Below are 49,520 nucleotides of genomic sequence, written 5' to 3'. Positions count from 1 at the left end.
CGGCAAGCCAGCTCCCACAGGTACTGCATGACTTGAAGTCGATGCGGTCGGTGTGGGAGCTGGCTTGCCGGCGATGGGGCGCGCAGCGGCCCCGCACTACATCAATGCGAGAGGTAGACGGTGAGGGTCTGGCCTGGCTTCAGGGCATGGCCGCTGCGCGGGTTCCAGCGTTTGAGGTGCTTCATTTCCACGTTGAAGCGCTTGGCCACCAGATACAGCGAATCGCCCTTGCGTACCTTGTACTGCGTGGAGCGCTGCCCGGAGGCGGCTACCCGATTGCCAGCGGCGCTCGGCGCGCTGCCACCGCGCAGGGCCAGGACCTGGCCAGCGCGAACGCTGTTTCCGGAGAGGCGGTTCCAGCGCTTGATGTCCTTGACCGAAACGCGGTTGGCCTTGGCGATTGAGCCCAGATTGTCGCCGCGCTTGACCCGGTAGCTGCGTGCCGCCACCGGGGCCTTGGCTTCGGCCACCGCGCGGGCGAACACGGCCTTGTTCGGCTGCAGGCTGACCAGTTGCTCGGGCTTGAGGTTGGACAGGCTGTCGCTTAGCAGCTGTGCCTTGGCGGTGGGTACCAGCAGCTGCTGCGGGCCATCCACGGTCATGCGCTTCTTGAATGCCGGGTTGAGCTGGATCAGCTCGTCTTCGTCGATGTTGGCGAAGGCCGCTACCCGCGACAGGTCGAGGCGGTCGTTGATGGCCACCGCCTCGAAGTAGGGTTCGTTGGCGATCGGGTTCAGGTTCACGCCATAGGCTTCCGGCGTGAGTACCACCTGCGACAGGGCCAGCAGCTTGGGCACGTAGTCACGGGTTTCCTGCGGCAGAGGCAGGTTCCAGTAGTCGGTGGGCAGGCCGAGCCGCTCGTTGCGCTCGATGGCGCGGCTGACCGTGCCTTCGCCGGCGTTGTAGGCAGCCAGGGCCAGCAGCCAGTCGCCGTTGAACATGTCGTGCAGGCGGCTGAGGTAGTCCAGTGCGGCGTTGGTCGAGGCGGTCACGTCGCGACGGCCATCGTAGAAGCTGGTCTGGCGCAGGTTGAAGTGACGGCCGGTGGAGGGGATGAACTGCCACATGCCCGCGGCATGGGCGCGCGAGTAGGCCATCGGGTTGTAGGCGCTTTCGATGGCTGGCAGCAGGGCCAGCTCCAGCGGCATGTCACGTTCTTCGAGGCGCTCGACGATGTAGTGCAGGTAGAGGCTGCCACGCTCGCCGGCGCTTTCGATGAAGCTTGGGTTGCTGGCGAACCACAGGCGCTGCTGCTCGATGCGCGGGTTGACGTCGATGTTGTCCTGCAGCGCAAAGCCCTGGCGCATGCGTTCCCACACATCCTGTGGTGCCTGTTCGGCCGGCTTGACCAGCAACGGTGAAGGCTTGTGCTTGATCCGCGCCTGGTAGTTGTGCGCGCGAACGCTATCGGATTCGTCGAGCTGACGGGTGCTCTGGCAGCCCACCAAAGTGGCGGCCAGGGCCAGCGCACTGATTTGGGCCAGGCGCGTCAGGGCGACGGAATGAGAGGTTCTGCGGCTACGGGAAGACATCGGCTGACACAGGTTTCCGGGCGAAAAATTTCGGCGATTCTAGAAACCGCTCCGGGCCTGGTCAACCTTTGACCATCGCTTGCGATATATCTTGAGGTTATCAGAAGGTGTCCTTCCAAGACCTCAAGGCAGCAAAAACAGCGACATGCGAGGGGTTTGAATGTCCCTTCCATTCGTCTGCTTTTTGTTTAACTAATGTTTCAGAGGTGCGCAGGAAGGGGTTGGTCAGGCGCTCCATACCGATCGTTGATGGCAATGTGATGCGATTGTCGGCGCGCAAACGGGTAACGTCCTCGAACCGCTGCTGAACGTGCATGTTGTCAGGTTCCACCGCCTTGGCGAAACGCAGGTTGCTCAGGGTGTATTCGTGGGCGCAGTACACCTCGGTCTGCTCTGGAAGGGCTGCCAGGCGGGCGAGGGCAGGCTGCATCTGTTCGGGGGTGCCTTCGAACATGCGCCCGCAGCCGGCGGCGAACAGCGTGTCGCCACTGAACAGCACCGGCGTTGCCGGCTGGTCGCTGAACAAGGCGATATGCCCCAGGGTATGGCCGGGCACGGCCAGCACCTGGAAGGTCACGCCCAGCACGGTTACCTGGTCGCCTTCGTCCAGCGCCAGGTCACGGCAGGGAATGCGCTCGTGGGCCGGGCCGCATACCCGCGCGCCGGTCAGTTGCTTGAGCCGTTCCACGCCGCCGACGTGGTCGTTGTGGTGGTGGGTGACCAGGATGTCACTCAGTACCCAGCCAGGGTTGGCCGACAGCCAGCGTTCCACTGGGCCGGCGTCACCCGGATCGACCACCGCGCAGCGGCGTTTGGCAGTATCCTGTAACAACCAGATGTAGTTGTCGGAGAAAGCGGGGAGAGCATCGATCTGTATCATGGTGCGGATCCGATTCGCCTAGCGTGGCACATGAGGGCATCTTATCCGCGATGGCGCGGTGCGAGAACCTTCGAGGGAGAGCGCAATGACCGACCAAGCCTTTGCCCAGGCCGACCCGGACTGGGTCAAGCTGATCAGCCTGGCCCGTGAGTGGTTCAACGGCCCACTCGGCCAACTGATGCTCAAGGAGGAGGAAAAACTGCTGGAAGAAGAGCTCGGGCGCTTCTTCGGGGGTTACCTTGTGCACTACGGGCCCTGCGCCGAGCCGCCGCCCAGCGCGCCCCAGGTGCAGCGCAACGTGCGCCTCGGCGCGCCGCTGCCGGGGGTGGAGATCGTCTGCGAAGAGCAGGCATGGCCGCTGAGCGAGCACGCCGCCGACGTGGTGGTGCTGCAGCATGGCCTGGATTTCTGCCTTTCGCCCCACGGCCTGCTGCGCGAGGCGGCCAGCGCGGTGCGCCCTGGCGGGCACCTGCTCATCGTCGGGATAAACCCCTGGAGCAGTTGGGGCATGCGCCATTTCTTCAGCCACGGCGCCTTGCGCAAGGCCCGTTGCATCTCGCCGTCGCGGGTAGGCGACTGGCTCAACCTGCTGGGCTTCGCGCTGGAGAAACGCCGCTTCGGGTGCTATCGTCCGCCGCTTGCCTCACCGGCCTGGCAGCAGCGCCTGGCGGGTTGGGAACGGGTGGCCGGCGGCTGGCAGAGCTCCGGTGGCGGGGTATACCTGCTGGTAGCGCGCAAGATGGTGGTGGGGCTGCGGCCGTTGCGACAGGAGCGTCGCGAGCCGATGGGCAAGCTGCTGCCGCTGCCACTGGCCAAGGTCAACCGCACGGCGGCCAACCCGGATACTGAAAAGCACTGAACATGAGTGGTACATGAGCGAAAGCGTCGAGATGTTTACCGATGGTGCCTGCAAGGGCAACCCTGGCCCTGGCGGCTGGGGCGTCCTTATGATCTACAAGGGCGTCGAGAAGGAACTGTGGGGCGGCGAACGCGAAACCACCAACAACCGCATGGAGCTGATGGCCGCGATCCAGGGCTTGATGGCGCTGAAACGCGAATGCGAAGTGGTGCTGACCACCGACTCGCAGTACGTGATGAAGGGCATCAACGAATGGATGACCAACTGGAAGAAGCGCGGCTGGAAAACCGCGGCCAAGGAGCCGGTGAAGAATGCCGACCTGTGGCAGCAGCTGGATGAGCAGGTCAACCGCCACAAGGTGACCTGGAAGTGGGTGCGCGGGCATATCGGCCACCCCGGCAACGAACGTGCCGACCAGCTGGCCAACCGTGGGGTCGATGAGGTGCGCGCCAAGCGTTGAGCTGGGGTACAATTCCGGCCTTTGTAACTGATGCAAGTTGGAGCGCCCCGCGTGGAGCAGCAGCAAGATAAACGGTTCGTCGTGTTTCTCCACTGCTAGGGGAGGTGTGTAAACGAATGCTTGGGCCTGCCCCGTGACAACGGACGCCAAGAAGCGATACTTACATCGCTATCTTGGAGGTTGTCATGTACCCAACCACTCGCCGCAATTACACCGATGAGTTCAAGATTCAGGCCGTTGCGCTGTCCGAAACGCTTGGCAGGACGGAAGCTGCTCGCCAGCTGGAGATGTCTGTGAAAACGCTGGACAACTGGGTCAACGCTTCCCGCAATGGCCAGCCGTTGAGCTCTCCTGACCGTCGCGCAATCACCAGAGAGGACAGCGAGTTAGCGCGATTGCGAGCCGAGAACGCCGAGCTGAAACTGGAGCGTGAAATCCTAAAAAAGGCGGCTGTATTCTTTGCCAAAGAGTCCAGGTGAGATACGCCTTCGTCACTGAAGAACGTGCTCAGTTCCCGGTGCGTTTGCTGTGCCGGGTAATGGGCGTTTCAGTTTCAGGCTTTTACGACTATCAGCATCGGCAGGGCCGTCCAGATCCGGATGCACAAATTCGCATCGATCTACACAAGGTTTACGCGGCTAGCCGCAAGACCTATGGCCGACCACGGCTAGTCGAGGCACTACGGCAGCAGGCCTATGCGGTAGGTCATAAGCGCATTGACCGGCTGATGCATGAAGAACACATACAGGGCCGATCCAAGGGCGGTTTCAGACCGTGCACCACCGACAGTCACCATGCGCTGCCAGTGGCGAGCAATCTATTGGATCGTCAGTTCTCCGTTCAAAGCTCCACCCCAGCCTGGGTCAGCGATATCACTTACATCGCTACGAAAGAGGGCTGGCTTTATCTGGCAGTGGTACTGAGCATCCAAACCCGCCAGGTGCTGGGTTACAGCCTGGCGGAGAGGATGCCTGACGACTTGGTCGAGCGCGCTTTTATAAACGCCTGGAACGCATGCCTGGGGGCCTATGGAGTAATTTTCCACTCCGATCAAGGGCGTCAGTACGCGAGCAGCAGGTTTCGTCTCGCGTTGGCCAAGGGCTTCGCGCAAAGCATGAGTCGGAGAGGAAACTGCTGGGATAACGCCGTAGCTGAAAGTTTCTTCGCTACATTGAAGAGGGAGGAAGCCTGCGCGGTCTACCCCACCAAGAAACAGGCTCACCTGGCAATTGCCAGCTACATCCATGGGTTTTACAACAGCTGTCGACTGCATTCAGCACTGGGTTACCGTTCACCGAACGAATACGCAAAAGGCTTAAGGCAGTTGGCTCTGTAGCCAGCTTCTTGGCGTCCGTTGTCACGGGGCAGGCCCAGCTCGCTCCCCTGGAATCCCCGAAAAATTTGCTCCATCAGCGACCCCTGCAAGCGTTTACACCCCTGAAGCTCGTAATTTTGTAAATCCAGGGCCCTTTTTAGGGCTCATGGTTTACATCACTTCATTGAGCTAGCTTACAGCTCAATGCGCCAAAATCGACTCCCTCCTATCCCACCCGCTCAGCCCAACAGTCAGTCCGTCTCCTAGCAGATTCTCGAAAACCGCCTACGCTGATGCGGGCCTATCGCCATCATTTAACCCTCCCTGGCCAGAGAAGCCCCGAGGGGCACACGCGATCGGTTACGGGTCTGCCAACCCTTTCCCATCAGCCAAGCAGCGGCATACGCATCGCTGCTTCTCATGGACGCGAGAGAGATGATCGAGTCTATCAGCCTCAAAAAGATTGCAACTTACAGCCCTGATACTCCGGAAAACCTAACCGAACTCAAAGCGGTTAACGTCATATACGGAGCAAACGGTGCGGGTAAAACAACCATTAGCCGTCTGATTGCTGATCCTGGGATATCAGCGGACTGTACGGTGCGCTGGAAGAATAATATCCCTGTCCCTGCTTTGGTCTATAATAGCGACTTCATTACTGACAATTACAGCGACTCCAAGAACCTCAAGGGTGTTTTTACTCTTGGCAAGACAGATCAGATCCAGAAAGACCGACTGGAAAAGCTCACGGTTGACTGTAAGCGCTTTGAGCAGCAGCGAGATAGAACATTGCTCCAGCTCAATGGCGAAGATGGAGTAAGCGGAAAACACGCGGAGCGTCGAGAGCTGGATGCGAGACTAGTTTCCCGCTGCTGGGATCAAAAGATTAAGCATGATGAAGTCTTTCAGGGGGCGTTTAAAGGGGTTCGCAATAGCCGGGATGGCTTTAAGGCTAGAGTGCTCCAGGAGAGCTTGAACAATAAAGCACCATTGCTGAAGCTGGAAGAGCTAAGTGAGAAGGCGCGGGTGCTCTATGGGGATGCGCCAAGTGCCCTTGTTGCTGTGCCCAGTATAGATCTGACATCGCTTATTGCTCTTCAGTCTGACAAGATTCTTGCAAAGAAGATAATTGGTAAGGGTGATGTTGATGTGGCTGCCCTCATTGAGCGGTTAGGTAATAGTGATTGGGTTCGTCAAGGTATAAAGTTTCTGAAGCACAGTGATGACCATTGCCCTTTCTGTCAGCAGGCTGTTTCACATGACTTCGAAGCACATTTAAGTCAGTATTTCGATGAGACGTTTGAAGCGGATGTAAAGGCGCTGAAGGAATTCAGTGAGCTTTATTTTTTGAGAGCAAATGACGTCGTGGAGCGGTCGCAGAACTTGCTGGAGAATGATTATCAGCATTTAGATAAGGACGTCTTGGGTCTAGAGGTTAAGGCGCTTGAGGCGCTAATAAAAGTTAATGTTGAGCGAATTGTCAATAAGATATCTTCGCCAAGTCTGGCGGTTGAGTTGGAGTCGCTCAGTGATCTGGGCGAAAAGCTCACTAAGCTTATTGCAGATGCCAACAAAAAGATAAGTGAGCATAATCGGCTTGTCGCCGGTTTCAGCGCTGAACAATCCAATCTGACATCGGAAGTATGGAAGTACCTGCTTGAAACTGAGCTGAAGCAGACGCTTTCAGACTACACGGCTGATACTGATCGTCTTGATAAAGCTATCGAAGGCTTGACTAAAACGTTAGAGACGGCCAAGGGCGATATTTTACAAGCAAATGCTGATATCGCTACGATCGAAGCTTCTCTCACCAGTGTGCAACCGACCGTAAAAGCCATTAATGAGTTGCTCAGAGATTTCGGGTTCCGAGGATTCTCGCTGGCGGTTGCGCCTGGAGAAAATTCTTATAAGCTCCTCAGGTCAGACGGAACTGATGCGCGAAAGACATTGAGTGAAGGTGAAAAGACCTTCGTTACCTTCTTGTATTTCTACCATTTGCTAAAGGGCAGCACTACGACATCTGGCGTCACAACTGAGCGGATCGTGGTTATCGATGATCCTGTCTCCAGCCTTGATAGTGATGTCCTCTTTATTGTCAGCAGCTTGATCAAGCAGATTTTTACTGAGGTGCGTCAGGCTAACAATGTTATTCGGCAGATTTTCGTTCTGACCCATAACGTTCATTTCCACAAGGAAATTACCTTTAGCCCGCTCCGTCGTGGCACCAAGGCGTGGGGTGACGAGACGTTCTGGGTTGTCCGCAAGCCGGATCATCACTCGAAAGTCGAGGGTCACGCGCACAACCCTGTCAAAACGTCATACCAGCTCTTGTGGGGAGAGTTGCGTAAGAATCCTCTGCCTACATTGACGCTGCAAAACACCATGCGCAGGATTTTGGAGAACTACTTCAAGATCTTAGGTGGCATCGACACCGATAAGCTCTTGGAAAGTTTCCACGGTCACGAGAAGGTGCAGTGCCAGTCCTTGATCAGCTGGATCAACGACGGGTCGCACTACTCCCCCGATGATTTGTTCGTGGCCATTGGCGACAAGATGGCAGCCAGCTACATGAAAATTTTCTTCAAGATTTTCAAAGCGGCCAATCACCTGGCGCATTACGAAATGATGATGGGTGAGGACTATAAGGATCTCACCGCTGACGATGTCGAAGCTGAACAAGGTGGTGACGTTGACGGCGATTCTGACGCTGGATCTCAAACAGAGGTGACGGGAGAAGAGGCGCCCTTGGTTGCAGCCCACATTCCGGTAGCCGAGGAACCGATCAGGGTCGATCCATTACCTGGTGCAGCACCTGTAAAAGTAGATCCGCCAAAGCCAGCTCAACGCCAAGCGATTCAGCCGGGGCTTCTTCCCCCTGACCCACCTAGCGCCCCGAGCACCGTCAGTTCACCTGACGCGCCCCGCACGCCTGAACCTCCCGGAGCACCTGGCGATGACCAGGACTTAGATTCGATACCGTTCTGACCTCATCAGCCCAGCGTACTGCCTTGTGCGCTGGGTGTTCAGGCCGGAGAGGTAAATGGATCAGCGTCTGCCCAGTCGTCCATGATCTTCGCCGTCGCACGCCGATGCTGTTCAAGGGCGGGGATGTTCTGCGGGGTGACCCACGGCTGATCAAGGTACTCCATAGGACTGAAGTCAGCTGTGGCCACAACGCTCCCAAAGGCGTTGTCGTAGAACGGCAGACCGTCGTTACACACGTATAGCTCGCGGGTGAGCAGATCTGGGCGGTTTTCAATTTTTTGGATAAGGCTCCAAACGGAGCCCGTCTTGGCATCATGATCTACTAGCTTGCGAATCCCGAGGGTCACGATGTTTGCATAGCTAGGTTGATGGCCATTCCTACCCTTGACGTTCAGTCCTGAGCGAGCTTCTGCGCCTACCTTCATCATGCGCTGCCGCCTGCCGCCTCACGCCAAGCCCCTGGGCAGCGAGGTTAATTCAGGAGAAGTAAACTCCCGCGCAACACTATGATCTCTCGGGTAGGCGCCTATGAATCGCTAACATGACTGCCCGTCAAATATCGTTTGGGAATTTTTCTTTCATAAACTGCTCTACAAAACCATGTACTTCCGGTGCTTCAACATAGACTCCGGTCATATAAGCAGGATCAAAGGTGACGACGTCCCTGCCAGAAACATTTTTTTCCTGAAACGATCGGGTTGTTCCAGGGAAATCATATTTCACGAGCAGGAGCTGCCGCTGGTTAGCGGGAAGGTTCCAGTATTGATCGGTGTTGGCGATAGTGCCCTGATATAGGAATCGAACGCCGAAGTCGCGCATGTAACGTTTGTGCTTGGGGAGTGGGGCGAAGTCCATCAGTGTCAAGAGGACGGCCAGCACGTCTTGAGCTTGCATTCCGGTATAGTGCCAGATTCTATTTTGGTTGGCATAGTTGAGAATGGCATAGAAATCTTTGATGGATGCATACTTGATGATGCGGTTGAACTCTACCCAGTGGTGTTTCCAGCTAGCGAAGAATTCTGCCTTGAGCTGTTGCGCGGCGGCGGGATTGCCATGGGTAGGATTCAGGGCTCGATATGCTTGCGCGTTGAAGTCTTTTAGCGGGCAGAATTGGCTATTTCGCCGATGCGCAAAGTTGGGGACTGTCTCTTTACTGTGCTCGGCGCGCAGATATACACCTTGGCTGCATACGCTGCAAAGGGCATCTGGACGATGCCGTTTGTTACCAGATGAGTCGAGCGGCTTTCCGAACGCCAGCTCGTAACCGCCCGCATTCAAAGGAAGGCGGGTGCGCGGATGCAGTGCGATTCGCATGGGAACTCCTTGTAAAAGGAGTGAGTAAACCATCCGGTTGGCCCCTGTCGCAACCTGAGCCGTCAGGAGTCTCGCTGCTGGCCTTTCCGAGAGCGTAGTAATGCTGGCAGAGGCTTGCGCAGCACATGAGGGCCCCAACGGGCGTCTCTGTCGGAATGCATCCCATGAAAAATCGCTCCCCCCGTTGTTTTTTCAATGCGATATACAGCGTACGGACTGGTCATGCTCAGCGTGGTGTAACTCTACTTCCCAGTTGCACCAAGTTCGTACCGTTTTATTGTATTTGGCGATCGGATCATCTGCTCGGCGTGGCATCTGAATACTTCCCTTATTTTAATTGAAACTATCCCTCTTTAGCTTTCAGGGTGAGCTTTAAATATTTCAAGCACTTTTTGTCGTAAAAAGCGGTGGTGCTTATATGCTATTTCCAGAATGTCGGTGTCGATCATTGATCGCTATAGTTACGCAGGATGGAGCGCAGAGCGTTGTGATCAGTAGGTGGGTGGCAAACGGAATGTCGGATTGGATAGGAATCACATGACTCTCGCTTGGACTGCATGAGCCCACGGGCGCGCGAGTCTGAATTCTGGCTCTCCAGCGTGGGAGAGGTGGTGCGTTAGCCACGATGGAAACGGTAGTAGTGGCGAGCAGCCTCCAGCCCTTACACTGGGCTTCCCTTTGACGCGCGTGGACTGTTCTATGAGTTTTCCATCCGACATCAAGCTGGCCATGCGGCAGTGCATTCTCAACCTGCTCTGGCCAAAGGACGACATCGTCAGTTTTTTTGGCAACCACAGCTGCACCAAAGCAGATATTAGCGCGCTCGGTGACTACAAGGCGCTGACCCGCTCAGCCATCGTTGACGCGATGTTTAACCACTTGAGCCGCAAGCCAGATGATGGCTTGGGTCAATTCAGAGCTATGCTGCAAACGCTCGTCAACTGGACGCATTTTGACGAGTACTACTTTGACCGCCTGCAAAAGCTGGATCGTACGCAAGCCCAGAATGCGATCACCCACCTCAAGCAGTTGCAGGAGATTCGTGACCATAAAATCCATGAGGTCAGGAGAGAGCGGGAGCGGCGGGAGTCAGAAAGTCGCACAGCCAAGTCGACCCTGCCAGACCTCAAGAAGCAGTTCATTTCGCTACTTCAGGGCGAGCAGATTGGAAGCAAGCGCGGGTACGCATTGGAGCGCATTCTTCATGACCTTGCGCGCGTTTCTTCATTGGAGGTGACGGAAGCATTCCGAGAAAGGGGTGAGCAGATTGATGGCGCCGTCAAATACGACGGTGAGCATTACCTCATCGAGGCGAAGTGGCAAGAGAAGGCAGCTGCCAACGAGTCGGTGTACCAGTTTGCGGGCAAGGTTGAAGGCAAAATGTATGGCCGTGGCCTGTTCATCTCAATTCACGGTTTTAGCGAGCAGGTGGTTAGCTCGCTGATCGCTGGAAAAGCAATCAAAACGGTGCTCATCGACGGAGGCGATCTCATACTCGTATTGGAGGGAATGCTGACGTTCGCTCAGATGCTGGATTGCAAGATCAAGGCGGCTCAAACAAGAGGTCTGATCTATGTCCACGCCATGACCGGAAAGGCGAAACCCTAGATCTTTCGGTTGATTATCCAGAGGGGCTCACGGCGCGAGCTCTCCATCACTGCGGGTTGTGGATCTGCGGTTCTGGCATCGGCTCCTTGCCCAACGACGTGTTCTTCAAGGTCGGCCTGATTATCATCATCGGTCTCGCGGCTAAAAACGCTATTCTAATTGTCGAGTTTGGCTGGTCTACTGTGGCTGGTGTTCAATTGGCGCCGAAACCCAGACAAGGATATCCAGGTGGTTAATGTGCGGGAGAAGACATCTCTTTTAGCTAGCACCGAAGATTGAAGGACATGTGCCTGCTGGTAATGCTTGATCAGCAGCGTCAGCAGGCTGTGGGGGTGATTCACCTGGCCTGCCACTCGTTTTCATTCGATCTGCCTGCTAACCCCCCACCCCTCAAACGTGGCGGTTGCTCCAGCGCTGAGTCACGGGTGACGTGCCTTGATTAGTGGCACTCTGTTATCATTTTTGCCCGGCACATACGGATCGCATACAGCAGCGGGAGGCGCTTGTAGGGGTGATGGATAACATAGACTCGAACGTGGTTCATGAGGCAACGGCTGCCGCCCTGGGTTTTTACTACCAGAGTCAATTTGCTCTGCTGACTCTCCTATCTCAGAGCGCTGATGACGCTGAGCATCATGCTGCAGTCGCGGTGGAGCGGCTCGACGATGTGGAGCTCAGGGCTAACGGGCAAACGCTGCTCTATCAGTTAAAACATTCCATCCAGAAAAACCCACCCCCCGTTACCCTCGCTTCGGTAGCGCTATGGAAAACGTTGCGCGTATGGATCGATGTTCTACCGTTAGTATCGCTTGCCGATACAACATTCCACCTCGTATCAGTCGGAAAGGTGCCGGGCGATTCTCCCCTGATTGCCTTGTGTGATCCGAAGAGCAATCGGCAGGCCCTCCTCAAGGCAATGACCGAGGAAGCGACACGCGTTGTGGAGGGGCGTGCTGAAGCGAAGGCGGCGGGAGCCAATATGTCACATGCAGCCCGCGCGGCTGGTTGTGAAGCGTTTCTCGCGCTTACCCCCACTGCCAGGCTGAGCTTGTTACGACGCGTACGGATTCAGCAGGACAGTATCCCGATTGCGCGCATTCAGAGCGAGGTTGCCAAAAGGCTGCACATCATTCCCAAGGATCAACAGATGATAGTCGCCGGGCATCTGTTGGCCTGGTGGGATCAACAAGTCGTTTACTCCCTGTGCGGCAACCGTGAACGGGTCATCCAGCGCAGCGAAATGCAACAGTGCATTTCTTCGATTATCGCGCAGTTGGAAGACGAGCAGCTCATAGCTGACTTCGACATGGTGAGCCACCCTGATGATTACCATGCTGATGGCATGCTGTATCGACAGATTGGACTGGTTGGTGGCAAACCGTCGGATATCGCTAAGGCAGTTCGTGAGGAGTGGCGCGCGAAGGAACAGCGGGCAAAATGGATCGTCGATAACCCTGGCATGCGCTCGAAGATTGCCGGATACGACGCGAAACTCACCGAGCATTGGGCCGATCGCCATGTTGAATTGGCCGAAGATTGCGAGGAGCTTGATGAGTCCGAGGTGAAAGCCAAGGGGCTGGAACTGCTGCGTTGGACGCACAGGGATGCACCGAGCCAAGTCGAGCCTATTGCACCGAGTTGGAATGGCCATTACTACGTTCGCGGCACATACCAAGTGCTGGCGATCGATCTTCAGGTTGGGTGGCACCCCGACTACCGCAAGCTCCTGGAGGCATGAGCCATGGCTATTGCTCATGACATTTATGCTGAGACCAATCCGGCCTACTGCGCTGCGCTCTTGGCCACTTTCGTAGGGGCTTACCGTGGGGGTGCCGACTACGACCCGGATATTTCGCTGTGTTACGCCGCGCTGCCCTTGGCGCTTTCTGGAGAGCTTGCGCCGACTTTCAACAGCACCGATCGCCGAACGGGTTTGCTTGAATGGCTTCGGCGAAATCCGGTGATCCAGATTCGGCTCGCTGATCGCGTCAATGGCTCTCTAGATATCGTGACAGAGGCGATTCGCTTTGCTTGCTTTAGCCACCTATTGGCGATCGATACCGAGGGGCGGCTGATACCTGGCGCTTCAACTCTCCCGAAAATGCTCCCCAAGCAGTTGAGCGAAAACACCCAACAAATCTTCAAGAATATTGACCGCTTGGGCCATTGGTTTGCCTTGGCGGGATCAACAAGGACGGCGTTCGACATGATGGGCCTGGAGCTATGAGACGCTGGAATATTTCGGATATTTTCTTTGTCGGTGAAGCGGGACGGGTTCGCATACTCGACCTGAAACCGGGCCAGGTGAATATCATTACCGGTGCATCGGGTACAGGTAAATCAACCCTGATCAAAGCCATCGACTATTGCTTGGGTTCGAGCAAGTGCGAGCTCGCTGCTCACGTCAAACGGCATAGTGTAGCTGTGGGCGTAAAGTGGGTGATGGGTGACATGCAGATGATCACCGGTCGTCTCATTCCGCCTGTTGGCCAGGGCACGAGCACCCGGATGTTCGTGAGCAATGGACGCAATCTTCCCATACCGCAATCCGTGGAGGCGTTCCAAGGCGCCACGACGCTTGATGCGGGCAAAGGCTTTATCGAGCGTGCATTCGGCATTGCCGGATTACCCGAGGCCTTAGATGACAGAACGGCGCGCAAATGGCGGCCTACCGTGCGCCACGCAACGGCTTATATGTTTGTCCCCAAAGACGTCATCTACAACGAGACGGCGTTGCTACACGGGCTTGATCAGGCCGATGAAGCGCCTGCCATCATCGAAACCATGCCTTACTTCTTGGGGGTGGTGAACCAGGACACGGTGCTGCAAGAGCGACGCTTGCGTGACCTTCGAAAGAAGCTTGAGCGCGAAGAGCGCAGACTCAGGGCTCGACAGGCAGCGGGCAGTGACTACAAAAAGTTTGCGATGCGATTGCTGATTGATGCCCATCGCAATGGCTTGGCTGACCTACCTTCAGATATGGCCAGCGAGCCTGAACTGCAGGCGGCGCTGACGCAGATCAAGCAATCCAAGCCAGGTGCCGGTAAGAACCCGGAAGAATCCGAACTGACCAATCTTTACGCGCAGCGCCGAAGCCTGCTTAACGAAATCGAGAATGTGCGTCGCAAGTCGCGCGCAACCCGTAAGACCCTGGAGGACATGAAGGCCTTCGAAGGGTCTGTACGTCGGCAGTATGAAAAGCTCAAGATTGCCGAGCACCTACAGCCAGCATCCTCTGCCTGCCCGCTGTGTGAGACGCCAAGCGAGCGTGGTATCGAAATCTCTAAAGCCATCCATCGGTCGATGAGCATCGTGCGATCAGAAACCATCGCTGTCGAGGATGTCCGACCGCGATTCGTCGAACACGAGGATTCGTTGCAACTGGAGCTCTCGCGCCTGAATTTGAAGCTCCATGGCGTCGACGAGCGCATAAAAACCTGGGTCAGGCAGAGTGAAGAGGCCAAGCAGCTGGAGAGCCTCGCCCAGTACCGCGTACTGCTGCTGGGAAGGGTTCATCAATTCCTGGAGATGAACCCGACCACTCCTTTGCCTGGCCCTGACCTAGACGTCCTGCGAGAGCAGATTCTGGAACTGGAATCCCTTGTTGATAGCTCAGCCAAGCAAGTCCTGCTCTCTCACGCAGAACGCAAGATTTCCCAATACTTGTCCGAGGGATTTGCAGATTTGCCCACGGGTCAACCGTGCATAGGTGCAGAGCTGGAGTTTTCGGCTAAACCGCCAGATATCGCGATCATCGAGAAGGATTCTGGTGCCGTCTTGAGGCTGCCGGATGCAGGCTCTGACGAGAATTACCTGGCCATTCACATCGCGCTCTCGTTCGCGCTCCAGAAGTACTTGTCGAAGGTGAACGCGCCAGTCCCTGCGTTTCTGGCGTTCGACCAGATCAGCCGGCCTTACTATCCGCAGCGTGGTGAGGATGAATCGGACATTGGCGAAAACGAAGAAGTATCGGCCATGCGCCGACACCTCGACTTTCTGTTCAACGCCACCGCCGCGCAGGAGGGCCTCCAGGTACTGCTCATTGAGCACGCGTTCTTCGGCGACGATCCACGCTACGTCGCAGCCACCCGTAAACGCTGGAACAAGCTCTCGGCGGATGCGCTCATCCCCCTGGATTGGCCACGGAGGAAAGATACCCAGTGAGGCGGGGCATGAAAGATATTGCCTTGTCGGGGGAGAGTTTGAGGTCGTCCAGGTAGGCGTGCCGAATCTAAAGAACCTGGACGAACTTGAAATACTCCGTGAAGAGCGTGCGGTACATCAGCGGTAGTCAGCATTGGCGTCGAGGAGGGCCTGGACTACGTACACCTGCAACGAAAGCAAATCGCTGGACTCTCTCAAGTACTGCTTTGTGAGCCGATCCATCAAGCAGCGTGAGAGCCTGATCGTATTGCGCTCAGGCTACTCAAACATGCGTGGAGTTTCGCAGGTGGGGCGAGTGTTGATGGCATGGCTGCGCCTTATCTAAGATTCTTTTCCATACGGCTATTTGAAGCCGCGCTCACAACTAGGCTTCATCTAAGCACCGCAGGTGGCTTCTTTTAAGTGAAGGAGTTGGATGTGCGTGAGTGTCGGGGGTTGATATGATCCAATGCACACAGTATCGAAGAACATATTGAAATCGCTTACAAAGCCGGAGCCTATTTTAAAAACAGACTCGTTTGAAGGGAAAAGCAGGTCGACGTTTTCGTCTCTAACTCTATCCAGAATCGATCCTGTTACAGTAGCCAGCGAACGAAGGGAATCATACATGTGAACGCTAGTAAGAAAAGTTGAGTACCACTGCCAGCCCGACTTCTTAGCTTGAAGTGCGAGGCTGTAGTCGGAATGAAATCCGCCCAAGCATAAGAGATTGCAGATATTGGTGTACGCGATGTCGATGTCGCTGTGATCTTTTATGTGCAGCTCTTGGGGGAGTTTAAAATTCTGTTCCGGCTTGCGCTCTGCTTTATAGAGGCATAGTTGATGGATGTTGCTCCACTCTTTGCTAAGACTGTCGAGAAATTCCGGGCAGACCATAAAGTTAGGGTTGTTTTGGGCGCTTGAGTGCTTGTATATCTTCCTGTAGAGATCCATGGGTTGCCTGATGAATATGCATGACTCTATTTTGAATGTCTGGGGTTCAGGTTTGTCTTCTTGTGTGGTGTTATTTAGTTCTTCTAAGTGGTGCTCAAAATTTATTTCTTTTCCTTTGATTTTGTCGAATTGATCTAGTATAAACTTGACATGGCCATAGTAAATGTCGTTTCTATTTTTAGCACCAGTGTCGTCAATTTGCTTTTCCGTCTGGATCGTGCGATGCACATTGTTCACTATGGCCCCAAGAGGTACGGAAGACGCAAGTATGATGAGTGGGAATTTACTGATCTCAAGAAATAGGCCATAGCCTTCAGATGAAAGGTTCAAGCTGTAATTTTTCCATGTCCAAGCTCCGAATAATATGAATAGGTATGCTGGATAGGTAGTTGCAATAATAAAAAGCGGTTGCTTGAATAGTTGCCTGTCGTCTAGTTTGAACCAGTGGTAGTGGTGGGATAGCGTCGCAAGCATCGCTGTGGCGATCAGTAGGCCAATTAGAAAGGCCATTGGATGATTTTGATGAATCATCAAGGCTAAAATTGCAGTGACTGAGATTAATAAGGCTGTAAGTGAGAATAACTTATTTGTCTGTTTGGGTTCGCGCATGATGTCGATAAATTGAGTGTTTTTAGTTAGGGGTAAGGTAATGCTTGCCTTGGCAGCTCAAAGCAAGGAATTACTGTTGCTACGGTATTGGTCGGAGGCGGTGTTTATGGGCGAAGGTTGATTTTTATGCAGTGCGCTAATCATAGTGGCTTAGTCTGCCTGAGGATAGGCGAACAGCTAGAGCAAAACCAGATTTCAATTTATTTCGTAGCCGTCATCGTTGCCGCCGTAGGTGGGCTTTTGGCGCCGGGTCAGTCGCAGTGGTTGGAGATGCTGGTAACGCCAGCTATCGCCGTCCTCATGTATCCGGGCCATTCCGAAGTTCGTCTAGGGCGCTGAGCCTACTCACCTGTAAGGTACCAAGACCATCGCTACAAGGGCGATCGCGTCCGCTTAAAAATACGCGGACACCATCGCTCTTAATGCTGGGGTTCGGTAGGTGACTTGGCCGGACGCTTACTCGATCTGGGGATGATGGATTCTTTCACGTACAGGCCTGTGCAACCCGCCCATCCGATGGGGGCGAGTATGTGCCATGGGGACATAGGGGGTGACGATGTTTCTCTGAGGCGCGCTCTACCCCCTACGCTGCCCTGACCCTTGGCTCGACTGCTGGAGCTGAGAATTCTCCATCTTCTCGATGTTAATCGTGTTGTAGGTGATCGACTGGGCGAGCTGCTCCTCTGCTTTGGTGAAGCGGATACCTTCGCCGAGGATCCCTCGGGCCTCCAAATCCAGTGCAAAATCCAAGACCTTGGTTTTCGTGACATCCAGGATACGAACCAGCTTGTGTACGGGTACATGCAGGGCCGGCTGAAAGTCTGTCCTCATCAGATTTCTGAAGGCAGCATTGAGGTCGGCTGGAAACTTGACCATTACCGTCCCGATCTCTGTGCGCTCCACCAGATCAATGATCTGGCTCACTGAGTCGCGAGCGGGGGTTTCACACATCGAGGCGTGAAGCTCGCCGCCCATGTCAACAGGTATCCAGCCTTGGCGTGGATTGAAAGCTTTCAGCTCGCCGGTAAGCAGTCGGTAGTCAGGAACTGATCGCAGCTCGTACCCGTTCAGCTCGTCATTGAGCCACTCCTCGATATCTTTGATTTTGAGTTTTCTAGACACGAGTAGGGCTTTACGCAGTAGATCCGGAATGTGGATCGTCCGGTCGAGCACGTCTCTCTGCAGCTCTAACACGAGACTGTCCATTGGGTTACAGCGCTCCGAGCAAGGTGATGACTGATGGAAGGTAGGACGCGAGTACGCTGCCAGCCGTACCCTCCAGGATCGTTCTGATCGAGTGAAGGCATTCCTTGATGATGCTTTTCTTGGGAGATGGTGCTGCGCTCTGCAGACGGATAGTTTCGACATCGGCCCGAAGGCCCTGCGCGACGGCGGGATCGCTGACTTTGCCAATGTCTTGAGAAAAAGCCTCCAGAAACGCTTTCAAGTCCACATGCTGCACGCTCTGGTCAAGATGCTGGGTGGACTGCTGGGCATCCTGTTGCACCTGTGAGTTGTGCATGGTGCCGATCGAAATGTTGTTCGTCTTGCTCATAAGCGCGCCTGGCTCCGCGATGTCGATTTGATACAGCATCATCCGTTTTCGTACAAAGCATGGCAACACGCAGCACTATGGTCTTCTCTGGTAGCAGCGAGAAAGGCTCATGTGACGACTGGGCCGTCGAGGGCCTCCGCGTGCTGAGTTCCAGGTGCCTGGCGTCAGCACCTGCTTTCACTAAGCAGAAGAGTGTCAAAGCCTTCGCCAATGCTGAGGAATAGGAAGGCAGATGGTGGAGTCACAGCGCTCCCTGTAGGATCAGCCTCGCAGATCCTTGAGCCAGCAACGCCTGACGGTCGCTCAGGCATTTCTGGGAGAGGGGGCGCACCCAGCGTTGAGCTGGGGTACAATTCCGGCCTTTGTAACTGATGCAAGTTGGAGCGCCCCGCGTGGAGCAGCAGCAAGATAAACGGTTCGTCATTCTCGATACCGAAACCACGGGCATGCCGGTCAGCGAAGGCCACCGGATCATCGAGATCGGCTGTGTCGAGGTCATCGGCCGGCGCCTGACCGGGCGGCACTTCCACGTCTACCTGCAGCCGGACCGCGAGAGTGACGAGGGCGCCATCAACGTCCACGGCATCACCGATGCCTTCCTGGTCGGCAAGCCGCGCTTTGGCGATGTCGCCGAAGAGTTCTTCGAGTTCATCCAGGGCGCCACCCTGGTCATCCATAACGCGGCGTTCGACGTTGGCTTCATCAACAACGAATTTGCCTTGCTGGGCCAGCAGGACCGCGCGGACATTTCGCAGCACTGCACCATCCTCGACACCCTGCTGCTGGCGCGCTCGCGCCACCCGGGGCAGCGCAACAGCCTGGATGCGCTGTGCAAACGCTACGACATCGACAACTCGGGCCGTGAACTGCACGGCGCATTGCTCGACTCGGAACTGTTGGCTGACGTCTACCTGGCAATGACCGGTGGCCAGACCAGCCTGTCACTGGCCGGGCATGGGGCAGAGGCCGGGGATGAAGGGGCGGGTGCTGGTGGCAGCGAGATTCGCCGTATTACCGGGCGTGTGCCCGGGAGGGTGATCATGGCCAGTGCCGAGGAGCTGGAGGCGCATGCCGAGCGCCTGGCGGCCATTGCCAAGTCGGCGGGTGGGCCGTCCATGTGGCAGGCTCTGACCGAGACACCTGCTGGCTGATCTTTCGCCTGCTCCGGCCACTTCGCGGGCTCGCCCGCTCCCACAGGTATTGCACAGGCCTTGAGCCTGTTGGGAATCCTGTGGGAGCGGGCAAGCCCGCGAAGAGGCAGGTCTTGCCCACACAGGTTCTACTACCCTGAAATGGACGCCATGTCCTTCGGAGGTAGCCACCTGATGTACAAGGACCTCAAGTTCCCCATCCTCATCGTGCACCGCGCCATCAAGGCCGACAGCGTCGCTGGCGAGCGTGTGCGGGGCATCGCCGAGGAACTGCGCCAGGACGGCTTTGCCATCCTCGCCGCCGCCGACCATGCCGAGGCCTGCCTGGTCGCCGCCACCCACCATGGCCTGGCCTGCATGCTGATTGCCGCCGAGGGCGTCGGCGAGAATACCCACCTGCTGCAGAACATGGCCGAGCTGATCCGCCTGGCCCGCCTGCGTGCCCCCAACCTGCCGATTTTCGCCCTGGGCGAACAGGTAACCCTGGAGAACGCCCCTGCCGAAGCCATGAGTGAGCTCAACCAGCTGCGCGGCATTCTTTACCTGTTCGAAGACACCGTACCGTTTCTCGCTCGCCAGGTGGCGCGTGCCGCACATATCTACCTCGACGGCCTGCTGCCGCCGTTCTTCAAGGCCCTGGTGCAGCACACCGCGCAGTCCAACTATTCCTGGCACACCCCGGGCCACGGTGGCGGCGTGGCCTATCGCAAAAGCCCGGTGGGCCAAGCCTTTCACCAGTTCTTCGGGGAAAACACCCTGCGCTCGGACTTGTCCGTTTCCGTGCCGGAGCTGGGCTCGCTGCTCGATCACACCGGCCCCTTGGCCGAAGCCGAAACCAGGGCCGCGCGCAACTTTGGCGCCGACCACACCTTCTTCGTGATCAATGGCACCTCCACGGCCAACAAGATCGTCTGGCACGCCATGGTCGGCCGCGACGACCTGGTGCTGGTGGACCGCAACTGCCACAAGTCGGTGGTGCACGCGATCATCATGACCGGTGCCATTCCCCTCTATCTTTGCCCGGAGCGCAACGAGCTCGGCATCATCGGCCCGATCCCGCTCAGCGAGTTCAGCGCCGAGGCGATCCAGGCGAAGATCCAGGCCAACCCTCTCGCCCGTGATCGCGGGCAGCGCATCAAGCTGGCGGTGGTGACAAACTCCACCTACGACGGCCTGTGCTACCACGCCGGGCTGATCAAGCAGACCCTGGGTGCCAGTGTCGAGGTGCTGCACTTCGACGAGGCCTGGTTCGCCTATGCAGCCTTCCACGACTTCTTCACCGGGCGCCATGCCATGGGCACGGCCTGCGCGGCAGACAGCCCGCTGGTGTTCAGCACCCATTCCACCCACAAGCTGTTGGCCGCGTTCAGCCAGGCCTCGATGATTCATGTGCAGGACGGGGCCAGGCGCCAGTTGGACCGTGACCGCTTCAACGAAGCGTTCATGATGCACATCTCGACCTCGCCGCAGTACAGCATCCTCGCTTCGCTGGACGTGGCCTCGACCATGATGGAAGGGCCGGCCGGGCGTTCGCTGCTGCAAGAAATGTTCGACGAGGCGCTGAGCTTTCGCCGTGCCCTGGCCAACCTGCGCGAGCACATCGCTGCGGACGACTGGTGGTTCAGCATCTGGCAGCCGCCGAGCGCCGAAGGCATCCACCGCCTGGCCGCGCAGGACTGGCTGCTGCAGCCGGGGGCGGAGTGGCATGGCTTTGGCGAAGTGGCGGACGACTATGTGCTGCTCGACCCTTTGAAGGTGACCCTGGTAATGCCGGGCCTGAGCGCGGGCGGTGCGCTGGGGGAGCATGGCATCCCGGCGGCGGTGGTCAGCAAGTTCCTCTGGGAGCGGGGGCTGGTGGTGGAGAAAACCGGCCTGTACAGCTTTCTGGTGCTGTTCTCCATGGGCATCACCAAGGGCAAATGGAGCACCTTGCTTACCGAATTGCTGGAGTTCAAGCGCCACTATGACGGCAATACCGCCCTGAGCGACTGCCTGCCGAGCGTGGTGGCGGCCGATGCCTCACGCTACTTGGGCATGGGCCTGCGCGACCTGTGCGACCAGTTGCATGGCTGCTACCGCGCCAATGCCACGGCCAAGCAATTGAAGCGGCTGTTCACGCGCTTGCCGGAGGTGGCCGTGAGCCCGGCCCGGGCCTATGACCAGATGGTGCGCGGTGAGGTGGAGGCGGTGCCGATCGAGGCGATGCTGGGGCGGGTGGCGGCGGTTATGCTGGTGCCGTACCCACCTGGTATTCCGTTGATCATGCCAGGGGAGCGGTTCACCGAGGCGACCCGCTCGATAATCGATTACCTGGCCTTTGCCCGGGCGTTCAACCAAGGCTTCCCTGGTTTCGTCGCCGACGTGCACGGCCTGCAGAACGAAAGCGGCTGCTACACGGTGGATTGCATCAAGGAATGCGAATGATCTCGACGCCGCTGCGCGCCAGTTCGAAGCGGTTTTCACCCAGGTGGTTGACCTTGTCGCCGATGGCCAGGCGATAGGTGGTGATGGGGGCGCCCAGCGTGCTGCCGTCGGTTTGCAGGGTCGACTCCTGGAACTCGTGCACGGGGTAGATGCGGCCTTCGGCGTCACGGGCGTGGAATTGGCCGACCATTACTGCTGCCATTTGGGTGGAAACCTCTGAATTACGTGAGAAATGTCTGCAGGCATAGACCGTGGAACAGCGTCGGAAGTTTTCGCCCCGCGGAAAAAAAACCAAAGCGCCGAGGAACGGTCATCTATAACTACAACGTCCCTTTACCCAGCAGAGGTTGGAAATTGCCATGAGCCAGGTGTATTCGGTAGCAGTGGTCGTCGGTAGCTTGCGCAAGGAGTCCTACAACCGCAAGATCGCCCGCGCACTCTCAGAGCTGGCGCCGTCCAGCCTTGCCCTGAAGATCGTCGAGATTGGCGATTTGCCGTTGTACAACGAGGATGTCGAGGCCGAAGCGCCGCCGCAAGCGTGGAAGCGTTTTCGCGACGAGATCCGCCGTAGCGATGCGGTGCTGTTCGTCACCCCGGAGTACAACCGCTCGGTGCCTGGCGGCCTGAAGAATGCCATCGATGTGGGCTCGCGGCCCTACGGGCAAAGCGCCTGGAGTGGCAAGCCGACGGCGGTGGTCAGTGTGTCGCCGGGGGCCATTGGTGGCTTTGGCGCCAACCATGCCGTGCGCCAGTCGCTGGTGTTTCTGGACATGCCGTGCATGCAGATGCCCGAGGCCTACATCGGTGGCGCGGCTAGTCTGTTCGACGATGCGGGCAAGCTCAGTGACAAGACTCGGCCGTTCTTGCAGGCGTTTATCGACAAGTTCGCTTCCTGGGTGAAGTTGAACAGGGCGGTTTGAGGCCTGTTCATTCGGTGTCAGCTTTCAAAAGGGGCTGCTGCGCAGCCCATCGCCGGCAAGCCAGCTCCCACACCGACCGGGTTGGCTCTGGAGATTTGCTTCTTCAGGAAATTCACATGGATTGAGAACGATGCGGTCGGTGTGGGAGCTGGCTTGCCGGCGATGGGCCGCGCAGCGGCCCCCAGCGGACTAGCGGAAGCTGTAGGAAACCCCGGCATACACGCCAAAGCCTTCGCCCGGGGTCGAACGGGCCTCATCCTTTCCTGCATCGTTGTAGCCAGGTGTCACCGTCGCCGCATAACGCTTGTTGGTGAGGTTGCGCAGGTCCAGCCAGGTCTGCCAGTCCTGCTTCGGTGAGTCCCAGCCCAGGCGTGCGCCGAGCAAGGCATATTCATCGGCGTGGTAACTATTGGCGTAGTCCACCTGCACCTTCGACGCCATCTGCGTGTTCACCCCTGCATAGAAGCCGCTCGGCCAGTCATAGCGCAGCTCGGCCTGGTAGTAGTGCATGGGGATGCCCGGCAGGCGGTTGTCGCCGAACCTGTCGTCATCGCGGTAGTGGAAGTCACTGAAGGTATAGGCCTGACGCAGGCTGAGCTTGCCAGTACCGGCGCGTTCCCACAGGGTACTGTCGAGGCCTGCCTCCACACCCTGGTGCACGGTGGGGCTGGCGTTGAATTCCTTGGCCGGAGCGCCTTGCACGATCTCCACCGCCAGCAATTCATGGCGAACCTGCGAGTAGTACCACGCCAGGTCCCAATGCCCCAATGCCGATTCGCCACGTGCGCCCAATTCCAGTGTGGTGGCCGTCTGGTTTTGCATTTCGATCGGTTGATTGGCTGTGGGCGCACTCCAGATCAGGGCCCAGGGATGGGGTGGTTCGACCGAGCGGCTCAGGTTGCCGTACACCTGCAGGTCCGGGCTGATGTCATAACGCAGCCCCAGGCGTGGTGCATAGTCCCAGTCATGCTGGCTCACTTTGCCGCCCCCGGCAGGGTGGTAAGTGACATCACTTTCACGGCGGGTATAGATCATCGCCAGGCCAGTGGTCAGCCACAGGTTCGGTACCAGCTCCAGGTCATTGCCCACATGTAGCACGGTGTCCGAACCCTGGTAGCTGAAGTCACGGGTGCGCTCACCGAACACGTCGCCATTGCGGGTGAACTGCGAAGCACCGCTGTTGGGCAGGTGCTTGGTGGTGCGCCAGCCGATGGTGGTCTTGCTCTCGTGGCCGAACAGGGTGTCGCGGCGGAAGTAGTTCAAGGTGCCGCTCACATCGGTATAGGCCACCTTCAGGCGCATTGGGCCTTCGCGCAGGTCCATCGGGTAGTCGTGGTAGACCAGGCCGGCTTCCAGCCGCGCATCGTCGTCGAGGTAGAAGGTGGTCTTGTTGCCCACCCAGGTGCTGCCCGGTTGCGGGCGGCTGTCGTCGCGGGCCAGGTAGGCCGGGTTGGCCGCGCGGGGGTGGTGCTTGATCTGATCCTTGGTCAGGCGCCCGGCCAATTCGTTCTCGGTTTCCCGATAGCGCAGGTAGAAGCGGGTTTCCAGGTTCGGGTTGAAGCGGTAGCCGATGTTGGCGGCAACGCCCTTGGCGCTGCCGCTGCTGTGCGCCTGGTAGCCGTCATATTCCGAATCGGTCAGGGCCACGTAGTAGTCGAGGTTGCCCAGCACCTGTCCCGAGCTGATGTGCCGATGCTGGTAGCCGCGGCTGCCGACTTCGTAGCGCACCTGCAGCGGTGCGGCATCGTAGCCGGTGTGGGTGACGTAGTTGATTGCACCGCCAAGGGCGAGGGCACCCTGGTCGAAGCCGTTGGCACCGCGCAGCACTTCGGCACGGCTCAGCCACAGCGGCTCGAACAGCTCGTAGGGCGTACCGCCCGGGCCGGTCAGCGGCAGGCCGTCGAACATCGTGTACACCCCGGAACCGTGGGCCCCAGGTGCGCGGTTGATGCCCGAACCGCGGATCGAAAGCTTGATGCCATCGTTGCCTGCCGATTGGGCGAATACTCCGGGCTGGTAGGCAAGTACATCCTGGTTGCTGGCAACCCGGCCTTGTCCGACACGCTGCATGTCCACCAGGTTGCTGGCGCCCGGTACTTCGTGCAGGCGTTCGCTGGCTGCGGTCAGGTCGTTCTGCTCCTCATCGGTGATCAGCACCTGGCCCAACTCGACCGAAGGTGCCGCCAGGGCGGGCTGGGAGGCAGCGAAAGCAGCCAGCAGGCCGAGGCAGGATGGCGGGGGCAAAACGCAACGCATTGTACGACTCCAGGCGAAAGGCGATTGGACAACGGCGTTGAGACGAGCGAAATGCCGCTTGGAGCACGAGGAAAGCCGACAAATATCGCGCAACCTTCGTCAGACGGTTTTGTACGAAAGTTCTTTACAAGCCGTAGAGATGGAGCAGAGCGACCTGCGCTTCGTAAGGTGATTGCAGACCGGCAGCGATGCCTCGCTCAATCACCCGTGGAGTTCAAACATGACTGACAACGCACGACACTCGCAGCAACCCCTGGTGGACGCCCCGGTTCGCCTGACGCCCCGTGAACGGCAAGTACTGTTGTGGTGTGCCTACGGCAAGAGCTCGTGGGAGATTGGCCAGATCCTTGAGTGCAAGGAATCGACAGTGAACTTCCATGTGTCGAACATCCTGCGCAAGTTCGACGTGCCCACGCGGGTGGCTGCGGTGATCAAGGCCATTCGCTACGGCATGCTGGCCGAGCAGTGAGGGGGTGAAGCATGGGCAACGATCCTCGGTTACCCCGTTTTGCCGATTGCCATGACCCATTCTGGCCACGGGTGGACCTCGGCAGGCTGCGTGAGCGCCTGAACCTGCAGCGGCCTGTCAGTGAGGCTGCGCTGGAAGTGGCCGCACGCTGCGCCGCCATCGACGCGGCACGCGAATTCGCGCGCTGGCGGGCGGTGTTGCGAGAACGGGGCTACAAGCGCCTCGAGGATGTGGCCGGGCATGACCATGGGCGTGCATTGCGGGTGTGCTACATCCGCTTTGTCGAAGCAGCGGTGATGCATAACCTGGGCTCGGCGGGCTACCTGGCCGCTGCACACCGAGGGGCTGCCCATGACTGAAGAATCTGTTTTCGACAGCCTGGCCCGGGCGCTGGTTGAGTTGCTGGGCGTGGATGGCAACGTATTGTTCGCCGCGCTGCTGGGGGCTTTGCTGGTGAGCGCGGCGCGCGACCGGTTGATCACCAACAAGGCCAGGCGCCTGACACTGGGCAAGAAACTTTTGCTGGTGTTCGTGACCGTGGGGGTGGGCCACCTGTTCGAGCCGCTGGTTTCGTCACTGGTGCCCTTGCTGAGCCGCGGCATGGCGGGGTTCGTGGCTGCCGTGGTGGTGATCCCCATCAGCCTCAAGGTGATGGTCTGGCTGGATACGCTGGACCCGCGCGAACTTATCCAGCGCTGGCGCCGCCGGGGCTAGCCGCTGGCGGTATTGGGCGAGCGACTGGTCAGCGCGCTCAATTGCCGTTCCAGCTGCTGGATGCGCTGTTTGTCCTGGACCAGCAGGAGAACGGCCTGGCGATCGGCAAGCGACAGGGTGCGCAGGCGCGCGAGCATGTCCTGTTCCCAGCCTTCGTTGTCCAGGCCTGCGCGATTTCGTTCGGGCTCACCCAGCAGAAGCCAGTCCAGTGAGCATGCATACTGCCTGGCGATGTCTATGCAAAGTGAATAAGGAATGCTGTCGCGCACCTTCCAGCTGCTCAATGTCTGCGGGCTGATCGAAAGCGCTCTGGACAGCTCGGCGTCAGATTCCGTAGCGGTCAGAAGCTTCAGTCTGGTCAGAACCGAAGCAAGTACTTGGGTACTCATAACAAATATCCATGACTGGTTTAATGATATTCCATGGGCTTAAACTACTCGTTATGAATACAGCCCTGCGTTTTAAGGAGCATTCCTGCAATGAGAAGCATCAAACTGAAGAATACACCTATACATGCAGCCAATACTGACAAAACCGGAAGACTATTCTCACAGAGGGTAAGCCTGAACAATGCTTGCAGGTACTTGCCGTGAGTACATACAAGCTGGTTTGCCCGCATTGCCACAGCCGGATGCGCATACGCACCAGTGAAGGGCGTCATATTTTCCTGCGGATCGCCTATTTGCAATGCACCAACGAGGCATGTGGCTGGTCGGTGCGCGCCGAGTTCGAAATGACCCATGAACTCTCGCCCAGCGGCATGCCCAACCCGGAAGTGTACCTGCCCTCTGCCAATGGTGATTTACGCAAGGCAGCGCTGCCGGGGGCCGTCCAGGACAAATCTGATGAATGAGCCTTCAAGCTCACTGATGAAAAGCGCGCAGATAAAAAAACACCCCGCATGAGCGGGGTGTCTTGTCTTGCCAGGGCGATCAGCCGATCAGTTGCAGGCCGGCTTGCTGAACCATTTCCAGCAGCGGTTGCGGGTACACACCCAGCACGAACGCGAGAATGGCGATGGCCAGCAGCATGACGCCACCGGTGCGCTGTTCCCACTTCAGCGGAGCGTCGTGACGACGCAGGTTCGGCTCGACCAGGTACAGGGTGACCATGACGCGCAGGTAGTAGTAGACGCCGATGGCACTACCGATCACCAGGGCACCGACCAGCCACCACAGGTGCGACTCGACGCCGGTGGCGATGATGTAGAACTTGCCGATGAAGCCGGCGGTCAGCGGAATGCCCGCCAGCGACAGCATCATCACGGTAAGCACCGCAGTCAGGTACGGACGGCGCCAGAACAGGCCGCGGTACTCGTACAGTGCATCGGCGTCACGGCCGCCGTAAGGCGAGGACATCAGGGTGATGACGCCGAAGGCGCCCAGGCTGGTGATCACGTAGGTGACCAGGTACACGCCCATGGCTTCCAGGGCCAGGCCCTTGCTGGCGACCAGGGCGATGACCAGGTAACCGAAGTGGGCGATGGACGAATAACCCAGCAGGCGCTTGAGGTTGCTCTGGGTCAGTGCCAGCAGGTTGCCGATCAGGATCGAGGCCACGGCAATCACCGCCAGTACGGTGCTCAGCACGCCGCTGCTGGCAGCAGGGGAGAGCATGAACAGGCGCACGACAACGGCGAACACCGCAACCTTGCTGGCGGTGGCCAGGAAGGCGGCGACCGGTGCCGGGGCGCCTTCGTACACGTCCGGGGTCCACAGGTGGAACGGTACCAGCGACAGCTTGAAGGCCAGGCCGACCAGCATCATGCCCAGGCCCAGCTGGGCCACCAGGCTTGGCATGCTGGTGGCGGCCAGGGCCTTGCCGATCTGGTCGAAGCTCAGGCTGCCGGCGTCGGCGTACAGCAGAGCCATGCCGAACAGCAGGAAGGCCGAGCCTGCGGCCGACAGCACCATGTACTTGATGCCGGCTTCCAGCGAGCGCTTGTTGAAGAAGGCATACGCCACCAGGCCGTAGACCGGTACCGACAGCAGCTCCAGGCCGATGAACAGGCCGGCCAGGTGGTTGGCGCTGACCAGCACCAGGCCACCGAGAGCCGACATCAGCAGCAGCAGGTACAGTTCTTCACGGTTGCCCGGGAAGCCCTTGGAGCCTTCGCCGAGGTAGGCGTGGGCGAGGGTGACGCAGGCCAGCGTCGCCACCAGGATGATCGCCATGTACAGGCAGGCGAACTTGTCGATGGTGATCAGCGGGGTGACCGCCAGCGGCGCAACCTTCAGCGCCGGAAGGATCGACAGCAGGGCCAGGTTGAGGCCCACGGTGGACAGCAGGAAGGTCTGCGAGTGGTTGCGCTTCCAGGCGATCGCCAGCATCACCACCACTGTGGTGATGGTGGTGATCAGCATCGGCGCCAATGCGATGAAGTGTTGAGTGGTGAATTCCATAGCGCTCTTACCGGGCCGAAGCGAGTTGAGTGAAAGCGGAACCGAGCCACTGCTGCACACCACTCATGGTGGCGGCAGAGGTGTCGAGGAACGGCTGCGGATACACGCCCAGCAGGATCAGCAGTACCGCCAGACCCAGGACCATGATCAGCTCGCGACCGTCCATGCCGGCCAGCACGGTATCGGTCTTGGCCGGACCGAAGTAGGCGCGGTGGATCATGATCAGCGAGTACACCGAACCGAACACCAGGCCAGTGGTGGCGATCACGGTGATCCACGGCACGCTGGCGAAGCTGCCGATCAGGATCAGGAACTCGCCGACGAAGTTGCCGGTACCGGGCAGGCCCAGGGAGGCGGCTGCGAAGAACAGGCTGATGGCCGGCAGGTAGGCGATGCGGTGCCACAGGCCACCCATCTGGCGCATGTCACGGGTGTGCAGGCGCTCGTACAGCTGGCCGGCCAGGATGAACAGCGCGGCAGCGGACAGGCCGTGGGCCAGCATCTGGATCACCGCGCCTTGCAGGGCCTGCTGGCTGCCGGAGTAGATACCGATCAGTACGAAGCCCATGTGCGAGACGCTGGAGAAGGCGACCAGGCGTTTGATGTCGGTTTGCGCAAAGGCCAGGAAGGCACCGTAGAAGATACCGATCAGGCCCAGGGTCATGGCGATTGGCGCGAACTCGGCCGAAGCGTTCGGGAACAGCGGCAGGGCAAAGCGCAGCAGGCCGTAGGCCGCAGTCTTCAACAAGATACCGGCCAGGTCCACGGAGCCTGCGGTCGGCGCCTGGGCGTGAGCGTCAGGCAGCCAGGAGTGGAACGGCACCACCGGCAGCTTCACCGCGAAGGCGATGAAGAAGCCCAGCATCAGCAGGTATTCGGTACCGGCTGGCAGTTCGGCCTTGAGCAGGTCGCTGTAGTTGAAGGTGATCACGCCGGTGTTGGTGTAGTTGACCAGCACCAGGCCGAGAATCGCCACCAACATGATCAGGCCGCTGGCCTGGGTGAAGATGAAGAACTTGGTCGCCGCGTAGATCCGGGTCTTCTTGCCGTCCGCGGAGCTGTGACCCCAGAGCGCGATGAGGAAGTACATCGGCACCAGCATCATTTCCCAGAAGAAGAAGAACAGGAACAGGTCCAGGGCAAGGAACACACCGACCACGCCGCCGAGAATCCACATCAGGTTGAGGTGGAAGAAGCCGACGTGACGCTGGATCTCTTTCCAGGAGCACAGTACTGACAGCACACCGAGCAGGCCGGTGAGCAGGATCATCAGCAGCGACAGGCCGTCGAGGGCCAGGTGGATGCTGATGCCGAAGCGCTGGATCCACTGGACTTTGTATTCCAGGGCCCAGGCAGGCTCGGCGCCCGGAGCGGGGGCCAGGGTGTAGTCGCCGTTACCCCACAGCCACAGGCCGATGCCGAGCAGCAGGGACATGGTCAGCAGCGCGATCCAGCGCGGCAGGGTGGCGCCGAAGCGCTCACCCAGCCAGCACAGGAAGCCGCCGATGAAGGGGATCAGGATCAGCCAAGGCAAAATCATGACGGGTTCGTTTCCTTTTGCAGGGTCGCAAGGTTCGCAAGGTTCATGGTCATACCGCGGCCACTACCACAGCGCCGAGTACCAGCACTGCGCCAACGGCGATCGAAGCGGTGTACCAGCGCAGCTGGCCGGTCTCGGTCTTGCTCATGGCGACGTGGCCGCCGCGAGCCAGGCGAGGGATCAGGCCGATGCTGCGGTCAACCGGGTCCTTGCGCAGGATGTGGCTGATCAGCAGGTAAGGTTTGACGAACAGCTTGTCGTAGATCCAGTCGAAGCCCCAGGCGGCGAACCACCAGGCCGACAGGACACGGCCGATACCGCTGTTGGCGATGGCGCTGACGAAGCGGCGCTTGCCCAGGAACAGCAGGGCCGACAGCAGGATACCGGCGATGGCGATGGCGCCCGAAGTGAGCTCCAGCGCGTGCTTGGCTTCGCCACCAGCGTGGCCGGCGCTTTCAGGCAACACACCTGCCAGCGGCGGGGTGATCCAGGCGCCGACGAAGGTCGACAGCACGATCAGCACGCCCAGCGGCAGCCAGTGGCTGATGCCGTGGCCAGCGTGGGCTTCGGTCTTGGCTTCGCCGTGGAAGGCGATGAAGATCAGGCGGAAGGTGTACAGCGAGGTCATGAACGCACCGACCAGGCCGGCATACAGCAGGCCGGTGTTGCCACTGGCGAAGGCTTCCCAGAGGATCTCGTCCTTGGAGTAGAAGCCCACGGTCACGATCGGCAGGGCAGCCAGGGCAGCGCCACCGACCACGAAGCTGGCGTAGGCCAGCGGCAATTTCTTCCACAGGCCACCCATCTTGAAGATGTCCTGCTCGTGGTGGCAGGCAACGATCACCGCACCGGAGGCAAGGAACAGCAGGGCCTTGAAGAAGGCGTGGGTCATCAGGTGGAAGATCGCCGCGTCCCAGGCGCCAACGCCCAGGGCCAGGAACATGTAGCCGATCTGGCTCATTGTCGAGTAGGCGAGGATACGCTTGATGTCGGTCTGCACCAGCGCGGCGAAGCCGGCCAGTACCAGGGTCACGCCACCGACCACGCCTACCAGGTGCAGGATGTCCGGTGCCAGCAGGAACAGGCCGTTGGTACGAGCGATCAGGTACACGCCCGCGGTCACCATGGTTGCCGCGTGGATCAGTGCGGAGACCGGAGTTGGGCCGGCCATCGCGTCGGCCAGCCAGGTCTGCAGTGGCAGCTGGGCCGATTTACCGACCGCACCACCCAGCAGCATCAGGGTTGCCAGCACCATCCAGGTGTCGCCAGCCTGGAACTTCTGCGGTGCCAGCACCAGCAGTTCCTGCACGTTCAGGGTACCCAGCTGGACGAACAGGATGAACAGGCCGATGGCCATGAACACGTCGCCGATACGGGTGACGATGAATGCCTTGAGTGCCGCGTTACCGTTGTTGCGGTTGCTGTAGTAGAAACCGATCAACAGGTACGAGCACAGGCCCACGCCTTCCCAGCCAAAGTAGATGAACAGCAGGTTGTCGCCCAGCACCAGGAACAGCATGCTGGCGATGAACAGGTTGGTGTACGCGAAGAAACGCGAGTAGCCGGCTTCGCCACGCATGTACCAGGAGGCGAACAGGTGGATCAGGAAGCCGACACCGGTGACCACGCCGAGCATGGTGACCGACAGGCCGTCCAGGTACAGGGTGAAGTTCGGCGCGAAGCCGTCCACCGACATCCACTGCCACAGCAGCTGGCTGTACGCGCCGCCTTCAGGCGGGGCGACGTTGAATTGCCAGATGACGTAGGCGGCAACGGCGGCCGAAAGGCCTACCGAGCCGACGCCGATCAGGGCGGAAAGGTTCTCCGAGAACCGCCCGCGCGAGAACGACAGCAGCAGGAAGCCGACGAGGGGGAAGACGAAAGTCAGGAAGAGAAGGTTCATCCGCGCATCTCACTGGCAGCATCGATGTCGAGAGTGTGGAAGCGGCGATACAGCTGCAGCAGGATGGCCAAGCCAATACTGGCTTCGGCGGCTGCCAGGCTGATCACCAGAATGAACATCACCTGGCCGTCGGGCTGGACCCAACGGGCACCGGCGACGACGAACGCCAGGGCAGAGGCGTTCATCATGACTTCCAGGCTCATGAGCACGAAGAGGATGTTGCGGCGGACCATCAGGCCAACCAGACCTAAGCAGAACAGGATGCCGGCGACCGCCAGACCATGCTCGAGAGGGATAGCACCCATGATTTACTCCTTCGCCTCGTTGCGGCCCAGGTGGAAGGCGGTGACGGCCGCGGCCAGCAGCAGCATCGAAGCCAGTTCGACCACCAGCAGGTAAGGGCCGAACAGGCTGATGCCGACTTCTTTCGGGCCCACGGTGGTACCGCTGATGCCGGCGCCGCTCGGGGTGACGAACAGCACGTACAGCAGCTCCAGCAGCAGCAGGGCGGCGAGGATCACCGGCCCGGCCCAGATGCCGGGCTTGAGCCAGCCCCGTTCCTGGGCGACCGAAGCCGGCCCGAGGTTGAGCATCATCACCACGAACACGAACAGCACCATGATGGCGCCGGCGTAGGCGATCACTTCCAGGGCGCCGGCGAACGGCGCACCCAGGGCGAAGAAGATCATGGCCACGGAAATCAGCGAAATGATCAGGTAAAGCAAGGCGTGCACAGGGTTGGTGCCGGTCACCACCCGAAGGGTGGAGACCACGGCGATCCCGGATGCGAAGTAGAAAGCGAATTCCATCTTTCTGTCCTTATGGGAGCAAGCTCTTCACGTTGATCGGCTCGGCTTCGTTCTGCGCAGCGCCCTTCGGCTTGCCAGCGATTGCCATACCCGCAACACGGTAGAAGTTGTAGTCAGGGTTCTTGCCGGGGCCGGAGATCAGCAGATCTTCTTTCTCGTACACCAGGTCCTGACGCTTGAACTCGGCCATTTCGAAATCCGGAGTCAGCTGGATCGCGGTGGTCGGGCACGCTTCTTCACACAGGCCGCAGAAGATGCAGCGCGAGAAGTTGATGCGGAAGAACTCCGGGTACCAGCGGCCGTCCTCGGTCTCGGCTTTCTGCAGCGAGATGCAGCCGACCGGGCAGGCCACCGCGCAGAGGTTGCAGGCTACGCAGCGCTCCTCGCCGTCGGGGTCGCGGGTGAGGACGATGCGGCCGCGGTAGCGCGGCGGCAGGTACACGGGTTCTTCGGGATACTGCAGGGTGTCGCGCTTGCGGAACCCGTGGGAGAACACCATTGCCAGGCTGCGCAGCTGGGTGCCGGTGCCCTTAACGATGTCGCCGATATACTTGAACATGGGTCAAATCCTCACTGGGCCGCGACGGCTGGCGTGTTGTAGAGCACGATCGCAGCGGTCACCAGCAAATTGATCAGGGTCAGCGGCAGGCAGAACTTCCAGCTGAAGTCCATCACCTGGTCATAGCGTGGGCGCGGGATCGAGGCGCGCAGCAGGATGAACAGCATGATGAAGAACGCGGTCTTCAGCGCGAACCACAGGAACGACAGTTGCGGCAGGATGCCGAACGGGCCGTGCCAGCCACCGAAGAACAGGGTTACCAGCAGCGCCGAGATGAGGATGATGCCGATGTATTCACCGACGAAGAACATGCCCCATTTCATGCCGGCATACTCGATGTGGTAGCCGTCGGCCAGTTCCTGCTCCGCTTCTGGCTGGTCGAACGGGTGACGGTGAGTCACGGCGACGCCAGCGATGAAGAAGGTGCAGAAGCCGAAGAACTGCGGAATGATGAACCACAGGTTCTGGGCCTGGTATTCAACGATGTCGCGCATGTTGAACGAACCCACCTGCACCACCACGCCCATCAGCGCCAGGCCCAGGAACACTTCGTACGACACGGTCTGTGCCGAGGCACGCAAGCTGCCCAGCAGGGCGTACTTGTTGTTCGACGACCAGCCGGCGAACAGCACCGCGTAGACCGACAGGCCGGCCATGGCGAAGAAGAACAGCAGGCCGATGTTCAGGTCGGCGACGCCCCAGGTCGGGGTGATCGGGATGACCACGAAGGCGATCAGCAGGGCGCTCATGGCCACTACCGGTGCCAGGGTGAAGATCACGCGGTCGACGAAGGGCGGGTTCCAGTCTTCCTTGAAGAACATCTTCAGCATGTCGGCAGCGATCTGGAACATGCCGAACGGGCCGACGCGGTTCGGACCGTAACGGTCCTGCCACCAGCCCAGCAGGCGGCGCTCGACGAAGCTGAGCAGCGCGCCGCAGACCACCACCGCCAGCAGGACCACGATGGCCCGCAGCACGGAGAGGATCACATCGATCACTTCGGGGGTGAACCAGCTCATTGTGCTGCCTCCTGCAGACCTTCAACGGATGCACCGAAGATGGCAGGCGGAATGCCGGCCAGGCCTTTCGGCAACGCGACCAGGCCAGCGCCCAGCTCTTCATTGATGCGCAGCGGCAGGCGCAGGGCCACACCGGCCACTTTCAGGCTCAGCAGGGCACCGTCGTTGACGCCCAGACGGTCGGCTTCGGACTTGGCCAGGGCCACATAGGCTGCCGGGATGCGTTCTTGCACCGGGGCGGCGCGCGAGGAGCTCTCTTCGCTGCCGAACAGGTGGAAGAACGGCACGGCAGTCCAGGTGCCACGGGCTGGGTTGAAGGCGCCCGGAATGGCGTTGAACCAGTGCAGACGGTCGCCTTGCGATTCGATCAGGCGCACGCCCGGGTCACCGGCACGCAGGTGACCGCCGACCTCGTCCTGGAACTTGTTCCAGGCCTGCGGCGAGTTCCAGCCCGGCGACCAGGCGAACGGAACCTGCTGGCGCGGTTCGGCCGAACCCGAATAGCCTTCCATGGAGAAGGCGAACGCAGTGTCCTTGTCTTGCGGGGTGCGTGGCTCGTGCACGCTGATGTTGGCGCGCATGGCGGTACGGCCGGAGTAGCGCAGCGGCTCACGGGCCAGTTTCAAGCCCTTGATGCGGAATGCGGCGCCTGGTGCGGCGTTGACGATGCCGGCCAGTTGCGGGACGGCTTCGGCGCAGGCGCTGGTGACGTGGTCCAGCTGGGTCCAGTCGACTGGCTTGTTCAGCAGGGTGGCACGCAGGGCGTGCATCCAGCGCCAGCCTTCGTGGATCTGGATGCTGCTGTCCAGGTACTGCGGGTCGAAGACCTGGAAGAAGCGCTGGGCACGGCCTTCCTGGCTGACCAGGGTACCGTCGCCTTCCGCGAACGAGGCGGCCGGCAGCACCAGGTGGGCGCGGTCGACAGTCGGGGTTTTCGAGTGGTCGGCAACGATCACTACCTTGGCTGCGGCCAGGGCTGCATCGACCTTGGCGGCTGGTACGCGGGTGTACAGGTCGTTTTCCAGCACGACGATGGCATCGGCCTTGCCGCTGATGACCGCGTCCAGCGCGGCATCGACCGACTCGCCACCGAGCATGGCCAAGCCGAGGCTGTTGGCTTCAGGCACCACCAGGCTCAGCGAGCCGTTCTTCTCGCGCAGTTTCAGCGCTTTGGCGATGTTGGCGGCGGCTTCGATCAGCGCCGGGTCGGCCAGCGAGGTACCGGCTACGACCAGTGGGCGCTTGGCTGCGACCAGGGCGTCGGCGATGCGCTGGGCCAGGGCTTTCGCTTCGGCGTCCAGGCCTTCGACGGCAGGGGCGCTCGGGTCGATGGCGTGGGCCACGGCGAAACCGATACGGGCCAGGTCGGCCGGGGCGGCGTGCACGCATTCTTCGGCGACGTCGTCCAGCTTGGTTTCAGCCAGCGAAGCGATGAACAGCGGGTACAGCGCGTGCTGGCCGATGTTCTTCACGGCGGCGTCGAGCCACGGTTGCACCTTCATTGCTTCGGCCATGGCCTCGGCCTTGCCCTTGGTGGCCTGGCGCACGGCCAGGGCAACGCGGGCAGCGGTCTGGGTCAGGTCTTCACCAAGCACGAACACGGCGTCGTGATCTTCGATGTCGCGCAGGGTCGGGACCGGCAGCGGGCTGTTGTTCAGCACGTTCAGGGCCAGGCGCACGCGGGCCAGTTCGCCGGCCTCCATGCCCGAGTAGAAGTACTCGGCACCTACCAGTTCACGCAGGCCGTAGTTGCTTTCCAGGCTGGCGCGTGGCGAGCCGATACCGACGATGGTACGGCCGCGCAGCAGGTCGGCGGCCTTGTCCAGGGCAGCGTCCAGGCCCAGCTTGGTGCCGTCGGCCAGGTGTGGCTGGCGCGGGCGATCCTTGCGGTTGACGTAGCCATAGCCGAAGCGGCCGCGGTCGCACAGGAAGTACTGGTTGACCGAACCGTTGAAACGGTTTTCCACCCGACGCAGTTCGCCGTAGCGCTCGCCCGGGCTGATGTTGCAGCCGCTGGAGCAGCCGTGGCAGATGCTCGGGGCAAACTGCATGTCCCACTTGCGGTTGTAGCGCTCGGAGTGGGTCTTGTCGGTGAACACGCCGGTCGGGCAGACCTCGGTCAGGTTGCCGGAGAATTCGCTTTCCAGCACGCCGTCTTCGACGCGGCCGAAGTACACGTTGTCGTGGGCGCCGTAAACGCCCAGGTCGGTACCACCGGCATAGTCCTTGTAGTAACGCACGCAGCGGTAGCAGGCGATGCAGCGGTTCATCTCATGGGCGATGAACGGGCCGAGGTCCTGGTTCTGGTGGGTACGCTTGGTGAAACGGTAGCGGCGCTCGTTGTGGCCGGTCATTACCGTCATGTCCTGCAGGTGGCAGTGACCGCCTTCCTCGCACACCGGGCAGTCGTGCGGGTGGTTGGTCATCAGCCATTCGACGACGCTGGCGCGGAACGCCTTGGACTCTTCATCGTCGATGGAGATCCAGGTGCCGTCGGAGGCAGGGGTCATGCAGGACATGACGATACGACCGCGGGTGTCGTTCTCGTCGGTGTACTGCTTGACCGCGCACTGCCGGCAGGCACCAACGCTACCAAGCGCCGGGTGCCAGCAGAAATAAGGGATGTCGAGGCCGAGCGACAGACAGGCCTGTAACAGGTTGTCTGCACCGTTGACTTCGAGCGCTTTGCCGTCTACGTGGATAGTGGCCATTGTTCAAAGTTCTTCGTTGGCCCGCGTGAGCGGGCGTGGCTAATGGAAATCGGTGAGCTTGCGACACGCCACGATTTCTCGGGCCTGCCGGCAAGCTGGCGAGTGGCACGGACCACCCGCCTCAATCATCTTGTTATGCGCCGACCACGATCGGCTTGGCCAGGTTGGGGCGCAGGGCATCGCCAGCCGCAGCGGGAGCGACACCGGCCTCGAACTCGGACCGGAAGTATTTGATGGCACTGCCCAGCGGCTCGACGGCACCCGGTGCATGAGCACAGAAGGTACGGCCAGGGCCGAGGAAGTTGACCAGGCCCAGCAGCGTCTCGATGTCTTCGGCGCGGCCCTGACCTTTTTCCAGTGCGCGCAGCATCTTCACGCTCCACGGCAGGCCGTCACGGCATGGGGTGCACCAGCCGCACGACTCGCGGGCAAAGAACTCTTCCATGTTGCGCAGCAGCGAAACCATGTTGATGCTGTCGTCCACCGCCATGGCCAGACCGGTACCCATGCGGGTGCCGACCTTGGCGATGCCGCCGGCGTACATCTGCGCGTCGAGGTGCTCGGGCAGCAGGAAGCCGGTACCGGCGCCGCCTGGCTGCCAGCACTTGAGCTTGAAGCCGTCGCGCATGCCGCCGGCATAATCCTCGAACAGTTCGCGGGCGGTCACGCCGAACGGCAATTCCCACAGGCCCGGGTTCTTCACCTTGCCAGAGAAGCCCATAAGCTTGGTGCCGTGGTCTTCGCTGCCTTCGCGGGCCAGCGACTTGTACCAGTCGTTGCCGTTGGCGACGATGGCCGGGACGTTGCACAGGGTTTCGACGTTGTTCACGCAAGTCGGCTTGCCCCACACGCCAACGGCGGCAGGGAAGGGCGGCTTGGAGCGCGGGTTGGCGCGACGGCCTTCCAGCGAGTTGATCAGTGCGGTTTCTTCACCGCAGATGTAGCGGCCGGCACCGGTGTGCACGAACAGCTCGAAATCGAAACCGCTGCCGAGGATGTTCTTGCCCAGCAGGCCGGCGGCCTTGGCTTCCTCGATGGCGCGGTTGAGGTTCTTCGCTGCGGTGGTGTATTCGCCACGCAGGAAGATGTAGCCACGGTAGGCCTTCAGGGCGCGGGCGCTGATCAGCATGCCCTCGACCAGCAGATGGGGCTGTTGCTCCATCAGCATGCGGTCCTTCCAGGTGTTCGGCTCCATTTCGTCCGCATTGCACAGCAGGTAGCGGATGTTCATGGATTCGTCTTTGGGCATCAGGCCCCACTTCACGCCAGTGGGGAAGCCTGCACCACCGCGGCCCTTGAGGCCGGAGTCCTTGACGCTTTGCACGATGTCGTCGGCCGACATTTGCGCCAGCGCCTTGCGGGCGGCAGCGTAGCCGTTCTTCGATTCGTACTCGGCAAGCCAGACCGGCTCGCCGTCGTCACGCAGGCGCCAGGTCAGCGGGTGGGTTTCGGCCGTGCGCGCGATGCGGTTGGCCGGGCCGAAGGAAGTAATGGTCATACGTAACCCTCCAGCAGTTTGGAAACGCCAGCCGGCTGCACGTCACCGAAAGTGTCGTCGTCGATCATCAGCGCCGGGGCCTTGTCGCAGTTGCCCAGGCAGCATACCGGCAGCAGGGTGAAGCGCCCGTCGGCGGTGGTCTGGCCCAGGCCGATGCCCAGTTCGCTCTGGATCTGGCTGACCACGGATTCATGGCCGCCGATGTAGCAGACCATGCTGTCGCACACGCGGATGATGTGGCGGCCGACCGGCTGACGGAAGATCTGGCTGTAGAAGGTGGCGACACCTTCGACGTCGCTGGCCGGGATGCCCAGTACTTCGCCGATGGCGTGAATGGCGCCGTCCGGCACCCAGCCACGTTCCTTCTGGACGATCTTCAGGGCTTCGATGGACGCCGCGCGCGGGTCCTCGTAGTGATGCATTTCGTGCTCGATGGCCGAGCGCTCGGTTTCGCTCAGGGCGAAACGGTCTGTCTGGATAAGCGTGCTGTTCATGCTTAGCGGTCCACGTCAGCCATAACGAAGTCGATACTGCCCAGGTACGCAATGAGGTCGGCGACCATGCTGCCTTTGATCACCGAAGGGATCTGCTGCAGGTGCGGGTAGCTCGGGGTACGGATCCGGGTGCGGTAGCTCATGGTGCCGCCATCGCTCGTCAGGTAGTAACTGTTGATGCCCTTGGTCGCCTCGATCATCTGGAACGACTCGTTGGCCGGCATGACCGGGCCCCACGAGACTTGCAGGAAGTGCGTGATCAGGGTTTCGATGTGCTGCAGGGTGCGCTCTTTCGGCGGCGGCGTGGTCAGCGGATGATCCGCCTTGTACGGGCCTTCCGGCATGTTGCGCAGGCACTGGTCGATGATGCGGATACTCTGGCGCATCTCCTCGACACGGACCATGCAGCGATCGTAGGCATCGCCGTTGTGGGCCAGCGGTACTTCGAACTCGAAGTTCTCGTAGCCGGAGTAGGGCCGGGCTTTGCGTAGGTCGAAGTCGCAACCGGTGGCACGCAGGCCGGCACCGGTGGTACCCCAGGCCAGCGCTTCCTTGGTGTTGTACGCAGCAACGCCGATGGTACGGCCCTTGAGGATGCTGTTCTGCAGGGCGGCCTTTTCGTACTCGTCGAGGCGCTTGGGCAGCCATTCGACGAAGTCCTTGACCAGCTTGTCCCAGCCGCGCGGCAGGTCGTGGGCGACGCCACCGATGCGGTACCAGGCCGGGTGCAGGCGGAAACCGGTAATCGCTTCGATCACGGTGTAGGCGCGCTGGCGGTCGGTGAAGGTGAAGAACACCGGGGTCATGGCGCCGACGTCCTGGATGTAGGTACCCAGGAACAGCAGGTGGCTGGTGATACGGAAGAACTCGGCCAGCATCACGCGGATGGTGTCGACCTTCTGTGGCACCTTGATGCCGGCCAGCTTCTCGACCGCGAGCACGTACGGCAGGTTGTTCATCACCCCGCCGAGATAGTCGATACGGTCGGTGTAGGGGATGAAGCTGTGCCAGGATTGGCGTTCGGCCATTTTCTCGGCGCCACGGTGGTGGTAGCCGATGTCCGGTACGCAGTCGACGATCTCTTCGCCGTCCAGCTGCAGGACAATACGGAAGGCACCGTGCGCGGAAGGGTGGTTGGGGCCGAGGTTGAGGAACATGTAGTCCTCGTTCGCGCCCTGGCGCTTCATGCCCCAGGCTTCCGGGTTGAAGCGTGCCGATTCCTCTTCAAGCTGCTGCTTGGCCAGGGTCAGGCTGTAGGGATCGAACTCGGTGGCGCGGGCCGGGTAGTCCTTGCGCAGAGGGTGGCCTTCCCAGGTGGGCGGCATCATGATGCGGCTGAGGTGCGGGTGGCCGGCAAAGTCGATGCCGAACATGTCCCAGACTTCGCGCTCGTACCAGTTGGCGTTCGGCCAGATACCGGTCACGGTCGGCAGGTTCAGATCGCCTTCGCTGAGCGACACCTTGATCATCACATCGCTGTTACGCTCGATCGACAGCAGGTGGTAGAACACGCTGAAGTCGGCGGCTGGCAGGCCGCGACGCTGGGTGCGCAGGCGCTCGTCGACGCCGTGCAGGTCGTACAGCATGCTGTACGGTTTGGCCACGCCGCGCAGGAAGCTGAGCACTTCCTTGAGCTGCTCGCGCTTGACCCACAGCACGGGCATGCCGGTGCGGGTTTCCTGGGCGACGAATGCTTCGGCGCCAAAACGGTTATGCAGTTCGACGACCACATCCTGGTCGTCAGCCTTGTAGGGCGGAATGAAAATAGCGTTGTCCGCTGTCATGGTCTCGGTCGCTTTGGGTCAACGTTAAGAATGAAGCCAGGCCGCCGGCTCCAGGGGAGCGGGCGGCAGGTAGCTGGATCAGACTTCGTCGGGGCTGCGCAGGTTGGTTACTGCAATGCGCTGCTCACGACGCAGGTCTTTCTGGGCTGGCATCTCGGCACGGTAAATACCTTGATCACCAACAACCCAGGAAAGCGGGCGTCGTTCTTGGCCGATCGACTCCTGCAGCAGCATCAAGCCTTGCAGGAAAGCCTCAGGGCGTGGCGGGCAGCCAGGCACATAGACGTCCACGGGGAGGAACTTGTCGACCCCCTGAACGACCGAGTAGATGTCGTACATGCCGCCGGAGTTGGCGCACGAACCCATGGAGATGACCCATTTCGGTTCGAGCATCTGCTCGTACAGGCGCTGGATGATCGGCGCCATTTTGACGAAGCAGGTACCGGCGATGACCATGAAGTCGGCCTGACGCGGCGAGGCCCGGATGACTTCGGCGCCGAAGCGGGCGATGTCGTGGGGTGCCGTGAAGGCCGTGGTCATTTCCACGTAGCAGCAGGACAGGCCGAAGTTGTACGGCCAGAGGGAGTTCTTGCGACCCCAGTTGACCGCGCCACGCAGCACATCTTCAAGCTTGCCCATGAAGATGTTCTTGTGGACCTGGTCCTCCAGCAGTTGGTCGGTGACGGTTTCCCGTTCACCGACCGGGTACTGCTCGTTGGGCGCATCCGGATCGATTCTGGTGAGATTGTATTGCATGCCAAAGCCTCATTGTTTCAGCTTCGCTTGCCGCTTGCGGCGACCTTCGGGAGCCCAATCAAGTGCCCCGACGCGCCATAGGTAGACAAGACCAGCCAACAGAATTGCTATGAAAACGAGTGCTTCGACGAATCCGGTCCAGCCGCTTTCGCGGACGGACACAGACCATGCAAAGAGAAAGAGGGCTTCGATATCGAAGATCACGAACAGCATCGCGACCAGATAGAATTTGGCGGACAGGCGCAGGCGGGCGCTGCCGACGGGCAGCATGCCGGATTCGAAGGGTTCGTTCTTGGCGCGACCCCAGGCCTTGCTACCGAGCAGGCTGGACAGGCCGAGCATGAAGGCGCACAGGCCGACGACACCTAGGAGGAAGATGGCAAAGCCCCAGTTGTGGGCGATGAGTCCTGCCGAATCGGACATGCTAGAGATCCTTATACAGAGACCCAGCTCTGCAGTCTGAAATAAGTGTAGAGCGGCGACCTGGTGTCGCACATGCAGTGACCAAATGTCGCAGCTGAATCAATCGCGCTGATTTTATGGGTAAACCCCGTGCAAGTAAAATTTCTGTCGCAAAATTATTCGTAGGATTAAGTACAAAACCTGCGTCTAACTGGCTGAAAGCCTTGATATTCGGGCATTGCGCGCGTTTTTGTTAATTATGTTTCTTGCGGCGGGTAACGAATTGCAAGTTTCGTAATGATAATTAATATCATTTGGCCTGAGACCTGATATTTCTTCTGTTCTGCGCCTTGTAAAGTTCATCTGGCGATTCCCTCTACTTGCAAATGTGAAAAACGTCTGTTCTAGCACCGTTCGACACCGCTCGTACCGCTCTGGGTCAATTCTTTATCGATTGAGTGATGACTGGCTGATGAAGCGATCGCCCACTGGCCGAGCCAGTAGGTGAGGATGATCAGGTACGGCGCGGCGGCGAACGGGCTGACGAAGCGGTCGATACCGATCAGGCTGTCGGAGAGCACGAACAGGCAGGCGCCGAGCGCGGCGAGCCCGCCACAGGCCAGGGCGCGCCAGAGCATGGCGCTGATGGCCAAGGCATAGAGCACGACCGGGATCAGTAGCGGGCCGAGACCGTGGCTGACCAGCACGCCGAGCAGAGTGATGCCGGTGATGGCGCTCAGCAGCAGTGCGGGCAGGGCTGGGCGCAGGGTCTGGCTGCAATAGGCGCGCAGGTAAGCCAGGTGGGCGCAGAGGAAGGCGGCCAGGCTAAACACGAACAGGTCAGCGGGGATGGCCAGCAGGATGTCGCCGAGTACCGAGAATGCCAGGCCTAGGGTGATCCAGCGGCGATAAGGTTTGTCGGGAGCACTGCGCAGCCAGGCGATCAGGGCCAGTACCGGGATCGGTTTGGCCAGCAGGGCGAGCAGGGGGTTGTCGCTGGCCAGTGCATATATATAGAAGGCGGCGGCGACCAGGGCGATTGTGGTCAGGTGGCTTGGACGGGGCATGGACGGTCCTTGCTGCTGGGCTGCCACAAGCATAGACCTGATTGTGATCCTGATGATGATCTCGATGCATGAGCTTGAGGTACTGCGGGCTTTGCTTGAGTCTGCATTGATTCAGGTGCAGATGCCTGCTGAGCCTCGGACATTGCACTGAGGCTTGAATGAGGTGTTGTCTGGGCGGGCCTCTTCGCGGGTAAACCCGCTCCCACAGGATCACCACAGTCTTCAACACTTGCACAGTCTCTGTGGAATTGAAGGGTTACGTTCGCGAACTGAATTGCTTTGTAGGAGCGGCCTTGTGTCGCGAAAGGGCCGCAGAGCGGCCCCGGGATTTAAGCATCGAGGCAAAAAATGCTGGGGCTGCTTTGCAGCCCTTTCGCGACACAAGGCCGCTCCTACAGGTTCGGTGTATTCCTGATAGGTGTGGTACAGACCAAAAAGAAAGGCCCGGGGCTTTCACAAGCCTCGGGCCTTTCTTCAACAGCAACCCACTATCAGTGGAACTGCTCTTCCTCGGTCGAACCGGTCAGTGCAGTCACCGACGATGCGCCACCCTGGATCACGGTGGTCATGTCGTCGAAATAGCCAGTGCCCACTTCCTGCTGGTGCGCCACGAAGGTGTAGCCTTTGTTGGCGTCAGCGAATTCCTGCTCCTGCAGCTTCACGTAGGCGGTCATGTCGTTGCGGGCGTAGTCGTGCGCCAGGTTGAACATGCCGTGCCACATGTTGTGGATGCCGGCCAGGGTGATGAACTGGTGCTTGTAGCCCATTGCCGACAGCTCGCGCTGGAACTTGGCGATGGTCGCGTCGTCCAGGTTCTTCTTCCAGTTGAAGGAAGGCGAGCAGTTGTACGACAGGATCTGGTCCGGGTACTCCTTCTTGATCGCTTCGGCGAAGCGGCGGGCTTCGTCCAGGTCCGGCTTGGCGGTTTCGCACCAGATCAGGTCGGCGTACGGTGCGTAGGCCAGGCCACGAGCGATAGCCTGGTCGAGGCCGGCGCGTACCTTGTAGAAGCCTTCACGGGTGCGCTCGCCAATCACGAACGGCTGGTCGTACGGGTCGCAGTCGCTGGTCAGCAGGTCGGCGGCGTTGGCGTCGGTACGGGCCAAAATGATGGTCGGCACGCCCGATACGTCAGCTGCCAGGCGCGCGGCCACCAGCTTTTGCACGGCTTCCTGGGTCGGTACCAGCACCTTGCCACCCATGTGGCCGCATTTTTTCACCGAGGCCAGCTGGTCTTCGAAGTGCACGCCGGCGGCGCCTGCTTCGATCATGTTCTTCATCAGCTCATAGGCGTTGAGTACGCCACCGAAACCGGCTTCGGCGTCGGCCACGATCGGTGCGAAGTAGTCGATGTAGCCATCGTCGCCCGGGTTCTTGCCGGCTTTCCACTGGATCTGGTCGGCGCGGCGGAAGGCGTTGTTGATGCGCTTGACCACGGTCGGTACCGAGTCGACCGGGTACAGCGACTGGTCAGGGTACATGGACTCGGCCGAGTTGTTGTCGGCGGCAACCTGCCAGCCGGACAGGTAGATGGCCTGGATGCCGGCCTTTACCTGCTGCACTGCCTGGCCGCCGGTCAGGGCGCCCATGCAGTTGACGAAATCTTTTTCTGGGCGGAAGGACGGGTGGGCACCTTCGGTAACCAGCTTCCACAGTTTTTCTGCACCCAGGCGGGCCAGGGTGTGCTCCGGCTGCAGGGAGCCACGCAGGCGAACGACATCAGCGGCGGTGTAGGTACGGGTCACGCCTTTCCAGCGCGGGTTCTCGGCCCAGTCTTTCTCGAGGGCTGCAATTTGCTGTTCGCGTGTCAGTGCCATGGAAATAAACCTCGTCGCATCGATCTTGGGGTAATTGTGCTGATGCTCGGAGCAGATCAGGAGCTGGCGGCTGTCCTGTTCGCAGGAGTGCGGCGGCGAACGCGAAGGCTCGAAGGGGAAGGGTGTGCAGGCTGGGCGAAAGGGTGCTCCGGCAGGTCGGCTCGTGGTTGCCTTGCTGCGGTGCTACGCGATTGCCGTTACTGCGGTGATGCGCTTCCGTCCCTCGGGACAACTTCTTCGTTGCAGTCGCAATCCCGTCGAACCGCCTTGTGGGCCGTATAGACACGAGACGCCTCCAGGGGTGGGAGGAGCGCGCCTCGAAGGCCCTTGCCAGGGCCCCTGATTAGCGGGAGCGAGGCCATCATGCCCTTGGGAAAAAGACCCTGTCAAATGTTTTGTAGTGGTTTTTTTCACTTACTACATCTTTGGTCTAATGCGACTTGGCAGTCAGTTTCAAGGCCTTTGGTCGAGGCCTTGAATTGCCTGGGATCAGTCGAGAAGGTCGACTTTGACACGCAAAGTCATGTTTTCACCCCGTTGGGTGCTGTAACTATGGCTTGACGCGCTACGGTCGGCTTGACTCTGCTGGTTGTAGCCCGCCAGGGTGATCCATTCTCCGAGCTTGCCGGTGATTGTCGTGTCGGTACTTTGCACTTTCACTACATCAGCACGTTCCTGGCTGATGCGATCATTATTGGTGCTTATTTGCAGACGAACCGTGTCACCACTCAAGGTGGGGGTGACATAGAAACCCTGGGTCACGTTGCGGTATTCGGTGTTGCTCTGGATGCGTCCGTAGCCGTCGGTGCTGGTGCTGGTGATCGGGATGCTCTGGCCAACCTGGATCAGCGCCGGCTGGCCTTCGCTGGCCTGAATCTGCTGCAGGCCGCCGTCACGGTTGCTGGTGCCGTAGTGGATGACACGTGCGTTGCCACGGTTGTCCTGGAAGTTGCTGTCGTTGTTGTCGACGCTGATCAGCAGGCGCTTGGGTGCGGTGTCCAGCTGTTGCAGCAGGGTGCGCAGGTCGTCGATGCGCTCGGGGCTGGCGTTGACGATCAGCTTGTTCTCGAAGGCGCTGACCGTGCCATCCTTGCCAATGAACGCCTGGGCGGCGGGCAGCAGTTCGGCGCTGCTGCGGTGTTGTAGCGGCAATACCTCGGTGGCGGCCTGGGCGGTGAGGCTGGCGGCCAGCAGCAAGGCGGCGAATAGGGGGCGTAGCGGCATGTCCATGATCTCCGCAGGTGGAATGGACATGATGGCAAATTTACTGACTTCCTGCCGGGTCTGGATCATGTCGATGATGGGGAAGTGGCTACCAAAGCACCTGGGGCGAGACGGCTGTCCGCCATGGCTGAACCTTTGATCTTTCCCGTCAGTCGCATTCACAGGGAGTGAGTGGGGCTGATGGCATGAAGCGTGGTCTGATCCTGTTGTTGTGGCTTTGCAGCCTTGGTGCCCAGGCTGCAGCTGATTCGTTGCGCATCAAGCAGCTGCAGCGTTGCGGCGACCTGCTTGGCGATGGCCAGCAGCAATGGTGCCTGCGCGCCGAGGGGCTAGGGGCGCAGCTGCCGACGGTCTGGCTCGGTGATGCGCGGCTGCCGACAGCCGATTTCGAGCGGCACGGTGACCGGCTTACGCTCAAATTGGCGGAACAAGCCCTGCGCAGTGCTCCGCTGTGGCTGGAAGACGGCGAGCGCACCAGCAACCCGGTTTGGCTCACCCGCCAGCGCAGCCATGTTGTGGCCGCCGGGCCTGATGAAGTGGCGAAGAACATGGATGGCCTCACCACCTATGTGGACCTGGTAAGCCTTTTGATCGAGGAAAAACATGATGGCTACGGCGAAGCCCGACGGATCGCCGCGAAGTACGGCGCCCAGGTCGTGGGTACCATACCGCCGCTGAATGTCTACCAGTTGCGCTTGCCAGTGGGCGACCTGGTGCAGCGCGACGCGATGATCCTGCGCATGGGCAGTGAAGTCAGCGTGGATGCAGTGATTGTCGAGGAGTCTGCCCCGGAGCGTGGCGAGGAAGGCAGCGGACGCGATGCCCAGGCCATCGATCAGGCGGATGAATGGGCCGCCAACCGCTTCATGGACGCGCTGTATTACTACCAGCGGCGAATTGCCGCTTCCAGCTTGCCGGTGCAACCGGTGCGGGTCGGGGTGATCGAGCGAGAGGTGGACTTCGACGCGCCAGGGTTCAGCCATTATCGAGGGCGCTGCGAGCAGGCGCAGACGTGCCTGTATGCGCGCGACGATGACCGCCCAGGCAGTCACGGCAGCCATGTGGCCGGTATCCTGGCGAACCAGGATGAAGGCTTTTTGCCAAGGCTGGGCAAGCACAGTCCTGGCTTCGAGGTGATTGTCGAGCGCAACTCGGATGCCGGTATCACCGCCAACATCGCTGCATCGGTGAACCTGGTCGAGGATGGGGTGCGGGTGTTGAACTGGAGCTGGGGCATCCATCGGGTAGGGGCGCGCGATGTCAAAGGTGACGAAGTCGATTCGCTGGTGCGTTCCGGGCTGGCCATGAGTGGCTATGAGGAACTGCTCGAGGAGTTCTTCCTGTGGCTGCGCGCCGAGCACCCTGATGTGGTGGTGGTCAACTCGGCGGGTAATGGTGCGTCCTGGTCGGGTACCGATGAATATCGCCTGCCATCGTCGTTCATCACCGAACAATTGCTGGTGGTGGGCGGGCACCAGCGCAGTGACAAGTCAGTGGCGGTCGAACACCCTGGCCATGTGCGCAAGCGTCATAGCTCCAACATCGACATGCGCGTGGATGTCAGTGCGGCGGCCTGCATTCGCCCGGGTGCGGGCGCTGCGCATTGTGGCACGTCGTACGCAACACCGTTGGTGACTGCAACCGTGGCGACGATGCTGTCGATCAACCCGGCCCTGACCCCCGAACAGGTGCGCATGCTGTTGCGACGCAGCGCCTTGACCCTGGGCGCCGAGCAGGATTTCGAAGCGATGGACGCCGAGGACCTGACGGCGCCGATCCTGCCGTCTGAGCGTGGCGGCCAACTGAACCACCCCGACCTGGGGCGTTCGGCGCGCCTGGACATGCAGCGCGCCCTGGACCTTGCAGTGCAGAGCCGGGAGCGGGTGCGCTGAACGGTGGCCGCTGCCGGACAAATTCCGTAACATCGCGCCCGCTTGCTTTCGATTTGTCCATCCGGACTGCACCACAGGATACCCATGAAACCCGCCCGACTCCGTGCCGACGTGCTCGCCGGCCTGACTACCTCGTTCGCCCTGGTGCCCGAGTGTATCGCCTTTGCCCTGGTGGCTCACCTCAACCCGCTGATGGGCCTGTATGGCGCCTTCATCATCTGCACCCTGACGGCGCTGTTCGGTGGTCGGCCGGGGATGATTTCCGGTGCCGCCGGCTCGATGGCGGTGGTGATCGTTGCGCTGGTGGTGCAGCACGGTGCGCAGTACCTGCTGGCCACGGTCTTGCTGGGCGGCGTGGTGATGATCCTGTTCGGCTTGCTGCGCCTGGGCAAGCTGGTGCGGTTGGTGCCATACCCGGTGATGCTCGGCTTCGTCAACGGCCTGGCTATCGTCATCGCCATGGCCCAGCTGGAGCACTTCAAGGAGGGCGGGCACTGGCTAGGCGGTGTACCGCTGTACCTGATGATCGGCCTGGTGGCGCTGACCATGACGGTGGTCTATGTGCTGCCGAAGTTGACCCGTGCGGTGCCGCCAGCGCTGGTAGCGATCCTTGGTGTTGGTTTGCTGGTGTACCTGCTAGATCTGCCTACCCGCACCCTGGGCGACATGGCGCGCATCGCCGGTGGCCTGCCACAGCTGGCCCTGCCAGACGTGCCGTGGAACCTCGAGACCCTGAAGATCATCGCCCCCTACGCGGTGCTGATGGCCATGGTCGGCCTGCTGGAAACCCTGCTGACGCTCAACCTGACCGATGAAATCACCGAGAGCCGTGGCTACCCGGACCGCGAGTGCGTGGCACTGGGCGCGGCCAACATGGTTTCCGGCCTGTGCGGTGGCATGGGGGGCTGCGCGATGATCGGCCAGACGGTAATCAACCTCAGTTCCAATGGCCGCGGCCGGCTGTCGGGCGTGGTGGCCGGGGTGATGGTCCTGCTGTTCGTGTTGTTCCTGTCGCCGCTTATCGAGCGCATTCCGCTGGCGGCGCTGGTCGGGGTGATGTTCGTTGTGGCGCAGCAGACGTTTGCCTGGGCGTCTTTGCGGGTGCTGCACAAGGTGCCGGTCAGCGATGTGCTGGCGATCATCGCGGTGACCGTGGTCACGGTGTTCACCGACCTGGCGGTGGCGGTGCTGTTCGGCATCGTCATCGCGGCGGTGAACTTTGCCTGGCAGCATGCGCGGGAGCTGTATGCCGATAGCCGTGAGGATGGGGAGGGCGGCAAGCGTTACCAGGTGCACGGCACACTGTTCTTTGCCTCGACTACGGTGTTCCTGAACCAGTTCGACCCGGCTAACGACCCGGCCAAGGTGACCCTGGACTGCCAGCATTTGAGCTTTGTCGATTATTCGGCGATTGCGGCGTTGAAGACCTTGCGGGAGCGGTATGCGAGGGCGGGCAAGCAGTTGCGGGTGGTGCATCTGTCCGAGCGATGCAAGA

44 protein-coding genes and 2 pseudogenes are annotated in these 49,520 nt (G+C 60.1%); 20 read left to right on the top strand and 26 right to left on the bottom strand.

Translation table 11 applies throughout. From position 1 onward, the window contains the following. Positions 1–101: 101 nt before the first annotated feature. Both ACK1U9_RS14250 and gloB read right to left on the bottom strand, forming a co-directional pair. Positions 102–1,532 (bottom strand): transglycosylase SLT domain-containing protein, encoded by a 1,431-nt coding sequence (locus ACK1U9_RS14250; protein ID WP_449109969.1) that lies wholly within the window; start codon positions 1,530–1,532, stop codon positions 102–104. 100 nt (positions 1,533–1,632) lie between these two features. Then, positions 1,633–2,412, bottom strand: a complete 780-nt coding sequence (gloB, locus tag ACK1U9_RS14245; protein WP_196188689.1) for a hydroxyacylglutathione hydrolase — start codon at positions 2,410–2,412, stop codon at positions 1,633–1,635. Positions 2,413–2,497: 85 nt separating this feature from the next. Here gloB and ACK1U9_RS14240 point away from each other — a divergent pair, with 85 nt between their 5' ends. The 5 genes from ACK1U9_RS14240 (at position 2,498) to ACK1U9_RS14220 (ending at position 8,031) form a co-directional block, all read left to right on the top strand. Further along, positions 2,498–3,271: a class I SAM-dependent methyltransferase gene (locus ACK1U9_RS14240; protein WP_025339935.1), complete on the top strand. Its 774-nt coding sequence runs from the start codon at positions 2,498–2,500 to the stop codon at positions 3,269–3,271. A gap of 13 nt (positions 3,272–3,284) precedes the next feature. Continuing rightward, complete coding sequence (rnhA, locus tag ACK1U9_RS14235; protein ID WP_003261021.1) at positions 3,285–3,731, top strand: ribonuclease HI; 447 nt, start codon at positions 3,285–3,287, stop codon at positions 3,729–3,731. Between the two features lie 185 nt (positions 3,732–3,916). Then, the gene (locus ACK1U9_RS14230; RefSeq protein ID WP_449109968.1) at positions 3,917–4,210 is read left to right on the top strand and encodes a transposase; all 294 of its coding nucleotides are present in this window, start codon (positions 3,917–3,919) and stop codon (positions 4,208–4,210) included. Further along, positions 4,207–5,067, top strand: coding sequence for an IS3 family transposase (locus ACK1U9_RS14225; protein ID WP_449109967.1), 861 nt, complete (start codon positions 4,207–4,209; stop codon positions 5,065–5,067). Before ACK1U9_RS14230 ends, ACK1U9_RS14225 begins: the two co-directional genes overlap by 4 nt. Before the next feature lie 414 nt (positions 5,068–5,481). Then, positions 5,482–8,031, top strand: coding sequence for an AAA family ATPase (locus ACK1U9_RS14220; RefSeq protein ID WP_449109966.1), 2,550 nt, complete (start codon positions 5,482–5,484; stop codon positions 8,029–8,031). Positions 8,032–8,069: 38 nt separating this feature from the next. Here the strand turns inward: ACK1U9_RS14220 and ACK1U9_RS14215 are convergent, their stop codons facing one another. Then, positions 8,070–8,459 (bottom strand): hypothetical protein, encoded by a 390-nt coding sequence (locus ACK1U9_RS14215; RefSeq protein ID WP_449109965.1) that lies wholly within the window; start codon positions 8,457–8,459, stop codon positions 8,070–8,072. A gap of 124 nt (positions 8,460–8,583) precedes the next feature. Continuing rightward, positions 8,584–9,345 carry a DUF7830 domain-containing protein gene (locus tag ACK1U9_RS14210; protein ID WP_449109964.1) on the bottom strand — a complete coding sequence of 254 codons (762 nt, stop codon included), beginning with the start codon at positions 9,343–9,345 and terminating at the stop codon, positions 8,584–8,586. A 699-nt stretch (positions 9,346–10,044) separates the two neighbouring features. Here ACK1U9_RS14210 and ACK1U9_RS14205 point away from each other — a divergent pair. From ACK1U9_RS14205 to ACK1U9_RS14185, 5 genes and pseudogenes are all read left to right on the top strand, one after another. Continuing rightward, positions 10,045–10,953: a restriction endonuclease gene (locus tag ACK1U9_RS14205; protein ID WP_449109963.1), complete on the top strand. Its 909-nt coding sequence runs from the start codon at positions 10,045–10,047 to the stop codon at positions 10,951–10,953. Positions 10,954–11,039: 86 nt separating this feature from the next. Further along, a pseudogene (locus tag ACK1U9_RS14200) lies at positions 11,040–11,123 on the top strand (efflux RND transporter permease subunit); the annotation flags it as partial. 344 nt (positions 11,124–11,467) lie between these two features. Continuing rightward, positions 11,468–12,691 carry an ABC-three component system protein gene (locus ACK1U9_RS14195; protein WP_449109962.1) on the top strand — a complete coding sequence of 408 codons (1,224 nt, stop codon included), beginning with the start codon at positions 11,468–11,470 and terminating at the stop codon, positions 12,689–12,691. Between the two features lie 3 nt (positions 12,692–12,694). Next, positions 12,695–13,180 (top strand): three component ABC system middle component, encoded by a 486-nt coding sequence (locus ACK1U9_RS14190; RefSeq protein WP_449109961.1) that lies wholly within the window; start codon positions 12,695–12,697, stop codon positions 13,178–13,180. Next, entirely contained in the window at positions 13,177–15,117 is a 1,941-nt protein-coding gene (locus ACK1U9_RS14185; RefSeq protein WP_449109960.1) for a DUF3732 domain-containing protein, read from the top strand. The genes ACK1U9_RS14190 and ACK1U9_RS14185 overlap by 4 nt, the downstream gene beginning before the upstream one ends. A gap of 375 nt (positions 15,118–15,492) precedes the next feature. On the opposite strand, the gene ACK1U9_RS14180 is transcribed toward ACK1U9_RS14185, so the two are convergent. Beyond that, positions 15,493–16,659: a hypothetical protein gene (locus ACK1U9_RS14180; protein ID WP_449109959.1), complete on the bottom strand. Its 1,167-nt coding sequence runs from the start codon at positions 16,657–16,659 to the stop codon at positions 15,493–15,495. 126 nt (positions 16,660–16,785) lie between these two features. Between ACK1U9_RS14180 and ACK1U9_RS14175 the strand changes: the two are divergent. Beyond that, positions 16,786–16,965 (top strand): annotated as a pseudogene (locus ACK1U9_RS14175) (hypothetical protein); the annotation flags it as partial. Positions 16,966–17,235: 270 nt separating this feature from the next. On the opposite strand, the gene ACK1U9_RS14170 reads toward ACK1U9_RS14175, so the two are convergent. Next, the gene (locus ACK1U9_RS14170; protein WP_449109958.1) at positions 17,236–17,865 is read right to left on the bottom strand and encodes an AbiTii domain-containing protein; all 630 of its coding nucleotides are present in this window, start codon (positions 17,863–17,865) and stop codon (positions 17,236–17,238) included. Positions 17,866–17,869: 4 nt separating this feature from the next. Then, a complete protein-coding gene (locus ACK1U9_RS14165) occupies positions 17,870–18,256 on the bottom strand; it encodes a hypothetical protein (protein WP_449109957.1) in 387 nt (128 codons plus the stop codon). 350 nt (positions 18,257–18,606) lie between these two features. On the opposite strand from ACK1U9_RS14165, the gene dnaQ reads away from it, so the two are divergent. Beyond that, a complete protein-coding gene (gene dnaQ, locus ACK1U9_RS14160) occupies positions 18,607–19,365 on the top strand; it encodes a DNA polymerase III subunit epsilon (RefSeq protein WP_326431940.1) in 759 nt (252 codons plus the stop codon). A 174-nt stretch (positions 19,366–19,539) separates the two neighbouring features. Continuing rightward, a complete protein-coding gene (locus tag ACK1U9_RS14155; RefSeq protein ID WP_449109975.1) occupies positions 19,540–21,789 on the top strand; it encodes an Orn/Lys/Arg family decarboxylase in 2,250 nt (749 codons plus the stop codon). Here ACK1U9_RS14155 and ACK1U9_RS14150 read toward each other — a convergent pair. Next, positions 21,773–21,991, bottom strand: a complete 219-nt coding sequence (locus tag ACK1U9_RS14150) for a hypothetical protein (protein ID WP_003261019.1) — start codon at positions 21,989–21,991, stop codon at positions 21,773–21,775. The two genes, ACK1U9_RS14155 and ACK1U9_RS14150, sit on opposite strands and share 17 nt — an antisense overlap. A gap of 157 nt (positions 21,992–22,148) precedes the next feature. Here ACK1U9_RS14150 and chrR point away from each other — a divergent pair, with 157 nt between their 5' ends. Next, positions 22,149–22,709 (top strand): class I chromate reductase ChrR, encoded by a 561-nt coding sequence (gene chrR / locus ACK1U9_RS14145; protein WP_046615582.1) that lies wholly within the window; start codon positions 22,149–22,151, stop codon positions 22,707–22,709. Positions 22,710–22,898: 189 nt separating this feature from the next. On the opposite strand, the gene ACK1U9_RS14140 is transcribed toward chrR, so the two are convergent. Beyond that, positions 22,899–24,965: a TonB-dependent receptor family protein gene (locus tag ACK1U9_RS14140; protein ID WP_449109956.1), complete on the bottom strand. Its 2,067-nt coding sequence runs from the start codon at positions 24,963–24,965 to the stop codon at positions 22,899–22,901. 220 nt (positions 24,966–25,185) lie between these two features. Between ACK1U9_RS14140 and ACK1U9_RS14135 the strand changes: the two genes are divergently transcribed. Genes ACK1U9_RS14135 through ACK1U9_RS14125 form a run of 3 tightly spaced genes read left to right on the top strand, consistent with a single transcriptional unit; the run spans position 25,186 to position 26,148 of the window. Continuing rightward, positions 25,186–25,434, top strand: a complete 249-nt coding sequence (locus tag ACK1U9_RS14135; protein WP_046615584.1) for a helix-turn-helix domain-containing protein — start codon at positions 25,186–25,188, stop codon at positions 25,432–25,434. An 11-nt stretch (positions 25,435–25,445) separates the two neighbouring features. Continuing rightward, a complete protein-coding gene (locus tag ACK1U9_RS14130; RefSeq protein ID WP_046615585.1) occupies positions 25,446–25,793 on the top strand; it encodes a head completion/stabilization protein in 348 nt (115 codons plus the stop codon). Next, positions 25,786–26,148: a hypothetical protein gene (locus ACK1U9_RS14125; RefSeq protein WP_046615586.1), complete on the top strand. Its 363-nt coding sequence runs from the start codon at positions 25,786–25,788 to the stop codon at positions 26,146–26,148. The genes ACK1U9_RS14130 and ACK1U9_RS14125 overlap by 8 nt, the downstream gene beginning before the upstream one ends. Here the strand turns inward: ACK1U9_RS14125 and ACK1U9_RS14120 are convergent. Beyond that, a complete protein-coding gene (locus ACK1U9_RS14120) occupies positions 26,145–26,537 on the bottom strand; it encodes a helix-turn-helix domain-containing protein (protein ID WP_046615587.1) in 393 nt (130 codons plus the stop codon). The two genes, ACK1U9_RS14125 and ACK1U9_RS14120, sit on opposite strands and share 4 nt — an antisense overlap. A 200-nt stretch (positions 26,538–26,737) precedes the next feature. Between ACK1U9_RS14120 and ACK1U9_RS14115 the strand changes: the two genes are divergently transcribed. Beyond that, on the top strand, positions 26,738–27,001 hold the full coding sequence (locus tag ACK1U9_RS14115; protein WP_046615588.1) for an ogr/Delta-like zinc finger family protein: 264 nt from the start codon (positions 26,738–26,740) through the stop codon (positions 26,999–27,001). A 79-nt stretch (positions 27,002–27,080) separates the two neighbouring features. Here ACK1U9_RS14115 and nuoN read toward each other — a convergent pair whose 3' ends face one another. From nuoN to ACK1U9_RS14035, 16 genes are all read right to left on the bottom strand, one after another. Continuing rightward, positions 27,081–28,550 carry an NADH-quinone oxidoreductase subunit NuoN gene (gene nuoN, locus ACK1U9_RS14110; RefSeq protein WP_025339926.1) on the bottom strand — a complete coding sequence of 490 codons (1,470 nt, stop codon included), beginning with the start codon at positions 28,548–28,550 and terminating at the stop codon, positions 27,081–27,083. Between the two features lie 7 nt (positions 28,551–28,557). Continuing rightward, on the bottom strand, positions 28,558–30,090 hold the full coding sequence (gene nuoM / locus ACK1U9_RS14105) for an NADH-quinone oxidoreductase subunit M (protein ID WP_046615589.1): 1,533 nt from the start codon (positions 30,088–30,090) through the stop codon (positions 28,558–28,560). A 49-nt stretch (positions 30,091–30,139) separates the two neighbouring features. Next, positions 30,140–31,993, bottom strand: a complete 1,854-nt coding sequence (nuoL, locus tag ACK1U9_RS14100) for an NADH-quinone oxidoreductase subunit L (protein WP_046615590.1) — start codon at positions 31,991–31,993, stop codon at positions 30,140–30,142. After that, positions 31,990–32,298: an NADH-quinone oxidoreductase subunit NuoK gene (gene nuoK / locus ACK1U9_RS14095; protein ID WP_003251446.1), complete on the bottom strand. Its 309-nt coding sequence runs from the start codon at positions 32,296–32,298 to the stop codon at positions 31,990–31,992. The genes nuoL and nuoK overlap by 4 nt, the downstream gene beginning before the upstream one ends. Before the next feature lie 3 nt (positions 32,299–32,301). Then, positions 32,302–32,802: an NADH-quinone oxidoreductase subunit J gene (gene nuoJ, locus ACK1U9_RS14090; RefSeq protein ID WP_003261007.1), complete on the bottom strand. Its 501-nt coding sequence runs from the start codon at positions 32,800–32,802 to the stop codon at positions 32,302–32,304. A gap of 10 nt (positions 32,803–32,812) precedes the next feature. Next, a complete protein-coding gene (gene nuoI, locus ACK1U9_RS14085) occupies positions 32,813–33,361 on the bottom strand; it encodes an NADH-quinone oxidoreductase subunit NuoI (protein WP_016488223.1) in 549 nt (182 codons plus the stop codon). 11 nt (positions 33,362–33,372) lie between these two features. Next, the gene (gene nuoH / locus ACK1U9_RS14080) at positions 33,373–34,380 is read right to left on the bottom strand and encodes an NADH-quinone oxidoreductase subunit NuoH (RefSeq protein ID WP_028632275.1); all 1,008 of its coding nucleotides are present in this window, start codon (positions 34,378–34,380) and stop codon (positions 33,373–33,375) included. Next, entirely contained in the window at positions 34,377–37,091 is a 2,715-nt protein-coding gene (gene nuoG, locus ACK1U9_RS14075; protein WP_046615591.1) for an NADH-quinone oxidoreductase subunit NuoG, read from the bottom strand. The genes nuoH and nuoG overlap by 4 nt, the downstream gene beginning before the upstream one ends. A gap of 133 nt (positions 37,092–37,224) precedes the next feature. Further along, positions 37,225–38,589: an NADH-quinone oxidoreductase subunit NuoF gene (gene nuoF, locus ACK1U9_RS14070; protein WP_085602199.1), complete on the bottom strand. Its 1,365-nt coding sequence runs from the start codon at positions 38,587–38,589 to the stop codon at positions 37,225–37,227. Continuing rightward, positions 38,586–39,083 (bottom strand): NADH-quinone oxidoreductase subunit NuoE, encoded by a 498-nt coding sequence (gene nuoE, locus ACK1U9_RS14065; protein ID WP_003251433.1) that lies wholly within the window; start codon positions 39,081–39,083, stop codon positions 38,586–38,588. The genes nuoF and nuoE overlap by 4 nt, the downstream gene beginning before the upstream one ends. A 2-nt stretch (positions 39,084–39,085) precedes the next feature. Further along, complete coding sequence (nuoC, locus tag ACK1U9_RS14060) at positions 39,086–40,867, bottom strand: NADH-quinone oxidoreductase subunit C/D (protein WP_013973384.1); 1,782 nt, start codon at positions 40,865–40,867, stop codon at positions 39,086–39,088. A gap of 78 nt (positions 40,868–40,945) precedes the next feature. Next, complete coding sequence (locus ACK1U9_RS14055; protein ID WP_003251429.1) at positions 40,946–41,623, bottom strand: NuoB/complex I 20 kDa subunit family protein; 678 nt, start codon at positions 41,621–41,623, stop codon at positions 40,946–40,948. 9 nt (positions 41,624–41,632) lie between these two features. Beyond that, complete coding sequence (locus ACK1U9_RS14050) at positions 41,633–42,046, bottom strand: NADH-quinone oxidoreductase subunit A (protein WP_003251427.1); 414 nt, start codon at positions 42,044–42,046, stop codon at positions 41,633–41,635. Positions 42,047–42,429: 383 nt separating this feature from the next. Then, positions 42,430–43,092 carry a lysoplasmalogenase gene (locus ACK1U9_RS14045; RefSeq protein ID WP_173015138.1) on the bottom strand — a complete coding sequence of 221 codons (663 nt, stop codon included), beginning with the start codon at positions 43,090–43,092 and terminating at the stop codon, positions 42,430–42,432. 491 nt (positions 43,093–43,583) lie between these two features. Continuing rightward, positions 43,584–44,909 carry an isocitrate lyase gene (aceA, locus tag ACK1U9_RS14040; RefSeq protein ID WP_013973380.1) on the bottom strand — a complete coding sequence of 442 codons (1,326 nt, stop codon included), beginning with the start codon at positions 44,907–44,909 and terminating at the stop codon, positions 43,584–43,586. A 489-nt stretch (positions 44,910–45,398) separates the two neighbouring features. After that, positions 45,399–46,163 (bottom strand): secretin N-terminal domain-containing protein, encoded by a 765-nt coding sequence (locus tag ACK1U9_RS14035; protein ID WP_173015139.1) that lies wholly within the window; start codon positions 46,161–46,163, stop codon positions 45,399–45,401. Positions 46,164–46,318: 155 nt separating this feature from the next. Between ACK1U9_RS14035 and ACK1U9_RS14030 the strand changes: the two genes are divergently transcribed. Together ACK1U9_RS14030 and ACK1U9_RS14025 are read left to right on the top strand one after the other, a co-directional pair. Beyond that, a complete protein-coding gene (locus ACK1U9_RS14030) occupies positions 46,319–48,025 on the top strand; it encodes a S8/S53 family peptidase (RefSeq protein WP_135002400.1) in 1,707 nt (568 codons plus the stop codon). A gap of 84 nt (positions 48,026–48,109) precedes the next feature. After that, a partial coding sequence (locus ACK1U9_RS14025; protein WP_449109955.1) for a SulP family inorganic anion transporter occupies positions 48,110–49,520 on the top strand: 1,411 nt, incomplete at its 3' end.

It is taken from the genome of Pseudomonas sp. XP1 (assembly GCF_053557675.1).
This window is presented reverse-complemented; position numbering and strand designations above follow the sequence as displayed.

Excerpts from the sequence above, each read along its gene's own strand:
- ACK1U9_RS14150 (WP_003261019.1), bottom strand. The coding sequence starts at position 21,991 with ATGGCAGCAGTAATGGTCGGCCAATTCCACGCCCGTGACGCCGAAGGC.
- ACK1U9_RS14170 (WP_449109958.1), bottom strand. The coding sequence starts at position 17,865 with ATGGACAGTCTCGTGTTAGAGCTGCAGAGAGACGTGCTCGACCGGACG.
- ACK1U9_RS14055 (WP_003251429.1), bottom strand. The coding sequence starts at position 41,623 with ATGCAATACAATCTCACCAGAATCGATCCGGATGCGCCCAACGAGCAG.
- ACK1U9_RS14045 (WP_173015138.1), bottom strand. The coding sequence starts at position 43,092 with ATGCCCCGTCCAAGCCACCTGACCACAATCGCCCTGGTCGCCGCCGCC.
- nuoL (WP_046615590.1), bottom strand. The coding sequence starts at position 31,993 with ATGAACCTTCTCTTCCTGACTTTCGTCTTCCCCCTCGTCGGCTTCCTG.
- ACK1U9_RS14230 (WP_449109968.1), top strand. The coding sequence starts at position 3,917 with ATGTACCCAACCACTCGCCGCAATTACACCGATGAGTTCAAGATTCAG.
- nuoJ (WP_003261007.1), bottom strand. The coding sequence starts at position 32,802 with ATGGAATTCGCTTTCTACTTCGCATCCGGGATCGCCGTGGTCTCCACC.
- nuoF (WP_085602199.1), bottom strand. The coding sequence starts at position 38,589 with ATGACCATTACTTCCTTCGGCCCGGCCAACCGCATCGCGCGCACGGCC.
- ACK1U9_RS14140 (WP_449109956.1), bottom strand. The coding sequence starts at position 24,965 with ATGCGTTGCGTTTTGCCCCCGCCATCCTGCCTCGGCCTGCTGGCTGCT.
- ACK1U9_RS14215 (WP_449109965.1), bottom strand. The coding sequence starts at position 8,459 with ATGATGAAGGTAGGCGCAGAAGCTCGCTCAGGACTGAACGTCAAGGGT.
- ACK1U9_RS14205 (WP_449109963.1), top strand. The coding sequence starts at position 10,045 with ATGAGTTTTCCATCCGACATCAAGCTGGCCATGCGGCAGTGCATTCTC.
- ACK1U9_RS14135 (WP_046615584.1), top strand. The coding sequence starts at position 25,186 with ATGACTGACAACGCACGACACTCGCAGCAACCCCTGGTGGACGCCCCG.
- ACK1U9_RS14180 (WP_449109959.1), bottom strand. The coding sequence starts at position 16,659 with ATGCGCGAACCCAAACAGACAAATAAGTTATTCTCACTTACAGCCTTA.
- ACK1U9_RS14165 (WP_449109957.1), bottom strand. The coding sequence starts at position 18,256 with ATGATGCTGTATCAAATCGACATCGCGGAGCCAGGCGCGCTTATGAGC.
- nuoE (WP_003251433.1), bottom strand. The coding sequence starts at position 39,083 with ATGAACAGCACGCTTATCCAGACAGACCGTTTCGCCCTGAGCGAAACC.
- nuoH (WP_028632275.1), bottom strand. The coding sequence starts at position 34,380 with ATGAGCTGGTTCACCCCCGAAGTGATCGATGTGATCCTCTCCGTGCTG.
- ACK1U9_RS14030 (WP_135002400.1), top strand. The coding sequence starts at position 46,319 with ATGAAGCGTGGTCTGATCCTGTTGTTGTGGCTTTGCAGCCTTGGTGCC.
- gloB (WP_196188689.1), bottom strand. The coding sequence starts at position 2,412 with ATGATACAGATCGATGCTCTCCCCGCTTTCTCCGACAACTACATCTGG.
- nuoM (WP_046615589.1), bottom strand. The coding sequence starts at position 30,090 with ATGATTTTGCCTTGGCTGATCCTGATCCCCTTCATCGGCGGCTTCCTG.
- nuoK (WP_003251446.1), bottom strand. The coding sequence starts at position 32,298 with ATGGGTGCTATCCCTCTCGAGCATGGTCTGGCGGTCGCCGGCATCCTG.
- nuoG (WP_046615591.1), bottom strand. The coding sequence starts at position 37,091 with ATGGCCACTATCCACGTAGACGGCAAAGCGCTCGAAGTCAACGGTGCA.
- ACK1U9_RS14210 (WP_449109964.1), bottom strand. The coding sequence starts at position 9,345 with ATGCGAATCGCACTGCATCCGCGCACCCGCCTTCCTTTGAATGCGGGC.
- ACK1U9_RS14250 (WP_449109969.1), bottom strand. The coding sequence starts at position 1,532 with ATGTCTTCCCGTAGCCGCAGAACCTCTCATTCCGTCGCCCTGACGCGC.
- ACK1U9_RS14220 (WP_449109966.1), top strand. The coding sequence starts at position 5,482 with ATGATCGAGTCTATCAGCCTCAAAAAGATTGCAACTTACAGCCCTGAT.
- ACK1U9_RS14185 (WP_449109960.1), top strand. The coding sequence starts at position 13,177 with ATGAGACGCTGGAATATTTCGGATATTTTCTTTGTCGGTGAAGCGGGA.
- rnhA (WP_003261021.1), top strand. The coding sequence starts at position 3,285 with ATGAGCGAAAGCGTCGAGATGTTTACCGATGGTGCCTGCAAGGGCAAC.
- nuoI (WP_016488223.1), bottom strand. The coding sequence starts at position 33,361 with ATGTTCAAGTATATCGGCGACATCGTTAAGGGCACCGGCACCCAGCTG.
- chrR (WP_046615582.1), top strand. The coding sequence starts at position 22,149 with ATGAGCCAGGTGTATTCGGTAGCAGTGGTCGTCGGTAGCTTGCGCAAG.
- nuoN (WP_025339926.1), bottom strand. The coding sequence starts at position 28,550 with ATGGAATTCACCACTCAACACTTCATCGCATTGGCGCCGATGCTGATC.
- ACK1U9_RS14120 (WP_046615587.1), bottom strand. The coding sequence starts at position 26,537 with ATGAGTACCCAAGTACTTGCTTCGGTTCTGACCAGACTGAAGCTTCTG.
- ACK1U9_RS14125 (WP_046615586.1), top strand. The coding sequence starts at position 25,786 with ATGACTGAAGAATCTGTTTTCGACAGCCTGGCCCGGGCGCTGGTTGAG.
- ACK1U9_RS14035 (WP_173015139.1), bottom strand. The coding sequence starts at position 46,163 with ATGTCCATTCCACCTGCGGAGATCATGGACATGCCGCTACGCCCCCTA.
- ACK1U9_RS14155 (WP_449109975.1), top strand. The coding sequence starts at position 19,540 with ATGTACAAGGACCTCAAGTTCCCCATCCTCATCGTGCACCGCGCCATC.
- aceA (WP_013973380.1), bottom strand. The coding sequence starts at position 44,909 with ATGGCACTGACACGCGAACAGCAAATTGCAGCCCTCGAGAAAGACTGG.
- ACK1U9_RS14240 (WP_025339935.1), top strand. The coding sequence starts at position 2,498 with ATGACCGACCAAGCCTTTGCCCAGGCCGACCCGGACTGGGTCAAGCTG.
- ACK1U9_RS14195 (WP_449109962.1), top strand. The coding sequence starts at position 11,468 with ATGGATAACATAGACTCGAACGTGGTTCATGAGGCAACGGCTGCCGCC.
- ACK1U9_RS14130 (WP_046615585.1), top strand. The coding sequence starts at position 25,446 with ATGGGCAACGATCCTCGGTTACCCCGTTTTGCCGATTGCCATGACCCA.
- ACK1U9_RS14190 (WP_449109961.1), top strand. The coding sequence starts at position 12,695 with ATGGCTATTGCTCATGACATTTATGCTGAGACCAATCCGGCCTACTGC.
- nuoC (WP_013973384.1), bottom strand. The coding sequence starts at position 40,867 with ATGACAGCGGACAACGCTATTTTCATTCCGCCCTACAAGGCTGACGAC.
- ACK1U9_RS14050 (WP_003251427.1), bottom strand. The coding sequence starts at position 42,046 with ATGTCCGATTCGGCAGGACTCATCGCCCACAACTGGGGCTTTGCCATC.